This is a genomic window from Selenihalanaerobacter shriftii, from assembly GCF_900167185.1.
In the GTDB taxonomy this organism is placed as follows: Bacteria; Bacillota; Halanaerobiia; order Halobacteroidales; family Acetohalobiaceae; genus Selenihalanaerobacter; species Selenihalanaerobacter shriftii.
The window spans coordinates 1-57671 of sequence record NZ_FUWM01000018.1 but is presented as its reverse complement, the minus strand read 5'-3'; the positions used below and the strand labels follow the sequence as shown (position 1 = coordinate 57671).

Genomic DNA, 57671 nt, shown 5'->3' with positions numbered 1-57671 from the left:
CTTTATTGGTTTTGTTGAATCCGGGGTACCATTAGGAGTAACATTTTCATTTTTAATTACTTCTCCGATCGTTAATGAGATAGCATTAGTATTACTCTATTCAATTTTTGGTTTTAAGATAGCAGCGCTATATTTGATTAGTGGAGTAACTGTAGGAGTATTAGGTGGTGTCTTAATTGGCTATTTAGATTTAGAAGAGTACGTAGAAGAGTACGTTTATGAGATTGAGATGGAAGAAGAAGAGATTGCAGCAATGACTTGGAAAGATCGAATTGAGTATGCTAAATACCAGGTTCAAGACATAGTAGGTAGGATATGGAAGTTTGTCATGGTTGGAATAGCAATTGGTGGTTTGATTCACGGTTATGTACCAACAGGAGCTCTAGCTAACTATGCTGGGCCTGATAATCCATTTGCTGTTATTGTAGCAGTTGTTTTTGGGGTTCCACTTTATTCTAATGCAGTAGGAACAGTTCCAATTGTAGAAGCACTTATGGATAAAGGAGTAGCAATAGGAACAGCTTTAAGTTTTATGATGGCAACTGTAGCTTTATCTGTACCAGAAATGGTCATTTTAAGAAAAGTGCTTAAGCCAAAGTTAATAAAAATATTTGTATTTATTGTTGGAGTTGCCATCATTGGCGTAGGTTACTTATTTAATATAGTTATTTAATTATAATACAAAAGGAGGTGAGTTTAGAGATGGATATTAAGGTTTATGGACCTGGTTGTAAAAAGTGTGTAAAATTAAAGAAGAATGTAATGGATGCTTTAGCAGAATTGGATGTAGCAGCTAATGTAGAGAAAGTAGAAGACATGGCTGAAATAGCTAAAGCTGGAATATTAAGCACACCAGGATTAGAGATTAATGGAGATGTTAAAGTAAAAGGTAGATTAGTAAAAGTAGGTGAAATTAAAGATTTAATTGAAGCTGAGTTATAAAAAAATAGATTATAAAGATAATTTCCTGTCTGTGATTCTTTGGTTGCAGACAGGAAATTATTAAATATTATAAAATAAAAAAATTGAGGTGAAGTAAAGTGGAAGTTTATTTTGATAATGCAGCTACATCTTATCCTAAACCAGATGTTGTTTACGATAAAATGTCTGAATTTTTTAAAAATAATGGAGTTAGTGCTGGTAGAGGTGCCTATCAAAAAGCATTTCAGGCTGAACAAGCTATCTATAATACTCGCAAGAGTTTAGCTCAATTATTCAATATAGCAGATCCTACTCGCATAGTTTTTACTCATAATATAACTGAAGCAATTAATTTGGCTCTAAAAGGTTTACTAAAAAGAAATGATCATGTAATTACTACTAGTTTAGAGCATAATGCTATTTGGCGTCCATTAAAAGAGTTAGAAAGAGATCGAGGAATAGAGATTACTAAGATTGAATGTGATAGTAGTGGGCAAATTGGTATAGATAAAATTAAAAATGCAATTAAAGATAATACTAAGTTAATTGCATGTTTACATGCTTCTAATGTAGTTGGTACTATCTTGCCTATAGCACGAATGGGAGAGATTGCAAATGAAGCAGGGATTCATTTTTTATTAGACACAGCTCAGACAGCTGGAGTATATCCTATCGATGTCAAAAAGATGAATATTGATCTGTTAGCTTTTACTGGTCATAAAGGATTATTAGGACCTACAGGAACCGGAGGCTTATATATTAAAGAAGGAATAGATTTAAAACCACTAAAGGAAGGTGGTACTGGTAATAATTCTACTTCTGAATATGCACCTAAGGAGCTACCGAATCGTTATGAAGCAGGAACTATTAATACTGTAGGATTAATTGGATTAGGGGCAGGTGTAAATTATATTTTAGAGCAAGGAGTAGAAAAGATTAGAGAAAAAGAAGTAAGATTGATAGATTATGCTTTAACTAAGTTATCAAAAGTTAATGGTGTAATACTTTATGGTGATAAAAATGTTCAAAAACGAGTAGGAGTTATTTCTTTCAATTTAGAAGGATTAGATCATGCAGATGTAGCTTATAAATTAGATAGTGAATATAATATTATGGTCAGATCAGGATTACATTGTGCTCCTAATGCTCATAAAACGATTGGTAGTTTTGCTTTAGGTGGTACTGTTAGAATGGGAATCGGTTATTTTAATACTAAAGAAGAGATTAATTACTTAATTAAGGCTTTAAAGGAGATGGAGAGGATGGAGGAATAGATGTTTTTAAAAAAAATTGAAGTTGAGACTATTAGAAGATGTGGGGCAGATAAAACAAAGATAAGGTTTAGAACTCGTCCCTCGACAGATATTAGTGAATTATTACCGTATTTAAATGCTACTTATCCAGATAGCATTTATTATGCCAAAAAGCCTAGCTTAGAATTAAAGAAGGATGACGCTGTTATTTTATTAGAATCAGAAGCAATCGTTTTGAATGAATTAAGTAATACTACTCAGGGAATTAAGCTGATAGATTGGGTAAAAGAAGAGATTAATCGTGTTTATAAAAATAAAGATCAGATAGAACCTGATTATACTTCGAAAGAAAATCTAAGTGTTCCAGAACTATATAAAAACTTACCACAATTAAATTGTAGCGAATGTGGAGAAGTAACCTGTCTAGCCTTTGCTACTAAATTTGTTAAAGGAGAGTATGAATTAGAAGCTTGTAGTCCATTATTTACAGATGATTATCAGGGAATTAGAGAAAGATTAGAAGATTATATTTAAAGCTATTCTATATTATTTTTTTAAAAATAATAAAAAGTTATTATTACTTATCTTAGGCTTATTAGGCTTTTTAGTACAAGGAGATAATACGGTTGTTTCTCCAATTTTACCAGGATGTAACCACCGAGTAAATTTATATTTCTTCGGTGGTTTAATGATTTATTTAACTATTATATATAACTTATGTTATAATAAAAAAGAAAGGAGGAGTAATTTAAGATGAAACAAAATCAAACTTTAATTACACTATTTTTAATACTAATTTTAATAGTTGTAATATTTGTTTTTGGTTATAATACTTTATTTACTCAAAGCGATTATCCATTTATTTCGTTTAGTAAACAGGTTACAAGGTCTGATTTAAAAGTAACTCAAGTAAAGCACAATGATCCTCTTCGTATTTCACTTGCTGCTATTACGTCAACTAAGGAAAGCATAACTTATTATGAAAAATTATTAACTTTATTAGAAGAAAAATTGGATAGACCTATTGAAATAGTTCAGCGAAAAACGTATAGTGAAGTTAATGAACTATTACGTACTGAAGAGGTAGATATGGCTTTTATTTGTACTTATAGTTATGTTAGTGGTCATGATTCATTCGGTTTAGAGCTATTAGCTGCTCCGCAAAAAGATGGTAAAGCAAATTATTATTCTTATATAATTGTTCGAGAGGATAGTGGAATTAATAACTTTGATGACTTACAAGGAAAACGTTTTGCTTTTACTGATCCTATGTCTAATACAGGTTATAATTATCCAATGACACTTTTAAAATGGCGAGGAAAACGTTCTGAAAATTATTTTAAGTCTTATATATTTACTTATAGTCACGATAATTCAATTAAAGCAGTTATGGAAGGTATAGTAGATGGGGCTGCTGTAGATCATATGGTATATAAATATTTTCTAAAGATAAATTCACAAAATAAGGATAGCTTAAAAGTAATTAAAAAATCTCCAAAATTTACTACTCCTCCAGTTGTAGTTAGACCAGGTCTTAATTCAGAAACTAAACAAAAGTTACAAAATTTTTTCATGACTTTAGATGAATCTTCAAATGGGAAAGATATTTTGAAAAATATGGGTTTAGATGGTTATGAAATAGTTAGTGATAAAGATTATAATAGTGTAAGAAAATTAAGGAAAGAATTAGAAGAATGATAGATCAAATACATTCTAACTTATTTAAGCCGTTCTTTAATCTAGTAGGAGTTAAAGGTAAAATTATGGGGATTGCTATTATCTTAATTTTATTATTAGCATCATTATTAATTTTAGAATCAGAAGATATATTTACTCAAGTATTAAGGCATGAAGTAGAAAAACAAGGAATCTCTTTAGCTCAATACATAGCAGTTCGTAGTGAAGATTTCTTGTTGACTAATAATCTTTTTGGTTTGCACCAATTAATTAAGGATGTAATGAATAATAATCAGGAATTAGCTTATATTTTGATTTTTAATTCACAAGGAGAGTTAGTATCAGATACTTTTGGTAGAAAGATTCCTAAAGAATTAATTGATTTTAATCAGAATTTTAATCAGATAAGTTCAAATCAGGATTATAGTAGTAAGACTTTTAGAAATGAAGGTGGAATTATTCATGATATAGCAGTACCTATTTGGCAGGGGCGTTATGGGATAGTTAGGTTAGGGGTCACCGAAGTTTATATTGATCAAGCATTAACTAAATTAAAGTATTTACTTTGGTTTAGTACAGTATTAATTTCCTTTTTAGGAATCGCTATTGCTTATTTTTTAGCGAATCTAATTAATAAACCTTTAAGTGAACTGGTTACTGCTACTGGAAAAGTTGGTTCAGGGAAGCTAGATTATAGAGTTTCTTTGGATTGGGCTGAGGATGAATTAGGTAAATTAGGCCAAGCTTTTAATAATATGACCGCTAAATTACAAAGAACAGCTATTGAACGGCGAAAATTATGGAAAGAGTTACAGAAGAAAGAGGAACGAAGACAGTATTTATTAAATAAAGTAATTATGGCTCAGGAAGAAGAAAGAAAGAGAATCGCTAGGGAGTTACATGATGAGACTAGTCAAGCTTTAACCAGCTTAAATTTAGCCTTAGCTAATTTAGAAAATACTGACGAGCAAAAGAAATTTAATGAAAGAATAAAAATGATGAAGAAAACAATAGCTAAAGTCTTAGATGAAATTAATTTATTAGCTCGGCAGTTACGTCCTAGCATTTTAGATGATTTAGGTTTAGCAGCAGCTGTTGAAAATTATATAAAGGAATCCTCTAAATACTGGAATGAAGATGTAGGTTTGCATATTAATGGTCTAATCGATACTACCCTCGCTAAGGAAGTTGAGATTACAGTCTATCGGATTATACAAGAAGCATTAACTAATGCTCTTCGTTATGCGGAGGCCGATAATATTAGTGTTATAATTAATAATAGAGAAGGTAATCTATTAGTTATTATAGAAGATGATGGATGCGGCTTTGATTTAGATGAGGTTATGAATAGTGATCGAACTCAAGAGCATTTAGGTCTCCTTGGTATGCAAGAACGTGCTGATTTATTAGGTGGAGAGCTAACAATTGAAACAGGAGAAGGAAATGGAACTACGGTTTATGTTAATATACCAGTTAATGACACATCAATAATTGAGGAGGAGTTTGATGATTAAAGTGTTGGTAAGTGATGACCATTCATTGGTTCGGAAAGGTATCATGACTCTTCTTGATAACGAAGCAGATATTAAAGTTGTTGGTGAAGCTACTAATGGAGAAGAAGCTGTAAAGAAAGCTCGAAAACTCAAACCAGATGTGATTTTAATGGATTTATCTATGCCTAGGATTGACGGTATGGAAGCTACACGTAAGATTACTTCTAGTAATTTAAAAAGTAAGGTACTTATTTTAACTGTTCATGAAGAAAAAGGATACTTTAAAGAAGCCTTGGAAGCAGGTGGATCAGGATATATATTAAAGAAAGCAGCTGATGTTGAATTATTGTCTGCTATTCGAGCAGTTCATCGTGAGGAGGTCTTTATTTATCCCTCTATGACAAAAATTTTAATAAGTAATTATTTAGCAACAAATAACAATAGTAAAATGAAAAAAGAATTAACAGGTCAGGAGAAAAGATGTCAGTCTTGTCAGCAAGAGACAGAAAATGTGGAGAATATAGATGACAATCAAGGTCAAGATGATAATTATTCTTTATTAAGTAATAGAGAAAGGGAAGTATTTGAATTAGTAGCTATGGGCTATACTAATAAACAGATAGGGCAAGAATTAGTAATTAGTGTAAAGACAGTTGAAACTCATAAATTTAGAATGATGAAAAAATTAGAACTCAATAAACGTTCAGAAGTAGTTCGTTTAGCTATAAAAAAGGGGATATTATAATTATAAAATAGGATTTGTAGGGGAATTCCCCTACAAATCCTATTTATATATATTATATAAGTGATTTTACCTACAAAAATCAATAATTATCCCTATACAAATTATTTGTGATTTAATGTACAATATATTTAAAGGGTAAATAAAAATGATAAACATGAGGGGGCAATAAAACAAAGAAAAAGAATTAATATCTATTTTTAGAGGAATTTTTTTGGAATCCACACTAAGTTTATTGATGTTGACAAAAATAATTAAGGGGGGACAATTATGAAATTAACTAGACGAGACTTTCTAAAGGTTTCAGCAACAACTACTGGTGGACTTGTTGCTTTAGGAGCCACTGGATGTAAACGTAATCCAGCTTTAAGTTCTTTAGCTAAAGATGATTCAAATTCAATTGATGGAGGAGAATGGAAACCGACTACTTGTCAGGGATGTACTACCTGGTGTCCAGTTGAAGTAAAGGTTGTTGATGGTAGAGCAATCAAAGTTAAAGGAAATAGGTATTCTAAGGCTCATAATGGGAATATCTGTCCTCGGGGACATATGTCATTACAACAAGTTTATGATCCTGATAGAATTAAAGTTCCAATGAAACGAACTAATCCTAAAAAGGGTAGAAATGAAGATCCAAAATTTGTACCGATTACTTGGGATGAAGCAATTGAAGAGATAGCGGATAGGATGTTAGAGTTACGAGAAAATAATGAGACACATAAGTATGTTACTTTTCGAGGTAGATATACTTATATGAGAGATATTATATATGGAAAGTTCACTAAAATATTTGGTTCTCCAAATGGTATTTCTCATAGTGCTATTTGTGCTGAAGCAGAGAAGTTTGGGTCATATTATACTGAAGCATATTGGGGCTATAGAGATTATGATTTAGAGAATACGAAATATGTATTACTTTGGGGAGCAGACCCATTGGCCTCTAATCGTCAGGTACCTCATTCTATTAACGCTTGGGGAGATGTGCTTGATCAAGCAGGGGTAGCTGTTATGGATCCGAGACTTTCTGCAACTGCTGCTAAAGCTGACGAATGGTTGCCGGTTATTCCTGGTGAAGATGGTGCTTTGGCTATAGCAATGGCACATGTTATTTTAGCAAAAGGCCTTTGGAATAAAGAGTTTGTTGGTGATTTTGTTGATGGTAAGAATAGATTTAAGGTAGGAGAAGAAGTTGATGAATCTACCTTTAAAGAGAATTATACTAATGGGGTAGTTAAATGGTGGAATTTAGGACTAAAAGATAAAACCCCTCAGTGGGCAGCAAAACGTTCTGGAATTTCTGCTAAACAGATTGAAAGAGTTGCTACTGACTTTGCTAAGGCAGGACCAAATGTTATTTCCTGGTTAGCTACTGGAGCGTCAATGCATGTCCGTGGTGGCTATACTGCTATGGCAGCACATGCACTTAATGGATTAGTAGGTTCTGTTGATAATAAAGGTGGAAGTATTAGACATTCTGATATTCCAGTAGACGATTTTCCTGGTTATAAAAAGTATCTTGATAAAGTTGCTAAAAAAGGTTTAGAGCATCATAAGATGGATCAAAGAGGATATAAAGAGTTTCCTGCTCTAAAGAAAGGAAAATCTGGTAAAGGAGTTGTTACTAATAACGCTGCGGATGCTATATTAGATGAAGAACCTTATGAAATTAAGGTAGCTATCGGTTATTGGAATAACTTTGCTTTTTCTTGTTCTGGAACTGATAGATGGGAAGAAGCATTGACTAAACTTCCTTTCTTTGTGCATATAACGACTAATCCAGCAGAAATGACTCAATTTGCTGATATTGTACTACCTGCAGCTCAGCATAAATATGAAAAATTTGGTTATGTAAAGTCTAAAGCTAATACTCATGCTTATGTTACTATGAATCAGCCTGTTATTGAACCACTTTGGGATGTGAAGATGGATGAAACAGAAGTTCCTTGGTTAATAGCTGAGAAGATGGCTGAAAAAGGTTATGATAAACTTATTAAATATTTTAAAACAGAAATTAAAGATCCTGAAACAGGTAAATCTCCAGCTAATGAATATGAATTTAGTGAATATGCTCTTAAAATTCGTACTCAACCTCTTTGGGACCCTAAGATTAAGGTTAATGGTGATCAGATAAATGGTTGGAAGGAGTTTAGAAAGCTTGGAGTTTGGAATTCAGAGTCATATAAATTCAAACAAAACTGGGATGATTTTGGTACTAAAACAGGTAAATTTGAATTCTATAGTGAAACATTAAAGAAAGCTTTAGGTAAGCATGCTAAGAAGCATCATACTGATATTGATGATATTTTAGAGACATGTAAGTATGAAGCCAGAGGAGAACTTGCTTTTGTTCCTCATTATGAGGAAGCATATCGTTGGGGTGAAGAGAGAGAATATCCATTCGTTTTCTTTGAGCATCGGTCTCGACTTAACCGAGAAGCACGGTCAGCTAACTGTAATTGGTACCAAGAGTTAAAAGACGTCGACCCAGGTGATGAAGCCTGGAATGATGTAGCTAAGATAAATCCTAAGGATGCTAAAAAATTAGGAATTAAGACTGGAGATAAGATTAAACTTATTTCACCAACAGGTGAGATTGAATGTGAAGCTAAGCTATGGGAAGGTGTTCGCTCAGGAACAGTAGGTAAGTGTTATGGACAAGGTCATTGGGCTTATGGTAAGGTAGCTAGTGAAGATTATAAGAATAAATTACCACGTGGAGGAAATAATAACGAAATTCTTCCACCTGATTATGAACGACTAAGTGGAAGTACAGCCCGTCATGGTGGAGTTACTAGAATTAAAATCAAAAAAATATAACTATCTACGGAGGTGAATTAAATGGCAAAATATGTAATGGTGATTGATCTTCATAAATGCGCTGGATGTGGGGCTTGTGTAATAAGTTGTAAGAATGAGAATAATGTACAGGAAGGATTTTATTGGGGACACTATACTCATAAAACTGTTGGTAAATTCCCAAATGTAAACTATGAGTTTATACCAACTTTATGTAATCACTGTGATAATGCACCTTGTGTAGAAGTTTGTCCTGTAGGAGCTATGCACAAAGATGAGGACGGAACAGGGATGGTTCTTCATGACCCTGATAAATGTATCGGCTGTAAAAGATGTCAAAAAGCAGATCCGTATGGAGTAATTAACTTTAATAAAGAGAAAGCCCATCCATTCTGGAGAGATAACGAAAAGATTATACCAAAGGTAACGTCTTCTGGAAAAGAAGTTACAAAAGCAGTAGGTGAAATCCCTCCATATTATAATCCTGCTCGAGCAAATACTACAGACCGCGATAAGACTTATGATGGTGTTAGAAGAAAAGGTGTTGTAGAGAAGTGTTTGCTTTGTGATCATCGGGTTAAAGAAGGTTTAAAGCCTTATTGTGTAACTGCTTGTCCTGCTGATGCAAGAGTGATTGGCAATTTAGATGATAATAATAGTGAGGCAAATAAATTATTAAAGAAATATAAATCGTTCAGACTTAAAGAAAGTTTAGGAACTGAACCAAGAGTATATTATATTAGAGATTTTAATTCACAGAAATAAATAATTAGTCAGTTATAGTGAGGGGAGGAGACTCCCCCTACTATACTTTCTAAAGGAGGTAATTTAATTGAATTTAGAAGAAATTTTATCTTTACAAGAAGCTAGAGAAAATACTTATAAACTCCTATCTACTCTTTTTTATCTTCCAGAAAAAGATTTATTTGAAAGTCAAGTATTAGATAATTTAGTAGTTTCAACAGAAGTTATATCTGATGATCTAATGGAGTATGCAATTTCTTTGCAAAAAGAGGGAGAAAAGATTTCTAATATTGAAGATTTAAAGGTTGAATATTCAAGACTTTTTGTAGGTCCTTTTGACTTAATTGCACCCCCTTATGGATCAATTTATTTAGAAAAAGAAAGGAAGGTGATGGGAGACTCTACAGTAGATGTATTAAATAAATATAAGGAAGTAGGATTAAAAGTTGCAGATGACTTTAAAGATGCACCTGATCATATTATAATGGAGTTAGAATTCTTGTACTTTTTAACTTTCAATCAGATTGAAGCTATAAACTCTTCTGATTTTACATCTGCATTGCAATATTTAGAAATACAAAGAGAATTTTTAGATAATCATTTAGGAGTATGGATATCTGAGTTTACTAAGAGAGTATCAAATAATGCTAATACTGAATTTTATAAATCACTTGTTAATATAACTAAGAATTTTATAATTAAAGATTATGAACAGCTTATAGGTGAGATAATTAATGAAGTTGATTCATTAAGAAAAGAATAGTAATTTTGAACTAGGGGTGAAGAATTTGTTTTATTTAAATAAGTTATTTAATTTAATTAGTAACTTAGATATTGAATCAATAAAAGTTAAAAGTCATTTATGTACTAAAATTCGTTCCCCTCATAGTCAATGTCAGAGGTGTATTAAAAATTGCTCTCAGGATGCTATTACTATAAAACAAGAAGTAAATATTTCACAAGAAAAATGTAAAAAATGTGGTCAATGTTATAATGTCTGTCCTGTAGGAGTTTTTGTTATCCAGGAAAGTTCAGATTCTAAATTAATTAGTGATGCTGAAAACATTGCTAACTTTGATCAGGAACTTGTTTTTTCTTGTCAAAGAGTTAATTTGAAACGAAATATGAGAAAAAAAGAAATAAAAGTTAATTGTTTAGCTAGGTTATCAGAAGAAATTTTAATTAGCATGTTTAAATTCGATTTTAAATATTTATTATTAAAGAGCGGGAAATGTGCTGAATGTGAATTAAGTGGTCTGAATTTAATAAAGGAAAGTATAAAAAATAGCAATAATATTTTAAGTTTATTTAATAATAAAAAACGAATTTGGTTAAATGAGATAAAAGATAATCAAATTCCGAGTTATACATTAAAATCTTTAATTTTTAACGAAGAAGAGATTAAACGAGATGGAACTAAAGAATATCCTACAAAGGCTAATGATGAAGTTATTAATAGAAGGGAATTATTTACTTTTCTAAAGTCAGAAATTAAGGGAAGTTTTATCAAGGATAAGCAAAAATCTAACAGAGATAATGATGATACAGAACTTCCAATTAATAGAAGAATATTATTAAGTTTTATTCAGCAAATTTCTAAAAATAAACTTATAAAAAATACAGTAAAACAATCTGTATTCTGGGATGTGAAGTTATCAATAGAGTGTGATTTCTGTGGTATTTGTGCTAAATTATGCCCAAACTCTGCTTTAAAGATAATTAAAGAGGAAGAGAAAAAGGAAGTATTATTTAATCCTGCTTTATGTACAGGTTGTAAATTATGTCAAGATGTATGCACTTTAGATGCAATTCAATTTTCCAATCAAGAAAAGATGAGAATGGTCTTAAATAATGAACAGATTAGTATATTAAGAGGATTTAAAAAGAAATGCTTAAACTGTGGTGATGATTTTTTTGCTACTGAGGATGAAACAGTTAAATGTTTTGGTTGTTCTTATCAAACGAAGTTAATGAATTAAAAAATTAATAAATTAAGGAGGGGTTTATGTGTTTGGATTAGGAGCTCCAGAATTAATCTTGATTTTAGTAATAGCTTTAGTTATCTTTGGGCCTAGTAAATTACCTGAAATTGGTCAGTCATTAGGTAAAGGAATTAAAGAGTTTAAAAATGCAACTGAAGATGTAACAAAAGAGGTTAAAGAATTAGATAGTGAAGAATAAACGATAAATTGATATTATGTTATAGGAAAGATTAAATTTGTTTAAAAGTTAATTAATATTGATTAGTTATCTTCGAATTAAGATTGCCTAAAGGAGCAAGGTCTATGGTGTCTTAAATGCGATAGGGTATGATGCGAAAGGATTATGCCTCCTAAGTTGGAAAGGAGATAGTAATATTTAAATGCTCCTTTTTTATAAGGAGCATTTTTATTTTGAGAGGGAGTATTCTATGAAAAGATCATGGATTTGCATAGTAGTTTTAATTGGTTTAATATTTACTACTGCAATGACTAATGTTAATCTATTTACTACACAGCAAGATTTGAAAGAAATATATGCCGGTTCTCTATTAAATGTGATGGAGAATAGAGTTAATCCAGCATTAGAGAAACATTTGAATATAAAAATCATTGGTGAAGGTCATGGTTCGGTTAGTGGAGCAAGGATGATTAATGAGGGATTACGTTATCCAGATATTTATTTAAGTGCGGACCCTACTGTAAATGAACAACTTTTAATTGGTGATGAAAACGATAATTTAATCAATTGGTATTTATCTTTTTTAAGTAATGAATTAGTGATTACTTATAGTTCAGATAACAACTTTAAAGCAGATATAAAGAAAGTTAAATCAGGAAAGAAAGTATGGTATGAATTATTATTAAATAAGGGATTTCGCTTAGGTAGAACTGATCCAAACTTGGACCCAAAAGGGTATCGGACTTTATTTATGTTTGATTTAGCAGCAAAATATTATAATGAAAAAAATTTAAGAGAAAGAGTTTTGAATACTAATAAGCAGAAATTAATATTTCCAGAGACTGAATTGATGGCTATGTTAGAAACAGGACAACTTGATGCAGCTGTAACTTATAAGAATGAGGCGATTGAAAGAGACTTATCATATATTAGTTTACCAGACCAAGTTAACTTAAGCAATCCGGAATTTGCAGATTTATATAGTCAAGTCAGTTATAAAACTGATCAAGGAGAAGTATTTCAAGGAAGACCAATTTTATACACAATTACTATTTTGAATGAAGTAGAAAATAATTTTGAAGTTATTAAAGCAGTAGAATATGTTTTATCTCAAGAAGGACGTAAATTATTTAAGAAGAATGGATTTAATTTAGTACCTGTTCAATTTAGAGGAGAAAAAGAGAAGATTCCAGTGAAATTACAAAAATATATTGAAGGAGAAATAGATATTGAATAGGGAAAAAAGCTTATTTGAAATGGTCTTTTACTTTTTGGCTGTTATAGCTTTATCATTTATTAGTCTACCTTTATTAAATCTGATTTTAAGAGGGTTATCCTTAGATATATTAACTAATATTCTAACTTCTGATTTTTATAATGCTATTCGAGTTTCATTAATTGCTTCCTTGATAACTTTAGTGATTAATATCTTATGGGGAATTCCAGTAGCCTATTTATTGGCGAGAAGAGAATTTATAGGTAAAAAAATTGTACAGGCTTTAATCTTCTTTCCAATAGTTATTCCTCCAATTGTGAGTGGGATCTTATTATTAATGCTTTTTGGTCCACGAACTATAATCGGTGGAGTATTAGTTAGTTATGGCTTGCGTTTTACTGGTACAATCTGGGGGACAATCTTAGCACAAACTTTTATTACTGCCCCTTATTTAATTATTACTACCAAAGTGGCTTTTGAAAAAGTAGATAAGAAGTTAGAGGATATTTCTTTATTGTTAGGTAAGAGTCAAAGGCAGACTTTTTGGCAAATAACCTTGCCTTTAGCTAAAGATGGGATTATTGCTGGTATTCTATTGACTTGGATTAGAGCAATTGGTGAATTTGGAGCTACTATAATCTTAGCTTATCATCCGTATTCTTTACCAATTAGAATTTGGGTTCAATTTACTAGTGGAGGTTTAAAGACAGCTTTACCATTAGTAATTGGTTTGATTTTAATTGTAGTTTTAATCTTAATCATCTTAAGATTAATTATTGGGGAGCTAAAATTAAAGGTATTATAAAGAAAGATATTGTAAAGTAGGTGGTCATATGTTAAAGGTTGATGTATATAAGAGATTAGGTGATTTTGAACTAGATATAGAGTTTGAATTAGATAATGAAATTTTAGTTTTATTTGGACCTAGTGGTTGTGGAAAAAGTACTACTCTAGAGTTGATTGCTGGCTTAAAAGTGCCAGATCGTGGTGAGATATCCAATCAAAAAATTACCTTTTTTCATAAGATAAAAAAAGATGTTAAAGAAAATCTACCTATTAATAGAAGAAAAATTGGCTATGTTTTTCAAGATTATAGTCTTTTTCCGCACATGACAGCCTTTGAGAATATAGCTTATGGTATTCAAGAAAGTACTTATTCAAAAAGAGAGATTGTAGATAAGGTTAATAAATTATTAGTTGAATTAAGATTAAAAGGGCTGGCTGACCATTATCCTGGAGAGTTATCTGGAGGGCAAAAACAAAGAGTAGCAATTGCCAGGGCATTAGTTGTTGAACCGGATATATTATTATTAGATGAACCATTTTCAGCTTTAGATACTTTAGTGCGAGAAAAACTTAGACAAGACTTATTGAGAGTTCATGCTGAATTTAAAATTCCTATTATTTATGTTACTCATAATTTAACAGATGTTTTTGAGTTAGCTGATAAAGTTGCAGTTTATAATGAAGGAAAGATAGAACAGTTTGGTTCTAAAGAATTAGTTTTTTATCAACCGCAAACTAGAAATGTAGCTCGATTTGTTGAAAGTAAGAATATATTTGATATGTCAGTAGTAACAAAAAATGATTCAGAAATAGTTTTAAGTAATGAAGAATTTTCTATAGTAATTCATGATGATAATTCTTTAGAAGTCGAAGAAGAAGTGATAATTACTATTAGACCAGAGTTCATACAAATTATTTCTAATGACTTAGAGAGAAGAGATGAAAATTCATATTCAGGTGAAATAATTAGGATTTTAAATAAAGGGTCAGTAGTACGATTATTTATTAAAGTTTTTAGTAAAAAAGGCTTTGATTTTATAGTTGATCTTGCTTATGATAGTAATTTCAAGCTTGCAGTTGGAGATAATATTGATGTTTATCTTCCAGCAAATAAGATTCATATTATTTCTAAAAATTAATTCTAAATTAAGAGTAATTATAGAGAGTAGGTGTTGACTAATGCAAGACAATTATAGACGAGAAATCGATTATTTAAGAGTGTCAGTTACTGATCGTTGTAATTTAAGATGTTTTTATTGTATGCCAGAAGCTGGAGTTGAATTAAAAGGTTGTAACGATATCCTCCGTTATGAAGAATTATATAAGATAATAAAAGCTACTACTGAATTAGGAGTTAGTAAGGTACGATTAACTGGTGGAGAACCTTTAGTAAGGAAGGGTTTAATTGATTTTATTAGAGATATTAAAAAATTAGGCATAGAAGATTTGGCAATGACTACTAATGGAACATTATTAGCTAAATATGCTAATGACTTAGCAAAAGCAGGATTAGATAGAGTTAATATTAGTTTAGACACATTACAAGCAAAGAAGTTTGATGAAATAAGTCGTACTAATCATTCGTTATCACAGGTAATATTAGGGATCAAAGAGGCACAAAAAGCAAACTTGAATCCTGTTAAACTAAATGTGGTACTGATTAAAGGAGTTAACGATGACGAAATAGAAGATATTGCTAAATTGACTTTAGATAATCGAATCATAGTCAGATTTATTGAATTGATGCCTTTAGGTGAAAGTTATAACTGGGCAGAAAAGAAATATATTTCTATTGATGAGATTCAGGAAGAATTAAATCAGATTAATAATCTTATACCTGCTGAAATCGATCAAGGAAATGGGCCAGCTAAGTATTATCGTTTTTCAAAAGCTAAAGGCAAGATTGGTTTTATTAGCCCTATTTCTGATCATTATTGCAGTGAATGTAATAGAGTCCGCTTAACTGCTGATGGATTTTTAAAGCCTTGTTTGCATGCTAATAATGAATTCAATATTAAAGAAGTATTGCGAACAGGAGTGAATGATAAAGAATTAAAACGAATAATTACTGATGTTATCCTTAATAAACCAGAAAAAGGTTTGGGGATAGAAAGTGTTTCTGATTTTAATATTAATCAAAGAAAGATGTCACAGATAGGAGGTTAATTTATGACTGAAAATAGTCAAGAGTTTACTCATTTTAATGAAGCTGGTAGAGCTAAAATGGTTGACGTTAGTAAGAAGCCATTAACAGAGAGGAAAGCTATTGCTGAAGGTAAAGTTTATACTAGTTTTGAGACTATTAATCGGATTCAGGAAGCCAAGATTGAGAAAGGTGATGTATTAGGTGTGGCCCAGATTGCTGGTATTATGAATGCGAAAAAGACTAGTGATATTATCCCGATGTGTCATCCACTAAATTTGACTGGGGTTGATTTAGATTTTGAGATTAATGTTAAAGATAATTATATTAGAATTGTAGCTGAAGTGAAGATAAGTTCACAGACAGGAGTTGAGATAGAAGCTTTAACCGCAGTTTCAACGGCTGCTTTAACTATTTATGATATGTGTAAGGCGGTAGATAAAGGAATGGAGATTGATGAAATTAGGTTATTAAAGAAGACTGGTGGGCAGAGTGGTGAGTTTGTTAGAGAAACTGAATAAAATTAAGGAGTGATGTTGATGGCAGAAATTTTTGCAGTGTCAATTAGCGAGAACAAAGGAGAACAAAAGACTAATAAGGACTCTGTTACTTTAAAAGAGGATTATGGAATTATTGGTGATGCTCATGCTGGGGATTGGCATAGGCAGGTTAGTCTTTTAGCACAAGAAAGTATAGATAAGATGATAGAGAAAGGATTAGATGTAAGTGCAGGTGATTTTGCTGAAAATTTGACTACTAAAGGGATTGACTTACTTAGTTTAGAGATAGGTAGTCGAATTAGAATTAATAATGAAGTGGTACTTGAAATTACTCAACTGGGAAAAGAATGTCATGACCGTTGTGCTATCTATCACCAAGCAGGAGACTGTGTTATGCCTCGAGAAGGAATCTTTGCCAAAGTAATTCAAGGTGGTAAAGTACAGCCTAAGAATAAGATTGAAGTTATAAAAGAATAATTAAAAATAAAGTTAGAGATATAAAGAAAGGAGAAAAATAATGATTGATATTGATATAGCGTTAGAAAAGGTTTTGAATAGAGCTAAAATTAATGATAATGTTCGAGTACCTATTTTAGAATCTTTAGGCTTTGTAATTGCAGAAGAGATATATGCTAATGATACTATACCTCCATTTGATAAATCAGCAATGGATGGGTATGCAGTTAAATATATAGATACAATTGGGAGCACGAAAGTTGATCCAAACTTATTAAACTTAGTTGGTGAAGTTCCTGCTGGTCACCCTAGTGATTATCAGTTAAAGTCAGGGGAAGCATTAAAGATAATGACAGGGGCACCAATTCCTAAAGGGGCTGATGCTGTTTTAAGGAAGGAAAGGGCTCATCTAAAGGGGAATCAAATAGAGGTCTTAGTAGAGGTATCTAAAGGTAAAGATATTTGTCCTGCTGGTGAAGATGTAGAGAAAGGCGAGTTAATCTTTTCTCCTGGAACGAAGATAACACCAGCAGTAGTTGGCATGTTAGCAACATTAGGTTATGATGAAGTTACTGTCTATCGTCAGCCAGAAGTAGCAATCTTAGCAACTGGTGATGAACTGGTAGATATTAATGATGACTTAAAAGCAGGTAAGATTAGGAATAGTAACACCTATTCTATAGCAGCACAGGTTAAAACTTATGGTGGTAAGCCTAAAATTTTAGGTATCGGTAGAGATAAATTGACTAAACTGAAAGAAAAGATAAAATTAAGTTTAGAATCTGATATTTTAATTACTACTGGAGGAGTATCAGTTGGTGAATATGATCTTATACAGGATGTCTATAAAGAGTTAGGGATAGACATATTATTTAAAAAAGTAGCTATGAAGCCAGGAAAACCAGTAACATTTGGAGTTTATAACGATAAACCTGTTTTTGGGTTACCAGGCAATCCTGCGGCAGCAATGGTTGGATTTGAAATTTTTGTTAGACCGACATTACTAAAATTGATGGGGCAGCAAGATTTAAAATTTAAAAGGGTTACTGCAAAACTAAAAGAAAGTGTTGAGAAGAAAAAGGGAAGAAGACACTATCTTAGGACGATCCTTACTAGAAAGGATAATGAAAATTTTGTGAGTAAAGCAGGAACGCAAGGTTCTGGAGTGCTTCACACATTTGCTAATGCAAATAGTTTGGCAGTTGTTCCAAAGGATATAGAATATTTAGCAAAGGGAAGTGAAGTAGAAGTACTAACATTAGATAAGTGGTTTTAATTTTTAATTTAATCTAATATATTTTAAAGATGGAGGAATAATTATGTCAGATATACAGATGTCATTAGTTGAACACTTAACTGAATTAAGAAAAAAGTTGCTAATTTCTATTGGTGTTTTAGTTATCTTTTCAATAGGTAGCTATCTATTTGCAGAGCAGATAATAGATATATTAACTCATCCAGTTGGAAAAAAATTGGTCTATCTTACTCCTCCGGAAGCTTTTTTCACACAATTAAAAGTTTCTTTTTTCACAGGCTTTTTAGTAGCTCTACCAATTATTCTTTATCAATTTTGGAAGTTTATTTTACCGGGACTTAAAGGTAGCGAAAAGAAATCTTTATTGATATTAGTGCCTTTATCATATTTATTCTTTATAGGTGGAGCTGCTTTTGGATTTTTTGTAGTGATTCCTTTTGGTATTAAGTTCTTTTTAGGTTTCACATCTAATAATCTAGAAGCAATGTTTTCTTTAAGTAAGTATATTTCTTTTAGTTTTTGAGTTACCATTATTAATAACTCTATTAGTTAAATTAAATTTAATTACTTCTCAATTCTTAACTACTAATCGAAGATATGTAATAGTCAGTATTTTTGTTTTTGCTGCTATATTGACACCACCAGATATTATTTCACAAACTATGATGGCTTTACCATTAATTTTACTTTATGAGGGAAGTATTATTGTAGCTAAAATAATTGAATAAGATAAATAATAAATTTATTAAAGAATAAAGCCTGTGACTTTGATTAACATGAGGACACAGGCTGTTTTTTTATTATATTCTCTGGGATCCTTACTATTTAGAGTTCATTAGATTTGGCTGTTATTTAAATTTGATAATATAATGCTAGTGGATTACAAATACAATATTTTGTGATGATTGTCACAAAATATCCGGGACAAATATAACTTTATATTACAATTATTTTAAATTAAAAGGTATTACAGTAATAATAAGGAAATTATAATATAATAGATTAGAATCATAATTATGTACAATAAAATAGTATTTTAAATTTTAGAGGGCAAACCTGTTGAAAAGCAGGGACGCAAAGTTATGGGGCTAAATCCTTTAAAGGATTTAGCTTGCCAGACTGCATTTTAAGGCCCTTGAGGGGCCTTTTTTTATTTAAAAAGGAGGGGTAAGATGCGTTTAATTAATAAAGAAATGTTTGATATTGATGTCGAACGTACTTTGAAAAGCCGGCTATTATTGAAAACATTGATTTTTTCTGGAATATTGGGATTGATTGGTCTGTTATTACTAGGTGTCTTTACTTATAATACAGCGACAGATGGTCTTCAAAAATTATCTACTGAAAAATTAGAGACTATATCAAATGAGTTAAATTATTATTTTAATGAAGTTAATATGTCACAAGAAGAATTAATTAAGAATTTAGATGATCTTGATGCCAAGGAGAAGAAATACTTTCAAAATGGAACCGGACAGATTTATATAATAGATAAGCAAGGAAAAGTATTATATGGAAAATCCAGTGATAGCTTAAAACTTATTGATCATATTCAGGAAAATAAAACAAGCAGATTAGAATATGAGGTTAATAATAATAATATGATGGCCACTTATGAATATAATTCAGATTTAGGCTGGTATATAATAGTTGCAGATCAGATTAGTAATATGACACGGTTTAATAAAGATGTAGCTTGGACGATGATAATTACATGTCTTGTGGCTATGGCATTAATGGGGACAGGTGCTATTTTTGTAACTAATAATATTACAGGTCCTATTAATCAATTAGTAGATATTTTAAATAAGACAGAGCAGGGGGACTTGACTGCTCAAGTTAGCTTTGCTTATCGTGAAGATGAATTAGGAGTTTTAGGTACTACTTTTAATAATATGATTGATAAGCAGGGTGATATTATAAATCGAGTTAAGGTAGCAGCTCAAACAGTAAGTAGCTCTAGTGAGGATTTATCGACTACTATTGACGAATCAAATCAATATATTGGGACTACTACATCTAATATTACTGAGTTATCAGCTAGTATTGAAGAAATAGCATCAAACACTGAAATGGTTTCTTCATCAGCGGAAAGAATGAATACAACAGTTGATAATGGAAGCAAGTCTATTGAGCAAGCTGTTACTGAAATGGAGTCTATTCGCAATATGGTAGAGGAATCAGCAGGTATAATTGGGAATTTAGGTGAAAAGACAAAAGAGATTGAAAAAATTATAAATTTAATAAATAATATTGCAGAACAGACTAATTTATTAGCTTTAAATGCAACTATAGAAGCAGCTAGAGCAGGAGAACATGGTAGAGGATTTGCAGTGGTTGCAGAAGAGATTCAAAATTTGGCTGAAGAAACTTCTAATGCTACTAAAGATATAGCCCAATTAATTAGTGAAACACAAAAGGGTTCTGCGGAAGCAATAACAGCAATTGAAGAAGGAACGAAGGAAGTTGCAGTTGGAGAAGAAGTAATTACTAAAGCAGGTAATGCTTTTGAGGAGATAAATGAAGCCATAAGCGAAACAAGCTTTCAAATTAGAGATGCTAGTGCTGCGGCTCAACAAATGGCTGTTGGTGCTGATCAAGTAGTTGATTCTACTGAAAACATTGCTGATATGTCTGAAGAAATGAAAGAGACTTCTGAATCATTAGCTGAGGAAGCTACTGATTTAAAAGGGTTAGTTGATCAATTTAAAGTATAAGTTTTTTAGAAAATTCAAAACTTCTGTGATCAAAAAAAGTATATATTGTATTAATTTAGGATAAAAATGAGGAATTGTATTCTGGGTTAGAAGATTTGATTTTAGAAAGGAGATACTTGAAGATATGAAGTATAAAGAATATAAACGAAGTATAATTAGTGCAGTAATTACTTTCATTTTAATAATAGGCTTTAATGTTGTTCATTATTTTATTGCTGAAGAAGTTGAATTGATGGAAATATTACTTGAAATAGGTTTTGGTGTTGTATTAGGTGTAATAATTTGGTGGGGTAGTCTGCAATATGATAAGTTCAAATTATCTTCTCAACGATTAAAAGATTATCAAAAACAGTTAGAACATATTCTTAATAATGTAGAAGCAATTATTTGGTCTATTGATTTAAAAGAAGATAAAGTCTTTATTTCCGAAGATTGTAAGGATAAATGTGGTCTTACATATCGTGCTTTTATAGATGCATCAGATTTTTGGAAAAAAATTATTCATCCTGATGATTTAGAATTAATTAATAAACAAAGTGATGAATTATTGTCAGGAGAAACAATTAATGTTGAACATCGCATAAAGGATTCTAATAGAGAAGTTCATTGGGTTAAGACTAGCATAACACCTAGTTTAGATTCAAATAATGAAATGTATAAACTTGATGGTATTATGGTAGATATAACGAAACGAAAGCAAATGGAAGAAAAGATTACCCATATGGCTTATCATGATTCATTAACTAACTTACCTAACCGGAACTTGTTAAATGAAGAACTTAATAAATTATTAAAAGAAGCTAAAAATAATCAGGAAAAATTAGCCATTATATTTCTTGATTTAGATCGTTTTAAATTAGTTAATGATACGATTGGACATGATGCTGGAGATCTAGTATTAAAAAAAGCAGCAAAAAGATTAATTGAATGTACACGTGAAGATGATATAGTAAGTAGATTTGGTGGCGATGAATTTGTTATTATAATGAAAGAAATTGAGAGAAAACAAGTTAAAAAGGTAGTTAATAGAATTATTCGTGAATTTTCTAAGCCACTTAATATAAATGAGTATGAAATAATTATAACTCCTAGTATTGGGATTAGTGTTTATCCAGAGGATGGCAATAATGTAGATGAACTAATTAGATACGCTGATATAGCAATGTATTCAAATAAGAATGAGAAAAAAGTTGACTATAAGTTTTATGACTCTAATTTAAATGTAATACTTTTACAAAAGGCTAAAATAGAAAATAGATTAAGAAATGCAATAGAGAATAATGAACTTAGACTTCATTATCAGCCACAAGTAAATTTAAATACAGGTGAAGTTATAGGAGTAGAAGCATTAATTCGTTGGCAGAATTCTGAATTAGGACATGTTTCTCCTGGAGAATTCATTCCAATAGCAGAAGAGTCGGGTCTTATTAAACCTATTGGCAAGTGGGTTCTACAGACTGCCTGTAAACAGAATAAAGCTTGGCAAGATGCTGGTCTACCTCCGATGAATATGTCAGTAAATGTTTCTAGGAGTCAACTTTTTAATAAAGGATTTCTAAATACTGTAAATCAAGTAATAGAAAGAACTCAGCTTGATCCTAAATATTTAGAATTAGAAATTACTGAAAGTAGTAGAAATGATATAGAAGAATTAATTTCTATGTTAAAGCAGTTAAAAGAGATAGGATTTAAGATAGCTTTAGATGATTTTGGAACTGGTTATTCATCATTAAGTATTTTGGATGATATTCCTCTAGATAATTTAAAGATTGATCGGAGTTTCATTCAAGATATTTCAAAAGATAAAAACAAAACAGCACTTGTAAAGAATATAATTAACATAGGTAATGATTTAAATCTTAATATAATTGCGGAAGGTATAGAAACTACAGAACAACATAACTTTTTAAAACAAAATAATTGTAATATTGGACAAGGGTATTTATTTGAACGGCCAGTGTCAGGTGAAAAGATAGAACAATTATTAAATGTTAATAAGGTAAGTTGATAATTACAATTATTAATAATCTTTCATTATAGCTGCTTCTTCACAAGGCATTCCATCTGCTTCATAAGAGATTCTTAAAATGTACAAAGAAATTGATCATTAGATCAATTTCTTTGTATTTTGACTTTAAACAGTATATAATAGTAATAGAATAACAGTCCATTCATGGCATTTGCAAATTTTGCAAAGTCTTATAATTATTATAGGATTTCATGAAGTTAATGGATAATGTTTAAATAATCTTTAATTTATTAAATGAAAGAAGGTGATTTATATGAATGGAAAGAAACGCAAAAATATAAAGTCTGGACTTAATGTTTCAGTTGTGCAAAAACAAGACCAACGTTCAGGGAAATTAACTGATGGTGTAGTTAAGGATATTTTGACTAACTCTGCTACTCATCCACATGGAATTAAGGTGCGTCTTGAGAGTGGAGTAGTTGGTAGAGTAAAATCTATTAATTCTTAAAAGTTAAGATTTTTAAAGAAGCCTTTGGATAAATTCAAAGGCTTTTTTTAATTGGATAATATTAGAGGAGTATGTTTGTTGAAATAGAATGTTAATTTTACACTTATAAATTAGGAGGTTACTAGTGAAGAAAAAAGTGGTTTTAGTACATGGCTATAATAAAAATCAAAAAGATATGTTAGTCTTAAAAGAAAATTTGGAAGAGCTAGGTTATGACGGAATTTTAGTTGACTTACCATTAACATTTAAAAGAATTAAATATTGTACTTCTATTTTTGAAAAGAAAGTGGACCAAATTATATATAATTTATGTGAAAATGAAAAAATTAGTCTTGTAGGCCATAGTACAGGTGGATTAGTAATAAGAAATTTTTTATCAAATATAAAATATAGAGATAAAATAGATAGATGCGTTTTAATAGCTACTCCAAATCAAGGAAGTCAATTGGCTAATATAGCTTCAAAATTATCTAATACATTTACTAATGTTTTTAAAACCTTAGATTCATTACATCCTGATAATGTTAAAGATTTAGGATTAAGAAGCTTAGATCCTATTGAAATAGGAGCAATTGCTGGCGACAAGAGTAATCTGATACTAGGAAAGCTATTACCAGAGGGAAATGATGGTAGAGTTCAAGTTAGTTCAGTTAAGTATGAAGGATTAAAAGATTTTATTGTTGTTTCGCATGGTCATAAAGATATTCATTATAATTTTAAAACAGCAGAATTAGTTGATTCATTTTTGAAAAAGGGAAAATTTGAAATTACTCTTTGAGTTAAATTACCTCTTTAAAAGTGTAGTTTGTTTCTATATTTTAACAGGTGATTAATATCTTCATGTAGTAATAATATAAATAAGAAGGGATCTTTAACTAAATTAGTAAAAGAAATTATTATTAAATTTCAACTATTAATTGTAGAAGTACACAAGGATTTTGTGTACTTTTTTATTTTAAAAGAATAATATTAAATAAAGTATTAGACTATATTAATAAAGAGAAAATTGTTAATATTATTTTATATTAGATTTAAAAGAAAGGAGGTTTAAAGTAAATGTCTGAAATTATTCCAATTAAAATGTTATATAAGTATCTTCATTTTTCTAAAGAACCTATTCAAGAATGGGATAATAGTACTGATTTATTAAAATTTCTTTATGAATTACATGATAAAGATGGTACAGTATTAATTGATAAAAGCACAAAAGTTAACACGAATTATAGAGATTATGGTAAGAAAGTTTATAACCGGGGAAAGAAGAGGCTTTTAGAGAGAATTGAGAAGTTAAAAGAGGTAGCAGAGAAGAATAATATTATGGTTACAGGAGGAAAAGAGAATCAAACTGGAATTATTAATTTTTTAGAAGATCCTATCTTTGGATGGGCAGGAAAATATATTGTAGCCTGGGATGGAATAACCGGAGAAGTATTAGCAGAAGATGCATTCTTTTCAATGACACATGTGCTTGAAGCAGAATCTGATCTTAAGTGTTCTATAGAATTAACAACTAATTTATATTATAAACAAGCCTGTCAGGTTTTAATAAATTTTTTAAAAGATCTTATTTTACCACTTTATTTTTGTGATAATATAGATGATTTTAAAGATTGGAAAGCAGGTGATTATAAAGTACCTCCAATGAAAGGGGAAGAAGGGATTTTGTCTAAATTAGTTAATGGAGGTGTTCTACCTAAGAAAACATCTGAGTATATTGAAGAACTTTATGATGCTTTATATGCTTATGTTGATGGAAGTGAACATTTTTTAATTAATAAAGGGTTACACTCAGATGATTGGCTAGGACATTCTTTTAAACAGGAAGTTTTCTATAAATGGTGTGGATTTATTGCTGAAACTATTTCCATAGGAATGCATTTAATGAGGTTAAATATTAATCAGTATAAAAATAGTGAAAGTATATAAAATTAATATAAAATAAAGTTTTGCAAATTCTGTATCTTTACAATATAATATAAGGAAAATACATATATCTAAGTTTAATTTAAATTTACTTAGAATTAGTCGAAAAGGAGTGGTATTATTAATAAATCAGAATTTATTACTGCAATTAATTGCATGGACGGGCGTGTGCAAGTCCCAGTAATTGAGTGGTTAAAGCAAGAATTTAATAGTAAGTATGTAGACATGATTACTGAACCAGGACCTAATTTAATCTTAGCAGAAAGTAGTCCTGAAACAAAAGTTAATTCTATTAAAGAACGAGTTGAGATTTCTGTTGAACAACATGGTTCTAACTTAATAGCAGTAGTTGGTCATTATGATTGTGCAGGAAATCTTGCTGAAAAAGAAGAACAGATTAAACATATAAAGAGTTCTATAGAGTTAGTTAAATCTTGGGGGTTTGAGGTTGATATTATAGGTTTGTGGGTTAATAAAGAGTGGCAAGTTCAGAAAGTAGCATAGAGTAAAATAATAAATTTTAATAAAAAAAGCAGACCAATTGGTCTGCTTTTAATCTTTAATCTTATATCCGATTTTGAATAGGTAAGTAGTAATTAATAAAAGAATTACAAATAAAGTACTTATAATTAATAATGAGAAAGATGGAGCAATATCTGATTGGTCGATAAATGAATATCTTACTACATCAACCATATAAAAGACCGGGTTAAATAATGAAACTTTACTCCAAATACCTGGTAATGATTTAACAGAATAAAAAACTCCACTTAAAAAAGTTAAAGGGGTAATAAAGAAGTTAGAAAAAATTGAAACATGGTCAAACTTTTCTGCCCACAGCCCGGCAATTAAGCCTAAAAGCGAGAAAGTTCCTGCAACTATTGTAGCAGTAAGCAATAAAAGCAGAGGATGAATAATTGTACCACCATAAAACAAGATAGAAACTAAATATATTGAAGTTCCTACTGCCAATCCTCTAGCGATTCCCCCAATCATCATTCCTAAACTTAGTTCAATATGAGAAAAAGGTGCTAATAATAACTCAACAATAGTTCCTTGATATTTAGAAACTATCAAAGAAGAAGAGGTATTAGCAAAAGAGTTTTGAATTATTCCCATAATCATTAAGCCTGGAACAATAAATTGAATATAAGGTACTGAATAACCTAAGACTTCTTTACTTCTAAATGAATATGAAAATATAATTAAGTAAAGTGAAGTAGAGATTAATGGTGCAAAGATAGTCTGAATTGACACTTTAATAAAACGCAATATTTCTTTTTTAACTAAAGTATAGAATGCAGTATAATTAATCTTTTTCCCCTCCTAAATTGGTTAATTTTAAGAAAACATCCTCTAGTCTAGCACTGGAGATATCCATATCTTTAATTTTTAAATCTGATTTATAGACTTGATTCATAAAATTAATTAAATTTTCTTTTGTTAATTCTATATTGATCTGCGGTGGTTCTTCGTTAATTTCATATTGATAATTATTTAAAAAGTTAGGTGCATTCGATATCTTGTTATCTAACTTCAGTTGTATAATCTTTTTATCAATAGAATTAATTAAATTTTCTTTGGTATCTACAGTTATCACATGACCTTTATCCATAATAGCTATTCTATCACAAAGTGCTTCGGCTTCCTCTAAATAATGAGTAGTTAAAATAATAGTCTTTCCTTCATTATTTAGCTTTTTAACATATTCCCACATACTATTTCTTAACTCTACATCAACTCCAGCAGTAGGCTCGTCCAAAACTATTATTTCCGGATCATGAACTAATGCTTTAGCAATCAGTAATCGTCTTTTCATTCCTCCAGATAAACTTCTAGCATAAGCGTTAGCCTTATCCTGAAGGCCTAATGCTGTTAATATTTCATCGATTCTTTCTTCATTATTTTTAATATTAAAGTATCCAGATTGTAACCTTAAAGATTCACGAGGATTAAAGTAAGGATCAATTACTACTTCTTGAGGTACTATTCCCAGTTTTTGTTTAGTAAATCTATAATTCTTAACCACATCTTTACCTAAGACCGTAATTGAGCCGGAATCTTTATGGGCTAAGCCAGCCATAATCTTAATTAAGGTACTTTTGCCAGCACCATTTGGTCCTAATAATCCGAAAAATTCTCCTTTCTTTATTTCTAAACTAACATTAGTCAGTGCTTGTACATCACCATAACTTTTACTAAGATTTTCTATTTTAATAGCTGTTGTCATTGAAGACTCCTTTCTAGTGGTTACTTATATTTTGCTAGAATCATTATAATACTTTTGGTATTAATAATCAAATCTAATTAATTTAAGATAATTTCACAATATTTAAATTAATTCTTTTTTAGAAAGAATATAAAGTATTACAAATCCAATTATTACAAATAGTATAGTTAATATACTTTGTAACGTTAAGCTCATAATTCATACCTCCCTTTAGTAATTTAGCTTTTTAATAATAGTGTTATCATTATTTGTGGACAATAATAGCATAATCAGGAAAGGGGAATTATGACTCTAATGAAAATTATTATTGAAATAATAATTCAAACAATATTAGCTTTCTTTTCTATTCTATTCTTTACTAGAATTTTAGGGAAACAACAAATTGCCCAATTAAGCTTTCATGATTATGTTAATGGTATCACCTTTGGTTCTATTGCTGCAACTATGACTACAGATTTTAATCAACGTACTTGGCATTACTTATTAGGACTGACCTTATTTGCTATTTTAACTTTTTTAATGGAATGGATTACACTTAAAAGTCGTAAAGCACGAAAAGTAATAGAAGGGGAACCGCTAATATTAGTTCATAATGGTAAAATATTAGAAGATAATATGAAAAAAGCCCGTTTTAATTTAAAAGAATTGAATTCTCAATTAAGAAGTAAAGATATATTCAATGTAGATCAGGTTCAATATGCCATCTTAGAAACAGATGGGAGTGTAAGTGTCATGCCTAAGCCAGAGTATAAATCGGTCACTGTTCAGGATATGGGTATAAGCTTTTCTCCAGAAGCTATACCTACTTCGGTTATTATTGAAGGTAAGTTAATTTTACCTAATCTTAAACAACATGGCCTAAGTCGAGCCTGGTTAAAAGAGCAGATTCAAACCCATGGAGTTAATGATCTTCAAGAGGTATTTACGGCAGCTTATGATCCTATTAAACAAAAACTATATATTGATCTTTATGAAGATGATTTAGGCAAAGATAAAGTTGATATTAGTGAAACATATAATACTAAGGATCAATCTTGATCCTTAGTATTAATTCATTCTTATTCTTTAGTTTTTTTAGCAGGAGTTAATTCTTTACTTATTTCTGTTAACTCTTTAGCCATTTCTCGTTGATAATCAATAGTCATCCATCCAAATAAAGCCGGCATACTTTGAGGTGGCGGTGCCCCCATTTCACGTTCTGGGTCATGATTAACATCTTTTTTAACCATAGGTTTATTCCTCCTTATAGTTTTTCATAGTATAACCCTTTAACTACTTTGTAATTCTACTATTCTGTGATATAATTATTTTTAAATGTTAAGAAAGGAGGATAGATATGGCACAGAAAAAAGTACTACTTTTAGTCAGTTTAATGGGAGAGACATTACTTAAGAATGGAGCAGAAACTTATCGAGTTGAAGAAACTGTAAGAAGGATAGGGAATGCCTATGATTTTGTTAAGACTGAAGTTTTTGCTCTACCAACAGGAATATTCATTTCATTAGAAGACCAAGCAGGAGATAGTTGGACTAGAATTAAAAGGATTAAATATCAGACTACTAACCTACAAAAGGTAGCATTAGTGAATAATCTTTCTCGGCAAATTACTGCTAAAAACCTTAATTTAGATCAAGCTTGGTTGAAGTTAGAAGAGATAAATCAATTTAAAACCAGTTATTCAGAAGTTACTTTTTATTTAGCTGCAGGAATAGGTAGTTTAACTTTTTCTTATCTAGTATATGGCTTGGGTTATGAATTAATCCCTACATTTTTAGGTGCGCTATTACTTGAGTTTTGGCTTAGAAGCAGTAATATTAATAAATTTATGTCTGAAGTAGTTGGAGGAGTAATAGCAGCAACAGTAGGTGTTAGTACTAGTTATTTTCTTCCTGCTTTAGATCCTAATGCAATCATTTTAGGAATCGTAATTTTATTAGTACCAGGAGTAGCAGTTACTAATGCTGCTAGAGATATTATTAATGGAGATGCTTTGTCTGGAATTGTAAGAGGTATGAATGCTTTGTTGACAGCATTAGCAATAGCATTAGGAGTAAGTTCAATTTTAGGAATTAATATTTTATTTTAAGAGGTGTAGAAAATGGTCATAAAGATTTTAAATGTATTTTTAGCTACAATTGCTTTTGGAATTATTTTTAAATTACCTAAAAAAGCATTATTTAATGCTGGATTGGCGGGTGTTTTAGGTTGGGCAGCATATAATTTTGCATTAGGTTATGCTGATAATCAAATATTTGCTAGCTTTATAGGAGTAGTAGTAATTACAATTATAGCTGAGGTTAGTGCTAGATTATTAAAAGAACCAGCCACTTTATTTATAGTAGCAGGGATTATTCCTTTAGTTCCTGGAAGTCAAGCATATTTTACGATGTTAAATTTAATTGAAAAAGATTATCAAGCTGCAATTGAGACAGGTATTGAGACTCTTTTAATTGCTGGAGCTATGTCTGCAGGTATAATCTTTGTAGGGATCTTGGTTACACTAAAAAATAAAGAGCTAGATTGACATTTCCCACCATTTTTTATTATTCCTTTCAAATTAGAAATCTAAAATTCAATACTTATTAAGAATCCCCCTAATTCTATAAATGATTTATTTCCTTTATTAAATTTGGTTATAATAACTTTAATTTAGGATTTATTATTAAGTCTGTATTAGCTAATATTATATCATATAGATAATTAGGGGGATTTTATGAATTTAAATAAAGAAGCTTTAGCTCCAGGACTCACTTATGAGCAAGAATTAGAGTATATGAAACTAAGTCCTTTTGAAGTGACGGGCATATTAAAAGATAAGGCTGAAAATGCATGTCAGCGACTTATATCTCAAGGAAAAGAATGTGAAGTTTTGAATGCAGGCAGAGGAAACCCCAACTTTTTGAATACAATAGGCAGAAAGGCTTTTGCTAAGTTAGTCTTATTTGCTACAGAAATGGCAGGTAAAGATACTAAAAAAAATTCTTTAGGATGGAGACCAAATAAGAGAAGAATAGCTGAAGAGTTAGATATTTATTTAAAAGAGGATGGGAGTGAAGAGGCACTTTTTTTAAAAGATGCAATTAATTATGCAGAATCTATCCTTGAGTTAAATCCTAATGATTTTGTATTTGAATTAACTGATGCTGCTTTAGGTGATTTCTATCCCGATCCTCCAATAATCTATCCTAATATTGGGAAGATAGTTGATAATTATCTTACAGATGTTATTATGCCTAATAATAGACCAGCTGGTGAATTTAGTCTATTTGCCACAGAAGGTGCTACGGAGGCTATGGTCTATTCGTTTAAATCATTAAAAGAAAATCATATTATTCATCCTGGAGACTGGATTGCTACGATTACACCTATCTTTGCTCCATATTTAGAAATTCCAGTTTTAGAGAGTTATAAATTAATTAATGTAAAGATTAAAGAAAGTGAAGATATGGAATGGCAGATTCCAAATAAAGAGCTTAAGAAGTTAGAAGATGAACGAATAAAGATCCTCTTTTTAGTTAATCCAACTAACCCAACATCAGTAGGAATTAGCCGTCAAACTATTAATAAGATAGCTGACTTAGTAAATACTAAACGGCAAGACTTAATTATTATTACAGATACAGTTTATGCTAATTTTGTAGATGATTTTTATTCTTTAGTTAGTGTAATACCCAAAAATACTTTATGTATTTATTCATATTCTAAATACTTTGGAGTGACCGGATGGCGATTAGGGGTTATTATGCTTTATGAGGGTAATGTAATTGACCGACTTATTGCTAACCACCCCGATGATATAAAACACAAGTTAAATGAACGATATGGTATAATCTCTACTGAACCAGAGAAGATTAAATTTATAGATCGTTTAGAAATGGATAGTCGAGATGTTGCTTTAGCACATACTGGTGGCTTGTCTGGACCTCAACAGGCTATTATGTGTATATTTTCATTATTTAATCTGATGGACTATGGTAGAGCATATGAGAATTCTATAAAAAAAATATTAGATGATCGTATTCAGACCTTATATACTTATTTTCCGGGAGGATATCAATATTTAAAAGGAAGTAATAAAACTCATTATTATTCATTGATTAATATCGTTACTTTGGCTAAAGAAAAGTATGGGAAAGACTTTTCTAAATATTTAACCGAAAAATTTGTAGCTCTCGATTTTATTACTAAATTAGCTTCCGAGAGGGCCATAATCTGTTTACCAGGAGCAGGATTTGCTGGACCTGAGTGGACATTACGTGTATCACTAGCTAATTTATGTAATCAAGATTATTTAAAAATTGGTAAAGCTATTATTGAAACTTTAGAAGATTATTATAAATATTATCAGAAGAATTAAATTTAAGATAATTTTTGCTATTGAAATTATTCTATTTAATCATTGAAAGTTGCACTCTTAAGTAAGTTATATAATTAACTTCAATTAATTATCATCTAAAAATAAAAATACTTTTTATGAGTTCAGCATAGTATATTATTAGCATATATTTTAAATAATAGTAATAATATGGTCTGTATATAATAAATTCAATAAAAGAAGGGGAGGTGCCTCATGGATTTAGCAACGCGTACTATTAATAATTATGAAGAATATTTAAATCCTGCTTTAGCTAGATTATTTAGGTTTATGGGTTTAGATGACATTGAAGTTGAAGCAGAAGGGATTAGAATTAAGGATTCCAATGGGAATGAGTATATTGATTGTTTAAGTGGATATGGCAGTCTTAACTTTGGACACAGTCCTCAGGAAATAGTAACTGCTGTAAAAGAACAACTAGACAAGATGTCTTTATCTAGTAAAGTACTTTTTAATCATCATTTAGCAGACTTTTCTGCTAAATTAGCAGAAATTACTCCAGGTGATTTACAATACTCTTTTGTCTGTAATAGTGGAACTGAAGCTGTCGAAGGAGCTTTAAAGTTAGCAAAATTATATACCAATAAAGCAGAGATTATTTCTACAGTTAACTCCTTTCATGGTAAGAGTATGGGTTCATTAAGTGCAACTGGTCGAAAACAATATAAAGAACCATTTAAGCCTTTAGTACCTAATTTTAAACATGTACCTTTTGGAGATTTAAAAGCATTAATTAAAGCAATTACCTCAGAAACAGCAGCAGTTATCATAGAACCGATTCAAGGAGAAGGTGGAATTGTACTACCACCTGCCGGATATTTACAAGGGGTTAGATCTCTTTGTGATCAAAAAAATATTTTAATGATTGTGGATGAAGTACAGACAGGATTAGGTAGAACCGGAACTAATTTTGCTGTAGAAGCTGAAGGTGTAGTTCCAGATATAATGGCTTTAGCCAAATCTCTAGGAGGAGGGGTAATGCCTGTAGGAGCTTTTATTGCTCGAACTAAGGTCTGGGAACCATTTTTAGAAGCACCTTTAATTCATACTTCAACTTTTGGTGGTAATCCGCTAGCAGCTGTAGCTGGTAAGAAAGCTTTAGAAATTTTGGAAAGAGATAATTTAGCTTTAAAAGCCAAAGAGATGGGAGAATTATTTTTAAATAAATTAAAAAGTTTACAAGTTCAGTACCCAGAATTAATCAAAGACGTTAGAGGTAGAGGGTTAATGATTGGAATTGAATTAATGAATGAAGGTATTGGTGGGATGTTAATTTCTGAATTGACTAATCGTCATTTGCTAGCAGCCTATACTCTTAATCAACCACGAGTAATTAGAATTGAACCACCACTGATTATTACTTCAGAAGATATAGAAGAAATAATGGATATCTTTAATGATGCCTTTGCAGCAGTTGCTGCTTTAAATTCTGTTGGTGAAAGTATAAGTTAGGAGGAAGATAAAATGCCTTATGTAGAAAGTTCAATCTTAATTAATGGATCAGTTGAAGAGGTTTATGAAATAGCTAAAGAGATGGAAAGATACCCGCAATTTATGGAAGATGTAATTAGTGTAGATGTAATTAATAGAGAGGAGAATACCACGATTACAGCTTGGGTAACCGATATTGATGGGAAAAAGATAGTTTGGAAAGAAAGAGATATATTTGATTTTGATAATAAGGTTATTCATTATGAGCAGATTGAAGGTGATCTTAAGGAATTTACCGGTGAATGGAGATTTACACCAATAAATGATGCTACAAAAGTGGTATTGACTGTTGATTTTGAATTTGGAATTCCTATGATAGCACCACTTTTGAACCCTGTATTAAAGAAAAAAGTTATCTCTAATTCTGAAGCTATGTTATCTGCAATTAAAAGTGAAATAGAAAGAGAAGATCCTACTACTAAATGTTCCTAATTATATTTAAATAATTATCTATGTTATTATTTACACATCTAAAACATAGGTTGTTAGTAGGATAGATTTAAAGGAGCAGATGTGATGAAATCTATGGTGTCAAAATTAAAGAGAGTTAAGAAAAATCTAACTTCGTCACCTAATCATCAGGCTATTATCTATGGAGCTAATGAAATAGGCTTCCAATTAGCTGAACAGTTAACTAAGTTAGATAGAGATGTAGTAATTATTGATGAAGATAATCAAATGTTAAAACGAATTCAAGAAAAGATAGATGTAATGACTTTAGTAGGTAGTGGGGTAAATATAGAGACATTAAATCAGGCCGGTATTAATAAGACAGAATTAATATTAGCAGTTTCTAATAATGATGACAAGAATATATTAACATCAATTTATGCTAAACGATTAGGAGTAGATAGAATCATTACTAAAGTTAATAATTATGATTATTTAACCGATAACAAAGCTTTAACTATAGATGATCTAGGGATAGATTTAATAGTAAACCCTTGTCAAATAGTAGTAGAGCAGATTATGGATTTAATTAAGCCTACAATGAAGACAGGAATAGAGAGCTTTGTCGGTGGGAAGGTTCAACTTTCTGAGGTTACAGTTTCTCACCGCAGTCCTCTGGCTTTTAATCTTATTTCTCAAGTAGAATTACCCACTAATGCCTTAATTATCTGTATTTTGCGGAGGAATAGATTATTTATTCCTCATGGTGAACATAAGATTTATCCTGGTGACACTGTTTATATTCTAGGTAAAAAAGGATTTAGAACTAAGTTAGGTCAACTATTAAGCAAGCCTCAGAATGAAAAAGAAAAGATAGTATTAACTGGAGGAAGTGATGTGAATTATCATTTGGCAACTTCTTTTAAGCCCAAACATGCTATTTTGACTTTAATAGAAGAGGATGAAACTAGGTGTGAAGAATTAGCAGAAGAATTATCAGATGTTTTAATCTTAAATGGGAAGCCTATAAATCTAGACTTGCTTAAAGAAGAAGGTATAGATCAAGCTGACTTTTTTGTGGCAGCTGGTAATAAAGATGAAGAGAATTTATTGACAGGTTTAGTAGCTAAGGAATTAGGAAGCAAGAATGTAATTACTATTGTCAATAGTTTGGAGTATAGTTATTTTAGTGAAATTGTTAATGTTGATACGATTCTTAGTCCGCAAATTTTAGTTTTAGAACGAATTTTGGATTTTTTGCATCAAGGACAAGTCAGTACTGATAATATTTTAAATGGACAGATGCGTTTATTAAAGATTGAAGTTCCTAATAAAATTGCTAAAAAGGGTGTTAAAGTGAAAAAATTGCATAAATCATCGGATTTAATAATTGGAGTAATCAAGAGAGGTAAAGAATTAATCATTCCTGATGGTCAAACAGAATTAAAAGTTAAAGACAAATTATTGATTTTTACTTTAGCAGCGAAGAGCAATATCAAACGTGAGTTATTTGGTGATTATTAAGGAGCGAATAATATGAGGCTTAAGATTGTCTTTAATATATTAGGTAAATTACTTATATTCGTTGGTTTAGCTATGGTGCTACCGTTATTGGTAGCATTATTTTATAGGGAAATTGATGTTTTATCTTTTGTGGTTTCTATGGGGTTAACCATAAGTATAGGTAAGATTATGCAGAAGTTCTCTTTTTCTCAGCAAGAGATTAGACATAGAGAAGGGTTTGCTATAGTTACCTTAGGCTGGATTTTAATTTCGATTTTTGGTGCTATTCCTTTTATGCTATCAGGAATCTTCGATAATTTTGTTGATGCTTTCTTTGAAAGTGTTAGTGGCTTTACTACTACAGGTGCAACAGTTATTATGTCATTAGAAAGCTTATCTCATAGTATTCTTTTTTGGCGGAGTTTAAGTCATTGGTTAGGTGGAATGGGGATTATCGTGATGTCCATTGCCATCTTACCTGAATTAGCAGGTTCGATGCAATTATTTAAAGCTGAAGTTCCAGGGCCTGTTCATGATAGATTAAGACCGAGGATTAAAGAGACGGCAAAGACTCTATGGGTGATCTATTTATTATTAACAGTTATTCAAATTTTACTCTTATGGCTAAATGAAATGCCAATCTTTGATGCTGTAATTCATGCTTTTGGTACAGTCTCTACTGGTGGTTTTTCCTCTCGTACTTTAAGCGTTAGGGCATATGATAGTTTGATTATTGAAGGGATTATGGTTGCCTTTATGTTTTTAGCTGGGACTAATTTCACTTTACATTATCAAGTTTTACGAGGAAATATTAAAGCTTTGTTTAATAATAAAGAATTTAGATTTTATCTCTTTTTAGTCAGTACAGCAATTATTCTAATTACTATTAATCTACGATTACAAGTCTATAAGAGTTTAATTGAATCTATTAGATATGCTGCATTTCAAACATTGTCTATCATTAGCACGGCTGGATTTGCTACAGTCGACTATGACATCTGGCCGCCATTTTCTCGGGGGATATTATTAGTATTAATGTTTATCGGTGGTTCAGCCGGTTCAACAGCAGGTGGAATTAAGGTAATAAGAATCTATGCATTAATGAAGAAAGGATTTCAAGAATTATATAAATTAATACACCCTCGGGCAGTGACTTCATTAAAAATAGGTAATAGGGCGGTTTCTGAAGAGGTTTCTACTAGCATTTTAGGATTCTTCTTTTTATATATTATAGTTTTTGTAGTAGCAGCTATCACTTTAACTTCATTTGGAATAGATATAGTAAGTTCAGTTTCAGCAGTAGCAGCTACATTAGGCAATATTGGACCAGGATTAGGCTTAATTGGTCCCTTGAAAACTTATATTTCTCTTCCTGTAACTGGTAAGTTACTTTTATCTTTTTGTATGTTATTAGGGAGATTAGAGATTTATACTGTTTTGGTATTTATGTTATCAGGATTTTGGAGGAAGTAGTTAAGGATATCTGTCCATAATTCATTGATATATTTAATTTTTTCTAAATTAAGAAGGAAAATAATTATTTTAGATGAAATATATTATAAAGAAAGTATGATATATCTATTTACATTTAATGTAATTTATTGTATAATATGTATTAAGGATACATAGAGGGGTTAATAAAAGGATGAAAGGTGATTTGTAGATGGAAGATAAAAAGACATTTGTAGAGATAGTTTCTGTTTTAGAAGAATTAAAGATTTTACATGACCAATCTAGTAATGATAAATGTAAGCATTTTATTAAATTAAAGTTACAAGAAGTTTATTATAAAGCATCAAGGAATAATATGAATAAATTAGCAGAAGCTAGTAATGAAATCTATCAAATAATTAATTAAAGTTTAATAAGTATAGATTGGATTAAACAGAAATAAAATATAAAGACCTACCGGTTTAAACTGGTAGGTCTTTATATTTTTGGATCTATTATATTTTTTGTAAAATAAGCAGGAAAAAAGGTTAATTTTATAGAAGTTCATTTAAAGGATGCTAATTTTAGGTGTTAGCTTTTAATTATTAAAAGTGCACTTTATGGGAATAATAAACTTAGGCACCTTAATATTGAAAAGTGTTGAATATTATTTTGAAAGGTGGTAATTAAATATGTCGGATAAAAGCGCAGTTAGAGTTACAATACAAGGAAGAGTACAAGGGGTAGGATATAGAACCTTTGCTCATCAAAAATCAACTCAATTAGGTCTTACAGGTTACATAAGAAATTTAGGAGGTAATGAAGTTGAAGTAGTTGCAGAAGGTGAAGAAGGTTCATTAGAACAATTAATTGATTTTTTAGAAGTAGGACCTACTAGAGCTGAAATTGAAGAAGTAGATACAGAATGGATTGATTATACTGGTGACCATATAAGATTTGCTATTAAATATTAGTTATTAATTTAAAGAAGGATTCTAATCTTTCATCTAGAATTAATATAAAGGTTAATTGATAATAAGTTTATAAGTATATATTTTTAATATATAAATATATATATTAATGAATGAAGGTAAAATTAGTGAAGGTGAAAGAGGCAGGAGGAATTACAAATGAATATAGCTAATAGGTTGACTTTTAGCAGAATTTTAATAATTCCCATATTCCTATTTGCTTTTTTTGTGCAATTTAAATATCATTTATTGGTAGCTGCAATCATATTTTTTTTATCAGGGCTAACAGACCTTTTTGATGGATATATAGCTAGGACTTATAATCAGGTTTCAGAATTAGGAAAATTGTTAGACCCTTTAGCTGATAAATTAACGATGATTACAGTATTTGTTGCATTAGCTATAAATAATTTGATTCCAACGTGGGTTTTAGTTATAGTTCTTGCTAGAGAAGGGATTATTCTACTTGGGGCTATGTTAGTTTATTCCAATAAAGCTGATATAATCAATCCAAGTAAGTTTGGTAAATATGCTACATTTTCTCTTTATGTAACAGCTTTTGCTTATATAATTAAATGGAAAATGTTTCAGTATTTTTCTTTTTTGGCTATACCATTAACTTTAATTTCAGGGATAGATTACTGTATTAAAGCATATAATAACTTGTTGAATGGATAGATTTAAAAATCTATCCATTTTTTTATGTTTTCTCCTCCAATAAATGTAATTATTTCAAAAAAATGAAGGTAAAATATAATGATGACCAGAAATAAGTAATATAAAATAATTTAAAATTTATTTGGAGGTGTAATTATGTCTGAAGCTTATGATTTAACAAAAGTGATGACAATTTCTGATATGGCTTATGCTATTTTATCTCAAAATGCGGCCCCATTACATTATAAAGAAATATATGAGGAAATAAGTAAGGTAAAGAAAGTTAAGAATCCGGGGTCTGTTCAATCTTGTATTTATGCTCACAATCTATTTATTCGAATGGGAGATGGTTATTGGGGCTTAATGGAATGGTTATTAAATGGATTAACATTTATTTATTCTCTAAGTCCTTTAGAATATGAGAGAAGAGTATTAAATGTTAATTACGATCATGAATTATATTTTCCAGGATATATCCAAGAAAAAAGATTAATCTTTAATATTAAAGGTAGGGAGTATGAGTGTTCACGAAAAGATAAAAGAACTTTTATTATGAAAAAACTTTATAATAATGAAATGATTAGGCCTCGTGATAGAATGATAATTAAAATTTTAGATGTTAATAATTTCAAATATGAAATAGTTGATGTTAAAAAACAAGGATTTGAGTTAAATTTAGTAGATCATAATAAAAAGATTAGAGACTTAGCATTTAAGGTTTTAAAAGAAGAAAGAAGAATTATGAGTAGCACAAGAATATTAGAAAACATATTAACTAAAGATTTAAAAGTAAAAGATTTAAAGAATAAGTCTAATTTAGGGCCGATTTTACCTCTATCAGAAGGTTTAAGTGATGATAATAGATTCAAGGAGAAATTACCTGGAATGTTTACATTGAATTTATAATCTTTTATTAGTGAATTGAAGGACTTCTATTACTAGTAGAGAATAACACTAAATAGTGAATAGTTTAGTAAAATTATTAGATTTTAAGGAGGAAAAAGCTTGAATTGCAAATGTAGAGTAGATTTAAGCGAATTGAATTTGCGATTTGCTTATCTAGATAAGCTTAATTTTACTAAAGACTTAATAATTGATTTATTACCACAGGATGAAGAAGTTAATTCAAGAATGAAGTCCTTAAATTCAACATTAGAAGAATTAATTCAATTATTAACAAAGTTACAGGATAATTCTCAAAAACTTTCAGAAGTATATCGATTTATTGAAAATGGAGATGATATCTTAGAATTCATATATTCCGTAGAAGAGGATGAAATTTATTTAAAGATTAAAGAGAGATTTGATTTAAATCCTGATTATTCTTGGCATTTATTTAATAGAATTTATGATAAGTTAAATAAGGTTTCTCAAAAGATAGATTATCTATCTGAAGTTACTAGTAGTGATGTTTCTGATATTCAAAAGTTATTAATGCAGATTGCAATTATATTTAATAATAATAATTTAAATGAAGACCAGCAAAGAGATAGGTATTTAATCAGACATTTGAATGCGGTTTATCACTGTTTAAGAGGGGATTTTAATGAATCTCTATATGTAAAAGGATATGTTGAAGCGGAGTGGAATATATTAAAAAAAGCTAAGAATGAGTATCAAAAGGCTTTAGAACTTGATGATAATTTAGTTAAGGCTAAGGAAAAATTATCAGAGATTGAGAAAAATATTGTTTAGATTTATAATATATAATTAAATTGTTATTCCATCTCTTCCAATTAATTAATAAAATTGGAAGGGATTTTTTATTTTTTGTAGAAATAATGTTATGTCATGGTAGACATAACGATTCCTTTATAGGAGGTGGTAAATAAATTTGGAACCTAAAATAAAGTTATGGTTAGAAGTAGATGATGAAATAGTCTTTGGAATTGGCAGATTAATTTTATTAGAAAAGATTGATAGATTAGGTTCAATTAATAAAGCAGCCAACGAGTTAAATATGTCTTATCGTGCTGCCTGGGGTAAGATTAAAGCTAGTGAAGAAAGATTAGGCTTTAAGTTAGTGGAGACTAAAGTAGGAGGAAGTAAAGGTGGAGGCACTGAATTAACTTCAAAGGCTAAAAAGGTTATGAAAAAGTATCAGGAGTACGAAGAATTAATTAATCAGAAGGTTCAGAAAATATTTAAAAATAAGTTTACTGATCTATTTTAAGGTTAAGTTTTGTAGTCATTATGTCTAAAAAAACATAACGAAATTTAGGAGGAGATTAATAGTGAATAGATTATTTAGTAATTATAAAAAATGGTCATTTGTCTTAATGTTGTTGGTATTATTTAGTAGCGTTGCAGTTGGAAATGTACAAGCTAAAGAGGACAGTAGACTCATCTTAGCAACAACTACTAGTACAGAAAATTCTGGGTTATTAAATGAGTTGTTACCGCCATTTGAAAAGCAGTTTGATGTTAGAGTAGATGTAGTCTCTGTGGGAACTGGAAAGGCTATTAGATTAGCTGAAAATGGAGATGCTGATATTATTTTAGTCCATGCCAAAAAAGCAGAGAATAAGTTTGTTAATGAAGGTTATGGGGTGAATCGTCGTGATGTAATGTATAATGACTTTGTTATTCTTGGACCTAAAGATGATCCAGCTGGAGTTAAAGGTATGAAAGATGTTACTAAGGCATTCCAAAAGATATCTAATAGTAATTCCCGCTTTGTATCTAGAGGAGATGACTCAGGTACTAATAAAAAAGAGTTATCAATATGGAAGAAAGCAGGAATTCAGTCAAGAGGAAGATGGTATTTTGAAACAGGACAGGGAATGGGTGCAAGTTTAAATATAGCAAACGAAAAGAGGGCATATGTTTTAACAGACCGTGGAACGTACTTAGCTTATAAAGGGAAGTTAGATTTGAAGATTATGGTAGAAGGAGATTCGTTATTATATAACCCTTATGGAATCATTCCAGTTAATCCAGGGAAATATCCACATGTTAATTATCAAGATGCCATGGCTTTAGTTGGTTACATAACTTCACAACAAGGTCAACGTATTATCAAAAATTATATTAAGTTTGGTAAACGTTTATTTAATCCATCAGCTATAAAACCAGTTAATATTAAATAATCTAGGAGGAAAAGCAATATGGGATATTTATTAGGAGGGGTTAAAGAAGCGATAAACTTAATAATTAGTTTAGATCTAGAAGTATTACGGATAGTGTGGACTTCAGTTAAATTATCGACTATCTCTACTATAATTGCTTCATTTCTAGGAATTCCAGTAGGAATATTAATTAGCAAGATAGATTTTAAAGGGAAGTATTTATTTAATAGTATCCTAAATACATTATTAAGTTTACCAACGGTAGTAGTTGGTTTGATTGTTTATTCATTAATATCCCATCAAGGAGTATTGGGTGAATTTAACCTCTTATTTACTTCCCAAGGAATTATTATAGGACAAGTTATTTTAATCTTACCTATTGTAGTAGCATTAGTTAGAAATGCTATTCACGATATAGATGATAGAATGTATGAAACAGCCATTGCTTTAGGAGCAACCGGAACTCAAAGGTTTTGGTTGCTTATTTCTGAAGCGAAGTATGGAATTATTGGGGCTACGATTGCTGCTTATGGGAGAGTAATCGGTGAAGTCGGAGTTTCTATGATGCTAGGAGGAAATATTCGAAGATTGACTAGAACGATTACTACTGCCATAGCTTTAGAAACTAATAAAGGTCGCTTTAGTTTTGCTTTAGCTTTAGGAATGATTCTATTATCTATCTCATTTTTAGTTAATTTCTTAATTTATTATTTTCAGACAGGTGATAAGAGATGAAGAATATTACAGAAACAGTTTTGGAAGCGGAAAGGATTACTAAACATTATGGTGACGAACAGGTGTTAGATCTTGATCATTTTAAACTTTATGAAAATGCTTTTAATCTATTACTAGGATCTAATGGAAGTGGAAAAACAACATTATTAAGAATATTAAGCTTAATAGATAAGGAATATGAAGGTCAACTTCGTTATCGAGGTGAGGTAATAAATAAACAAGAGTCTGAGTTATTGAAATTAAGAAGGAGATTTTCAGTTATTTGGCAAGAGCCTTATCTTTATAATGGAACAATAGCAGAGAATATTGGTTTACCTTTAAAATTACGTAAAGTAGCTCAGAATGAAATTAATAATCGAGTTAATAAGCTAGCTTCTAACTTAAAAATTTCTCATTTGTTAAAAAAAGATAGTAAAGAAATATCTGGGGGAGAAAAACAAAAAGTTTCTATTGCTAGGGCTTTGATTGTTGAACCTGAAATTTTGTTTATAGATGAACCTACTACTCATTTGGATTATAAGAGTAATCAGTTTTTTAATGAATTATTTACTGAATTAGTAGCAGAGGGAATGACTATTTTATTAATCACACATGATTTATATCAAATAAAGTACTTAGCTGATTACATAACCCTTATGGAAAGTGGAGAAGTAGTTATTAGTGATATTAGAAAGAAAGTATTAGATAAAGATATTTTAGGTAATAATAATATTATAAGTTAAAAGGTACTACTAATACATATGAAAAAGCTATGATAAAGAAGGAGTTCTAGTATTTTTAAAGAAACTGTTGTTGAAGAGTATATAAATTAAATATTAGGGGAATGTGAATTATGGAATTAATAAGTTATGAAAAAGCATTGCAGAAAGAATCTACAATATATATTGATGTGAGGTCACCAGGAGAATTTGCTGAGTCTACTATTCCAAATGCTATTAATATTCCAGTCTTTAATAATAAGGAAAGAGAAAAGATTGGGAAGGTATATACTAATGAAAGTCCAGAAAAAGCTAGAATGTTAGGAGTAGATTTATTAGCTCCTAAATTACCTGAATTAGTACGAAAGATCAAAAAGATAGCTAAGAAATATAATTATGTAATTCTCTTTTGTGCTCGAGGTGGACTGCGAAGTGAGAGTATAGGGGTGATTAGTGAGATAGTTGGTATGAAACTCTATAAACTTGATGGAGGTTATAAATCATATCGACATTTTATTTTAGATAGGTTAGAAGAGTATGATTTACAGAGTAGATTACTAGTTATTCATGGTTATACTGGAGTAGGAAAGACAGATTTGCTTTATGAGTTGGATGAAGTTAGGATGCCAATTATTGATTTAGAAGGTTTAGCTAATCATAGAGGTTCTGCCTTTGGCAGTATAGGTTTAGATGAACCGACTAATCAAAAAATGTTTGATTCTGTACTTTGGGAAAGATTAGAAGAATTAAATGGTGAAAAAATAATTGCCGTGGAAGCTGAAAGTAAGCGGATAGGAATTTCAGTTTTACCTGATTTCTTTTTAGATGCTATGGATGATGGAGTACATATTTTAATAGAAAGTTCTCTAAAGGCAAGGGTTAATAGGATCTTTGATGAATATGTAAATAGTTATAATCAGGAACCAGAATTATTTATTGACCGATTGTTGGAGTCATTATCTGCAATACAAAAATATATAGTCAAGCGAGTAGGTAAGCAAGGTTATAGAGAATTAGTGAAAATTGCTAAGGAGGGAAAGTTAAAAGAGGTAGTCAAAATTCTTTTAACAGAGTATTATGATCCAATGTATAAGTATTCACAGGATAAATGGGGAAGTTTTGCATTAGAAATTGAATCAGATAATTTACAAAAGATTGCAAAAGATATCATTAAATTTATGAAAAACTACTGATCATATGCTCTTAACTCTTAATATATGAGGGAAGGAGCGATGAATATTGGAGCGACAAAGGTTAAAAGATAAGTTTATTGGCGCTTTAGTAGGAACGTTTGTTGGTGACACTTTAGGTATGGCAGTGGAAGGGTATTCTTTAAATCAGATTGAAGCAGAGTATGGTCATATTGAACATATGTTAGAGGCTAGGTTAGGTTCAGGTACTTATACTGATGATACTGAAATGATGATTGGTGTAGCTGAATCATTAATAGCAGTTAACGGGTTTGATGGAAAAGATATGGCTAATAAGTTTATAACTAATCTTAATTTAGATCGAGGTTACGGCTCGGGAACTATCCAGGCTTTAAATAATATTAAAGCAGGTACTTCTTGGCAGGAAGCTGGTAAGTATGTATTTGGCAATGGTTCTTTTGGGAATGGATCTGCCATGCGAGTAGCACCTATAGGTGTTTTTTACCATGATAATTATGAGAAATTAAAAGAAAAGGCTAAAAAGTCTAGTTTAATTACTCATGCCCATCCTTTAGGTAAAACTGGAGCTACCTTACAAGCTTTAACTGTCGGATATGCAATTAACCAAGCTTCTGATAGTGATTTCTCAGTAGAAAATTACTTAAATTTCTTATCGAAACTTTTAGATTTAGATTCAAAAGAGTTTTCACATAAGTTTAGATTAATAAATGAATATTTAGATGACCAACCTAATAAAGAGCAAGTAGCCAAGGAATTAGGTAGTGATACAAGAGTCTTTAATTCAGTTCCAACTTCTATTTATTCTTTCTTAGCTAATTTAAATGAATTTAGAGATGCTGTTCTTTATGCCATAAATTTAGGTGGAGACACAGACACTGTTGGTGCTATGACTGGAGCTATAGCGGGAGCGTATCATGGATTTGATAAGATTCCTAAAGATTGGTTAAATAATCTTGAAAATAATAAAAAGGGCTTAGATTATATAATAAACTTAGGTGAAAGGTTATTTGAATTAAGATATAATTGTTAAAAGTTAAAGAATAGAATAGGGATTTAGGCAAAAGAACTCTTTAATGGGTTCTTTTTTTATTTTGTTTGCGTATAAATATACTAGGGTTAAATAGTCATAAAAGATGGAGGATTAAACTAAATGATCTTCATTAAAAATAAGATAGTAGCTAGTATGTCTTTATTAAGGATACTTTCGGGGATTATTGAATTTACAGCGGCATTATTAATGTTAAAGTTTAATACAGTAGAAAGGGCTTTACAAATAAATTCTGTTTTAGCTATGGTAGGGCCTGTAGTCTTAGTATTAGTAACAACTTTAGGTTTAATAGGAATTGCAGATAAGATATCAGCTTTAAATTTTATAATTATTGGGGCGGGTGTAGCTTTAATTCTTTTGGGTACTAAACTTTAAATGGTTGAATTTTATTATTATTTTTGATAATAATATGAGGAGTGATTAGTTATGAAGAGCGAAAAGTTTAATAATGGATGGGGAGTAGATATTGATTTTCCTTTACAAGGGAGAGAAGCTAAGCCAAGAGATATTGGTTTAACTATGATTTTAGATAAAGGTTTAGGATTAAACCAGACTAAGGATTTATTAGAGATAGCAGCTAACTATATAGATTTTCACAAGTTAAGTTTTGGTACTTCAGCTTTATATCGACCTAAAGTATTAGAAGAAAAGATAGAATTAATCAAGTCTTATGGGATAGATATTTATCCTGGAGGTACTTACTTAGAAGTGGCTGTTACTCAAGGGAAATTAGATGAGTACCTAAATAGAGCTAAAGAATTAGGTTTTACTGCTATAGAAGTTTCTGATGGAACTATTGAATTAACTAGTAGTTTACGATCAGCAATTATTAAAAAAGCAGTTGATTTAGAGTTTAAAGTTTTAAGTGAGATAGGTAAAAAGGATAAGAAAAAGCAGTTTAAAATGTCTAAAATGATCAAACAATTAAAGCAAGATATAGATGATGGTGCTTATAAAGTAATAGTGGAGGCTAGAGAATCTGGAAAAGGGATTTCAATTTATAATTCTGAAGGAGAACTTGATGAATTTAAGATGGAACAGCTATTATTAGGAGCTTATGACGGAAATGATATTATGTGGGAGACACCACTTAAGAAACAACAGGTTAAATTTATTAATGCTTTAGGTTCTAATGTTAATCTAGGTAATATAGCACCTAGTGATATTTTAGCTTTAGAATCATTACGTGTAGGAGTGAGAGGTGACACTTTTAAAACATCTCTTTCAGAAGAGGACTCAATATTTAAGACTGCTTTTTTACAGAAAGATAATGATATAGATGAATTTTAAACTAAGCTTTAGTGGTATAAAGCTAAAATAAACTGGGTAGGAGTGAGATTGATTTAAATGAAAATAGATATAGTATTAAATGTGGAGCAAATCAATAAAGAAAGGATAACAGATAAAGTAACGGTAGCAATTGATACTTTTCGGGCTACTACCACCATCGTAACAGCTTTATCAAATGGAGCTAAAGAAGTGATTCCGGTTAAAAGTGTTGAGGAAGCATTAAATTATAATACTCAGGATGAGGACATAGTTGTAGCTGGAGAAAGGTCAGGGGAGAAGATGCCTGAATTAGATTTAGGAAATTCTCCTTTAAGTTATACTGAAAAGATAATTAAAGGTAAAAAATTAGTATTGACTACTACGAATGGTACTAAAATGTTATTAAATTTAAAGGATTCCAAGCAGATAATTATTGCTTCCATAATTAATTTAAAAGCTGTCGCCCAAGAGATTAATGAGATTAAAGAAGTTATTATTTGTTGTGCAGGAACTCAAGGGGAATTTTCATTAGAAGATTTTATTACTGCTGGAGCTTTAATTTATAAGTTAAGAGATTTAAGTGTTGATTTAGAGTTAACTGATTTAAGTTTAGTTGCTTATCAGACTTATTTTATCAATAAGGATAATCTATTCAGAGTTTTAAGTAATAGTAAAAATGGATCTAGGTTAATTTCTTTAGGTAAAAAAGCTGATGTAGACTATTCTATAAAGGAGGATATTCTTTCAAAAGTTCCAATTTGTGTTAATGATAAAATAATTAGCCAAGATTAGATGATTAAAGAGGTGGGAGGCTTGGGAAAAGAATACATTTTAATCTTTATTATTTTTGCTTTAGGTGTTTTAGCTAAATCTGATTTGCTTTCTTTAGCAGCGGTAATTTTATTTTTATTAAAGTTTTTGCAACTTCATTCTATATTTCCGATTTTGGAAGATAAGGGTTTAGATATTGGACTATTATTCTTGATTTTAGCAGTTTTAGCTCCTTTGATAACTAATTCTAAAGCTTTATCAGAACTAATGAATGTATTTAAATCCCCTTTAGGGATTTTAGCATTAATTGGTGGGCTATTAGCAACTCAATTAAATGGAATGGGATTAAATTTATTAGAAGATAAGCCACAATTAATTATTGGTATGGTATTGGGATCCTTAATCGGCATCATATTTTTAGATGGTATTCCTGTTGGTCCACTGATGGCTGGTGGAGTGACAGCCTTCTTTTTAAAGTTATTTAAAATTTTAATTAATTAAGATAAGGAGGCAAGAAGGAAATCAATGGTTATAGTATGGTTCTTATTATTTTCAGGATTACTTTGGTTAATCATTAATCATCCAATTAAGAAGAAGGAAAAGAGAAAAGATAATTATGGATACTTTTTTGATTATAAAAATAATAGTAAAGATGATTAGTTAATTCTTACTACTGCTATTATCACTATCACTATCACTATTATCATCTGTAATTATTTTACTTTCATCTAGGAACATAAAGATTAAAATAGAACCTAATACTCCGATGCTAGCTCCTCCAAAAAACATAGCTTTTTCACTAATTCTATTTAACAAACTAAAGGTAGGTGGTCCAAAAGCGACTCCTATGAATCTAACACTACCATAAAGTGAAGTGATACCACCTCGTTGTTCACTAGGGGCAGAACTAGTAACTAAAGTATTAACCGTTGGTAAGATTAACCCACTACCAATTCCTAGAATTGAGATGGTTCCCATATATAAATATATATTTCGAATAAAAGGTAACAAAGATAAGATAATAGCATTAATTATTAATCCTAAAGCTAAAGCATGCTTAAAGTATCTTCCTTTCTTTTTAAGATAAAGACCGGTTAAATAGGAGGTAGTAGACATAAAGGTGATAGGAATAGCGATAACTAACCCTTTAGTTAATCCTTTAATATCATATCGTGTTTCTAAAATATCTGATAAATAAGAAAGAACTCCAAATAAAAGAAAGAGAACTATCATACCACCTAATAAACTTAGTGAAAGAGAAACACCTCGTTTTTTAAATATCTGCTTAATATTATTAAGATATTCTCCTATTGACTGTTTTTGAATATTATCGGAAGGTTCTTCAACTAAAAACCAAATAGAAGCAGCAATAGGAATGGATAAGAAAGCATAAGAGAAAAAGAGAGCAGACCAAGAAACTAGAGCAATAGTTGCTCCTAAAATAGGACTTAATATTTTTCCTAATCCATTGGCTGATTCAATAATTCCTAATGCTTCGCTTCGTTGGTTTGAAGTAAAAATATCTCCAACTAAAGCCATTACAATAGGAGCTGTACCAGCTCCACCAATACCTTGAATGACTCGACTAACTAAAATCACCTTGTAAGCATTCTCATCTAAAAAAGCAGCAGCTAATCCAGCTATTAATCCTCCTAAACCATATAATAATAAAGAAGGGATAATTATTTTCTTACGACCTATTCTATCTGATAAATACCCTAAGAATGGGATTGCGACTCCCGCTGAAGCAGAGAATAGAGTAATTAGTAAGCCTACTTGGAATTGATTTATATCTAATGCAGATTTGATTTTAGGAAATTCAGGGATCAGCATTGAATTTCCTAATACCATTAAAAATGGTACAGCAGCGAAAGCAGTTAACATTTTTTTATATTTTTTGTCCATTAATTCAATCCTCCTACATTATCTTTGATAGTTCACACCATAACCGCCTTTAGGCAATTGCCAGGCAATATTATTATAAGGGCATCCTTGGGGACAGGCTAAACATTCAACACATCTAGTATAATCGACTTTTATTTCAGTATCTTCCCCGCTCCAAGAGTAAACTCTAGTAGGGCAGTAATACGTGCAAGGTTTATTCTCACATTTTTTTAAACATACCTTTTTATTTTTAATATCAATATGAGATATGTCATCTGCTATAATTTCTACACTATCTAGTGGTGATTTTTGATCTTTTAAAAAATTAGACATCAGAATATCCCCCAGTCTTTAAAACCATAGTATAAGTCAGTAATGAGCTTTTTAGTAGGTTCCATATTAAGAATTTCCTTCTTTATTTTTTTTATTTTTTGTTCTGATGGTTCAACACCCACTTCAAAGAAACGATAAGCGGCATCATTAGCAGCTTTGGTTAATAGATAATCGGCATCTGGGTGATCTTTATAGTATTTTTTAGCGGATTTACTCTTTTTAATACTTTTCATAAAGAAACTATCCATAACTCTTTTTTCATAACCCTTAAGTACTTTAGCACTATAATCTTCAGCTGCTCTAGCTTGGGCTATTGTTTCTGCAGCATACAGACCAGTTAACATGGCTATATCAGATCCTCTACGGCCACTAATCATCATGGCAGCATCGCCTGCAATTAGTAAACCATCATCATAAAGCTGTGGTACATTTTCATAACCACCTTTAGGGATTACATGAGCCTTATAAGCTATAGATTCAGCACCTGCAATTAGTCTTTTAATTAAAGGATGCTTCTTAAAGCGACTAAGTAACTGATAAGGACTAATTCCTTTAGCATTAATTTGATTTAGATAGCCACCTGTAATTAGAGATATAGATTTTTTGTTAGTCCATAGTCCACCTTTCCCAATAACTCCAGAAGTAGGGTAACCAATCATTCCTAGATTAGCTCCTTCTCCTGGTTCTAAATTAAAGCGAGCTTCTATAATTTCAGGTGGTAATGCTAGTTCTTCTTTAACATATAAGGTTAAACTTGAAGCTTCTATTCTACCTCGCATACCTGCCTTTTGAGTTAAGTTTGCACTGGCTCCTTCAGCAATTAAAACTACATCAGCATAGATAATTTCTCCATTATCTAATTTTACCCCATTTACTTTCTTTTTAAGTAAGCCAATTTTTTCATATACTAAATCATCTACTAAAGTTTCAGTCATTAAATTAGCTCCGGCTTCAACTGCTTTATTAGCAAACCAAGCATCAAACTTAGACCTAATGGCTGAAAACTTATTATATGGAGGTTCATTAAATTTTAAGCCTGTAAATCCAACTTTAACTGCTGAATTTTTATCCATTAACCATAATTCATCGGTAACTATACTTCTTTCTAGAGGAGCTTTTTCCCAAAATCCAGGAATGATTTTAGCAGTAGGTTTACGATAAATGCTACCACCAAACATATTTTTGCTTCCAGGTTTTTTTCCTCGTTCTATTAATGCAACTGATGAGTTATTTTGGGCTAATAAAAGAGCTGCTGATGCACCAGCTGGACCCGCGCCTACAATTACAGCATCGTAACGATCATTACCCATATTTTTCTCTCCTTCAATTAAATTATCAAAATTAGTACAACTTTAGTTTTAACGATTACTCCTATTTTATTCTTAATTTTAATTTTCAAAAATGTATTATATTTGCAGAAACGGTTTAAAATAAGATTGATAAGCTTAACATTGGAGTGATTATATGAATAAAAAGTTATTGCTTGCTTCTTTAAATTGGTTTTATACTTTAGAATTAGAACAGGTGACATTATATGAAGAACAGCATAGAGCCAGTAATGATGATTATATTAAAGAAGTTTTAAAGCATTTAGCTGATGTAGAAAAAGGTCATGTGGAAAATATAAAAAAAAGCATTAGGGAATTAGGATCTGAGCCTAGTAGAGTAGGAGAAATCATAGGCCCAATTTTTGGTAAACCATTTAGTGAATTAACTACAATGTTTGGAACAGTTAATCTATTTAATATTAATATTTTGTTAGAATCTAGAGCAGCGCATGATTATTATAAATTAATCAATGAAGTAAAAGATCAAGGATTATTAGATGTTTTAATAAGGAATTCTATTGAAGAAGATATGCATAGAAGTTGGTTTGTGGAACAAAAACGTCAGCTAAACAAAAAGAAGTTTAAAGGACAGATTTAAAGACAAGAAAAGTGATTAGGTAGGTGAAGGCTATGATAGATCCAGATGATAAGATTTCTTCGCGGCAGTTATATATTATGATAATTAGTATTCTAATAGGAGTTAATACTTTAATTATGCCCAGATTTATGACAGAAGTTGCTGGGGTAGATGGCTGGATTTTACCGATTACTAGTGGATTAATTGTTATCTTTAATATGTATCTTTTAGTTAGAATTAATTCGGCATTTCCTAATCTTACTTTTATTGAGTATAGTGAGATTATTTTTGGTAAAGTTTTAAGTAAGTTATTAAGTAGTGGTTTATTATTATATTTTTTATTAATAACTTCAATTAATATTAGACTCTTTAGTTCTGCTATTAAGCCATTTTTAATTCCAAGAACTCCTATAGAAATTTTGTTACTTTCAACTTTAATAATACCAGCATATCTAATTAGACATGGAATAGAACCGATAGCTAGATTTAATGAATATATTACTATGCCAGCTTTGATTTTTCTGGCCATACCTTTATTATTAACCGTTTCATTACCTCATTTTGATTTAGGTAATATATTGCCAGTCTTTAATTCTGGCTTATATAAGATAACTCAAGGTTCGTTAATCGGTTATGGAGCATCTTCATTTTTAGGTTTAGAGATGATGTATCTATTATATCCATATATAAAGAGTTCTGATAGAGATAAAGTTCTTTCAGCAACAATAAGTGGGATTACAACGGTTGTAGTTATCTTTGTTAGTTTTGTAGCCTTCACTATAGCAGCAGTTGGATATGTGGAGTTAGGATATATGACCTGGCCAATCATTAGTATTCTAAGTTCAATAGAAGTTCCAGTTCTTGAAAGGATAGGTAGTCTATTTATAGCTATTTGGGCTACAATTTCTTTTACAACTACTTTAGTTCTAACATTTGTAGGAAATGGGCTAGGATTAGCACATTTTTTTAATTATAAGGAGTTTAAACAATTAATTTTACCCGGTATGGTTCCGCCTTACTTTTTGGCATTATTACCTGGAACAATAGATAAGGCTTTTAGATTAATGAGGTATATTAACTATATAGGTAAGTTTTATTTAATTATTTTACCAATTATTCTATTTATAACTTTTAAGTTAAAGGGGTTAGATAAAAAAGTAGAATGATTTAAAGTATCTCTTTAAAAAGTAAGCAAGTTAGTATATAATTAAAAACGATAAAATATAAAAGATAACTTACATATGTTACTATAGGGAGCTGGTTTTAATGCACGGATATTATGGTTCAGTAAATTCAGGTTGGTTAGAAGTAATAACAGGAGTTATGTATGCAGGAAAGAGCAATGAATTACTTAGAAGAGTAGAAAGGGCAGTAATTGCTAAACAAGAGGTGGTAATCTTTAAGCCAAAAGTTGACGATAGATATAGTGATAATGAAGTTGTAACCCATAATGGCAATAAGATCAAGGCTGAGATAGTCGATGATTCTTCAGATATTGAGAAACGTTTTAAAAAAATAAATAATAAGATTGATGTAATAGCTATAGATGAAGGACAATTCTTTGATAATGGCTTAATTGAGTTAGTTGTAGATTTAGCTGATCAAGGCTATAGAGTAATTATTGCTGGTTTAGATATGGATTTTGCTGGGCGTGGCTTTGAGCCTATGCCGGAATTGATGGCTCGCGCGGAATATGTTACTAAGTTACATGCTGTATGTGTAAAGTGTTCTAATCCTGCTACCCGTAATCAAAGGTTAATTAATGGAGAACCAGCTAGTGTCGATGATCCGATTATAGTAGTTGGTGCTGATGAAAAATATGAAGCTAGATGTAGGAACTGTCATCAAGTCAAGTAATATCCAATTTTTTCTTTGAATTAAAAGTCTGAAAATGATATAATTTATTTCACAAGGGAGTGATAGACTTTGGAAAAGCCCGTTCTTTTTGGTAAGGGTGCAAAAAAAATGTTAGGAATTTTGCATATTCCAGACTGCAAGACTGATTATCCTAAACCAGCAGTTATTCTTTGTCATGGGTTTAAGGGTAATAAAATAGGGCCTCATCGAATATTTGTTAAGATGGCTAGAAATTTAGCTGAAAACGGTATCGTAGCTTTTAGGTTTGATTATCGTGGTTCTGGAGATAGTTTTGGTGATTTTAAAGAGACTACCATTTCGGGACAGGTAGAAGATGCTTTAGAAGCAGTAGAGTTAATTAGTCAATTAGACGAAGTTAATTCATCTCAGTTAGGACTATTAGGATTAAGTTTAGGTGGAGCAGTTGCAGCTTGTACAGCAGCTAAGTCGCAAAATATTAAAGCTTTAGTTTTATGGTCAGCAGTGGCTGAGATTCAAAAAGTATTCTTAGCACAAAAACCGAAAGACAATGCCTTACAGACTTTAGATGAGCAAGGGTATATAGATTTAGATGGCTCAAAATTAGGTAAAGATTTTGTAAATGAAATTAATGAAATCAATCCTTTATCAAGAATTAAAAAGTATAAAAACCTACTTTTTTTAGTTCATGGTAGTGAAGATGAAGTAGTTCCAGTAGAGAATACAGAAGCATATTATGATAATTCTATTGCTGAAGAATGTCAGAAACATATAGTTGCTGGGGCAGATCATACTTATAATAATTCTGATTGGGAAGAGGAAGTATTAAATAAAACTTTGCAATGGTTAATTGAAAACTTATAATTAAGAGTAATGAGGTGGAAGTAGTGAAGACTGCAGAAGAGGTTGAAAAAATTTTAAAGATATTAGATAATAAATATCCTGCTCCAGAAACTGAATTGGATTATGAAACACCTTTTGAATTATTGATTGCTACTATTCTTTCTGCTCAATCAACAGATAAACAAGTAAATAAAGTGACAAAGGAATTATTTGAGGATTATAAAGAACCTGAAGATTTTATAGGGGTGACTCCTGATGAGTTATCTAATAAAATTCAAGGAGTAGGTCTATATCGAAACAAAGCAAAGTATATTATTAAAACCTGTCATAAATTAGTTGAAGATTATAATTCTAGAGTACCACAAGGTAGAAAAGAATTAATGAAATTATCAGGAGTTGGACGTAAAACAGCCAATGTGGTTTTAAGTTGTGCATTTGATTTTGATGCTATTGCTGTGGATACCCATGTTTTTCGAGTAACTAATCGTTTAGGAATAGCTAATAGTGATACAGTATTGGCAACTGAAAAGGAATTAATGGATAATATTCCTAAACAATTATGGTCTGTTGCTCACCATTGGTTTATTTTTCATGGACGAGAAATCTGTAAAGCACGTAAGCCAAGGTGTCAAGAATGTCCAGTAAGTCATTTATGTGATTATTTTCTTAAAGAAGAATAGCTTAAGTAGGGGTTGAGTATGTATGGGGAATTTTGATTTAGAGGTTGATATTACTGAAGATGAGATATTGAAGTTATATGGTTATGAATCAGCAAATGAGGCAAAACCACAGATTAGGGAAGTAGTAAATAAGATGATTACTAAAGGTGAAGAGCTAGTGGATTTTGAAGCTACGAGTCATCAAATTGAAGAGATACTGGTTAAGCCAGATGAAAATATAATTATTTTAAATGATTCTTACCAAATAGAGTCGGCTTATTTAACTGATAAATTAGATGGTGCCACTAAAGCGATGGTAAGTTTAGTAACTATTGGTTCTAAAATAGATGAAGAGATTAATCAGTCTTTTAAAAAAAATGAATATTTAGAAGCAACTATCTTAGATTTAGTAGGTAATAGATTATTAGATAGAATAACAAAAGAAGTTTGGCATATAGTACGAAATAGTAGTATAGCAATGGGATTAGGAGTTAGTGGTTATTATAGTCCAGGAGAAGGAGATTGGGATATAAATGACCAAGAATATTTTTTTGAATTAGGGTCTGGAAAAGATATTGGAGTTAATATAACTTCTTCTCAAGCTTTAGTTCCTCAAAAATCTTTATTATTCATTATTGGTCAAGGTGAAGATTTAGATGTTGATGATTATGAACCATGCTTAGACTGTACTAATGAAAGTTGTCAATTTAAGAATAAAGGATAATATTTATATTTCACTATTTAGGTCATAAATGAAGCTCAAAATTTCAGCTACTACTTGATAAAGTTCTTCAGGTATTTCTTCATTCAATTTCAATTGAAGTAAATTATCTATTAAAGCAGGATCTTCATAAATAGGGATATCATTTACTTAATTCATCATTATCCATTTTTAGAGGTAATTGCAAATAGAGAAAAGTAGTATCTTGATTATCATTTTGATGCATAATTAATTTTTGACTGGTTAAATTATATATGGCTTTATTTAAGGGTTGATTTGAGTTGTTCGAATTATTATCTTTAAGTTGATACAAAAAAGCTTTCAAACTAATATCAGGCTTTAAATTCTTTAGTACTTCTACTGTATTAATATTTTGTTTAAATACTTTTTGTAAGTCAGAGGTGATATCAGGTTGTGTACTTAAAAAATCTACTAATAGTTTAATACTTGAATTATTTATATTTAAATTATTCTCTTTTAAAAAGGATATTGTTTGAATAATTTTAGTGATATCTTCATATTATATTTACCTCCATGGATTGATGCTTTATTATGAAGTTCTTTGTTAGTTAGTAGTGTCCTTTAATAAAGTGTAGATTATTTTATTGTTTCTTGAAGGAATATCTCAATATTTTGTCGAAGTATTAAATTACTGTTAAATCATGCCAAAAAAAGGATTGAGTAGGAGTTGGTAGATTGATGCTTGTATTGAAAGATTATAATATTAGCGATTGCGAAATAAAGAACATGCTGATTTTATTAGGGAAATTATCTATTAATAGTTATCCATTAATAATTTTAGAACATAATCATCAATTATCTTCTGAGTTGAAAGAGTTAATGACTACAGTAATCAATAACTTACAAATTCGTAGTCAACTTAAAAATAGAATATCTGAACTTCAAATGAAAATAGATTCTGTTTTAAAATATAATGAAAATGAAAAACAGATCAAACTTTATAAAAACTCATTTAATCTAAAGAATCGTAGGCTAAAAGAATTGAAAGATGATAACTATCAACTCTTAGCTATTATTGGAGATCATTTTTTTAAACAAAGATTATTGAGCAATCATGAAGAGTTTGAGAAAGTTTATTCAGAATTAGAGAAGTTTTTAAAAGAAGGGGGATGTATTAAAGATAGCAAGTTTAATTATGTGAATAGAAAATTTAGTAATCCTCTAAGTAAGAGTGTAAACTTCATAAAAATATAGATAAGCATATATTATAAGAGGTTAGTAGAAATACTGACCTTTTTTAATTGGAGGAAAATGGTGTTGATTATAGAATAGTAGTTATAGTAAATAATTAATTGTAGCTATTAGCAATTAGATAAATAGAGGTGACTGGTAGTGTTATTTTATAATGAAGGTCAGCAGTTAGGTTTATTCGATAAGAATAATAATATTGAAAGAAGGTTTAATAGTTTAGAGGAAATTAAAAAGATTGCAGTACAATGTAAAAGATGTATTCTACATAAAAATTGTAATCAATTGGTGTTCGGAACTGGTAATCCAAAAGCAGGTTTAATGTTTGTAGGAGAAGGTCCGGGTAAGGTTGAAGATGAAAAAGGGACACCATTTGTGGGTAAAGCGGGACAACTCTTTAATAGAATATTAGAAGCGGCTGAAATTAATAGAGAAGATGTTTATATCAGTAATATAGTAAAATGTAGACCATCAGGGAATCGCAATCCTGAAATAGAGGAGATGAAAAGCTGTCTTTGGTTTTTAGCACAAGAGATTAGAATGGTAGAACCTACTATTATTGTTCCGCTAGGTTCCATAGCGGTTAAAGGATTATTAAACCCTAATGGAAAGATAACTAGATTAAGAGGGAAATGGGTAGAGAGAAATGGGTATTATTTTTTACCTACTTTCCATCCAGCAGCACTTTTGCGTAATGAAAGCTGGAAGAAACCAACTTGGCATGATTTTTTAAAGATTAAAAAAGCGTATAAGCGTTACTTAAAGTTAAAAAAGCAAGGAGAAATGTAGATTTATTAATAAATTAGGAATATATATTATTAAACTGTAATATTATATTAATGAAAATAATAAGATTTTAACTAGTATATTGGATTAGTACTTAAAAAAAGATTGGTGCATTGTATAATTAAATGCACGGGCTAATAAAAAAATGACACATACTTGTTCCTCTGATAAAATGTTAAGTAACCACACTTAAACATTAAGGAGGCACAAATATGCGTCAAAGTAATTATATCATAGAAAGAGAAAAAGGGAAACATTTAAAACTAGGAGCTCGTAAGATTATTGCTCATTTATATAATAAGCAAAATAAAAATTATAGTGAAATAGCCCGAGAAATGAACTGTCATAGGACAACAATAAGCCGAGAAATAAAAAAGGGTTTAACTACTTTTAAAAACGCAGATTGGTCTGATAGAGAAGTTTATGT

Annotated in this window: 65 protein-coding genes, 1 pseudogene and 2 riboswitches (1 of these 68 running past the window's edge); of the genes and pseudogenes, 59 read left to right on the top strand and 7 right to left on the bottom strand. The window is 30.4% G+C overall.

Annotation, left to right across the window (positions count from 1 at the left end; all coding sequences use genetic code 11):
* The 26 genes and pseudogenes from B5D41_RS10395 to B5D41_RS10270 all read left to right on the top strand — a co-directional run.
* Window positions 1-673 carry the 3' portion of a permease gene (locus B5D41_RS10395; RefSeq protein ID WP_078810589.1) on the top strand. It extends 275 nt beyond the left edge of the window, so the window shows 673 of its 948 coding nt (coding positions 276-948); the start codon falls outside the window, past its left edge; the stop codon is at window positions 671-673.
* A 29-nt stretch (window positions 674-702) separates the two neighbouring features.
* Window positions 703-942 (top strand): thioredoxin family protein, encoded by a 240-nt coding sequence (locus B5D41_RS10390; RefSeq protein WP_078810588.1) that lies wholly within the window; start codon window positions 703-705, stop codon window positions 940-942.
* A gap of 98 nt (window positions 943-1040) precedes the next feature.
* Window positions 1041-2195 carry an aminotransferase class V-fold PLP-dependent enzyme gene (locus tag B5D41_RS10385; RefSeq protein ID WP_078810587.1) on the top strand — a complete coding sequence of 385 codons (1155 nt, stop codon included), beginning with the start codon at window positions 1041-1043 and terminating at the stop codon, window positions 2193-2195.
* A complete protein-coding gene (locus B5D41_RS10380) occupies window positions 2196-2708 on the top strand; it encodes a (Fe-S)-binding protein (RefSeq protein WP_078810585.1) in 513 nt (170 codons plus the stop codon). It begins immediately after the preceding gene.
* A gap of 219 nt (window positions 2709-2927) precedes the next feature.
* Window positions 2928-3872, top strand: coding sequence for a substrate-binding domain-containing protein (locus B5D41_RS10375; protein WP_078810583.1), 945 nt, complete (start codon window positions 2928-2930; stop codon window positions 3870-3872).
* Window positions 3869-5365, top strand: a complete 1497-nt coding sequence (locus B5D41_RS10370; RefSeq protein WP_078810582.1) for a sensor histidine kinase — start codon at window positions 3869-3871, stop codon at window positions 5363-5365. Before B5D41_RS10375 ends, B5D41_RS10370 begins: the two co-directional genes overlap by 4 nt.
* Window positions 5358-6089, top strand: a complete 732-nt coding sequence (locus B5D41_RS10365; RefSeq protein ID WP_078810581.1) for a response regulator transcription factor — start codon at window positions 5358-5360, stop codon at window positions 6087-6089. Before B5D41_RS10370 ends, B5D41_RS10365 begins: the two co-directional genes overlap by 8 nt.
* A gap of 267 nt (window positions 6090-6356) precedes the next feature.
* Window positions 6357-8903, top strand: a complete 2547-nt coding sequence (locus B5D41_RS10360; RefSeq protein WP_078810580.1) for a molybdopterin-dependent oxidoreductase — start codon at window positions 6357-6359, stop codon at window positions 8901-8903.
* Between the two features lie 21 nt (window positions 8904-8924).
* Window positions 8925-9647, top strand: coding sequence for a 4Fe-4S dicluster domain-containing protein (locus B5D41_RS10355; protein WP_078810579.1), 723 nt, complete (start codon window positions 8925-8927; stop codon window positions 9645-9647).
* Between the two features lie 67 nt (window positions 9648-9714).
* Complete coding sequence (locus B5D41_RS10350) at window positions 9715-10389, top strand: TorD/DmsD family molecular chaperone (protein WP_078810578.1); 675 nt, start codon at window positions 9715-9717, stop codon at window positions 10387-10389.
* Between the two features lie 25 nt (window positions 10390-10414).
* Window positions 10415-11605: a 4Fe-4S dicluster domain-containing protein gene (locus tag B5D41_RS10345; RefSeq protein WP_159442940.1), complete on the top strand. Its 1191-nt coding sequence runs from the start codon at window positions 10415-10417 to the stop codon at window positions 11603-11605.
* A gap of 28 nt (window positions 11606-11633) precedes the next feature.
* On the top strand, window positions 11634-11807 hold the full coding sequence (gene tatA / locus B5D41_RS10340) for a twin-arginine translocase TatA/TatE family subunit (RefSeq protein ID WP_078810575.1): 174 nt from the start codon (window positions 11634-11636) through the stop codon (window positions 11805-11807).
* 58 nt (window positions 11808-11865) lie between these two features.
* Window positions 11866-11990, top strand: a riboswitch (molybdenum cofactor riboswitch).
* A 46-nt stretch (window positions 11991-12036) separates the two neighbouring features.
* On the top strand, window positions 12037-13023 hold the full coding sequence (locus B5D41_RS10335) for an extracellular solute-binding protein (RefSeq protein ID WP_159442939.1): 987 nt from the start codon (window positions 12037-12039) through the stop codon (window positions 13021-13023).
* Window positions 13016-13807 carry an ABC transporter permease gene (locus B5D41_RS10330; RefSeq protein ID WP_078810572.1) on the top strand — a complete coding sequence of 264 codons (792 nt, stop codon included), beginning with the start codon at window positions 13016-13018 and terminating at the stop codon, window positions 13805-13807. The genes B5D41_RS10335 and B5D41_RS10330 overlap by 8 nt, the downstream gene beginning before the upstream one ends.
* Before the next feature lie 28 nt (window positions 13808-13835).
* Window positions 13836-14927 (top strand): ABC transporter ATP-binding protein, encoded by a 1092-nt coding sequence (locus tag B5D41_RS10325; RefSeq protein WP_078810569.1) that lies wholly within the window; start codon window positions 13836-13838, stop codon window positions 14925-14927.
* Window positions 14928-14967: 40 nt separating this feature from the next.
* Complete coding sequence (moaA, locus tag B5D41_RS10320) at window positions 14968-15954, top strand: GTP 3',8-cyclase MoaA (protein WP_078810568.1); 987 nt, start codon at window positions 14968-14970, stop codon at window positions 15952-15954.
* A gap of 3 nt (window positions 15955-15957) precedes the next feature.
* A complete protein-coding gene (gene moaC / locus B5D41_RS10315; RefSeq protein ID WP_078810566.1) occupies window positions 15958-16452 on the top strand; it encodes a cyclic pyranopterin monophosphate synthase MoaC in 495 nt (164 codons plus the stop codon).
* 15 nt (window positions 16453-16467) lie between these two features.
* A complete protein-coding gene (locus B5D41_RS10310) occupies window positions 16468-16908 on the top strand; it encodes an MOSC domain-containing protein (RefSeq protein WP_200806467.1) in 441 nt (146 codons plus the stop codon).
* A 40-nt stretch (window positions 16909-16948) separates the two neighbouring features.
* Window positions 16949-18163, top strand: a complete 1215-nt coding sequence (locus tag B5D41_RS10305) for a molybdopterin molybdotransferase MoeA (protein ID WP_078810562.1) — start codon at window positions 16949-16951, stop codon at window positions 18161-18163.
* Between the two features lie 43 nt (window positions 18164-18206).
* Window positions 18207-18870 (top strand): annotated as a pseudogene (gene tatC / locus B5D41_RS10300) (twin-arginine translocase subunit TatC).
* 311 nt (window positions 18871-19181) lie between these two features.
* Window positions 19182-19269, top strand: a riboswitch (cyclic di-GMP riboswitch).
* Between the two features lie 45 nt (window positions 19270-19314).
* The gene (locus B5D41_RS10295; protein WP_078810561.1) at window positions 19315-20859 is read left to right on the top strand and encodes a methyl-accepting chemotaxis protein; all 1545 of its coding nucleotides are present in this window, start codon (window positions 19315-19317) and stop codon (window positions 20857-20859) included.
* A gap of 124 nt (window positions 20860-20983) precedes the next feature.
* Complete coding sequence (locus B5D41_RS10290) at window positions 20984-22867, top strand: sensor domain-containing protein (RefSeq protein ID WP_078810560.1); 1884 nt, start codon at window positions 20984-20986, stop codon at window positions 22865-22867.
* A 274-nt stretch (window positions 22868-23141) separates the two neighbouring features.
* Entirely contained in the window at window positions 23142-23336 is a 195-nt protein-coding gene (locus B5D41_RS10285) for a YwbE family protein (RefSeq protein WP_078810558.1), read from the top strand.
* A gap of 124 nt (window positions 23337-23460) precedes the next feature.
* Window positions 23461-24114 carry an alpha/beta fold hydrolase gene (locus B5D41_RS10280; protein WP_078810556.1) on the top strand — a complete coding sequence of 218 codons (654 nt, stop codon included), beginning with the start codon at window positions 23461-23463 and terminating at the stop codon, window positions 24112-24114.
* Window positions 24115-24392: 278 nt separating this feature from the next.
* On the top strand, window positions 24393-25262 hold the full coding sequence (locus B5D41_RS10275) for a hypothetical protein (RefSeq protein ID WP_078810555.1): 870 nt from the start codon (window positions 24393-24395) through the stop codon (window positions 25260-25262).
* A 114-nt stretch (window positions 25263-25376) separates the two neighbouring features.
* The gene (locus tag B5D41_RS10270; protein ID WP_327293084.1) at window positions 25377-25763 is read left to right on the top strand and encodes a carbonic anhydrase; all 387 of its coding nucleotides are present in this window, start codon (window positions 25377-25379) and stop codon (window positions 25761-25763) included.
* Window positions 25764-25811: 48 nt separating this feature from the next.
* On the opposite strand, the gene B5D41_RS10265 is transcribed toward B5D41_RS10270, so the two are convergent.
* Window positions 25812-26573 (bottom strand): ABC transporter permease, encoded by a 762-nt coding sequence (locus B5D41_RS10265; protein WP_078810553.1) that lies wholly within the window; start codon window positions 26571-26573, stop codon window positions 25812-25814.
* Window positions 26569-27489 carry an ABC transporter ATP-binding protein gene (locus B5D41_RS10260; protein WP_078810551.1) on the bottom strand — a complete coding sequence of 307 codons (921 nt, stop codon included), beginning with the start codon at window positions 27487-27489 and terminating at the stop codon, window positions 26569-26571. The genes B5D41_RS10265 and B5D41_RS10260 overlap by 5 nt, the downstream gene beginning before the upstream one ends.
* Before the next feature lie 294 nt (window positions 27490-27783).
* Between B5D41_RS10260 and B5D41_RS10255 the strand changes: the two genes are divergently transcribed.
* Window positions 27784-28527 (top strand): DUF421 domain-containing protein, encoded by a 744-nt coding sequence (locus B5D41_RS10255; RefSeq protein WP_078810550.1) that lies wholly within the window; start codon window positions 27784-27786, stop codon window positions 28525-28527.
* A gap of 20 nt (window positions 28528-28547) precedes the next feature.
* On the opposite strand, the gene B5D41_RS14300 is transcribed toward B5D41_RS10255, so the two are convergent.
* Complete coding sequence (locus B5D41_RS14300) at window positions 28548-28718, bottom strand: hypothetical protein (RefSeq protein ID WP_200806465.1); 171 nt, start codon at window positions 28716-28718, stop codon at window positions 28548-28550.
* 107 nt (window positions 28719-28825) lie between these two features.
* Between B5D41_RS14300 and B5D41_RS10250 the strand changes: the two genes are divergently transcribed.
* From B5D41_RS10250 to B5D41_RS14490, 23 genes are all read left to right on the top strand, one after another.
* Window positions 28826-29575 carry a threonine/serine exporter family protein gene (locus B5D41_RS10250; RefSeq protein ID WP_078810548.1) on the top strand — a complete coding sequence of 250 codons (750 nt, stop codon included), beginning with the start codon at window positions 28826-28828 and terminating at the stop codon, window positions 29573-29575.
* A 12-nt stretch (window positions 29576-29587) separates the two neighbouring features.
* The gene (locus tag B5D41_RS10245) at window positions 29588-30013 is read left to right on the top strand and encodes a threonine/serine exporter family protein (protein WP_078810547.1); all 426 of its coding nucleotides are present in this window, start codon (window positions 29588-29590) and stop codon (window positions 30011-30013) included.
* Window positions 30014-30202: 189 nt separating this feature from the next.
* Window positions 30203-31846 (top strand): bifunctional aspartate transaminase/aspartate 4-decarboxylase, encoded by a 1644-nt coding sequence (locus B5D41_RS10240; RefSeq protein WP_078810545.1) that lies wholly within the window; start codon window positions 30203-30205, stop codon window positions 31844-31846.
* Between the two features lie 213 nt (window positions 31847-32059).
* Window positions 32060-33316 (top strand): aspartate aminotransferase family protein, encoded by a 1257-nt coding sequence (locus tag B5D41_RS10235; RefSeq protein WP_078810544.1) that lies wholly within the window; start codon window positions 32060-32062, stop codon window positions 33314-33316.
* A gap of 12 nt (window positions 33317-33328) precedes the next feature.
* Window positions 33329-33787 carry a type II toxin-antitoxin system RatA family toxin gene (locus tag B5D41_RS10230; RefSeq protein ID WP_078810542.1) on the top strand — a complete coding sequence of 153 codons (459 nt, stop codon included), beginning with the start codon at window positions 33329-33331 and terminating at the stop codon, window positions 33785-33787.
* An 84-nt stretch (window positions 33788-33871) separates the two neighbouring features.
* Window positions 33872-35269, top strand: coding sequence for a Trk system potassium transporter TrkA (gene trkA, locus B5D41_RS10225; protein WP_078810541.1), 1398 nt, complete (start codon window positions 33872-33874; stop codon window positions 35267-35269).
* 12 nt (window positions 35270-35281) lie between these two features.
* Window positions 35282-36721 (top strand): TrkH family potassium uptake protein, encoded by a 1440-nt coding sequence (locus B5D41_RS10220; RefSeq protein ID WP_078810540.1) that lies wholly within the window; start codon window positions 35282-35284, stop codon window positions 36719-36721.
* 190 nt (window positions 36722-36911) lie between these two features.
* Window positions 36912-37106 carry a hypothetical protein gene (locus tag B5D41_RS10215; protein ID WP_078810539.1) on the top strand — a complete coding sequence of 65 codons (195 nt, stop codon included), beginning with the start codon at window positions 36912-36914 and terminating at the stop codon, window positions 37104-37106.
* A 265-nt stretch (window positions 37107-37371) separates the two neighbouring features.
* Window positions 37372-37653 carry an acylphosphatase gene (locus B5D41_RS10210; protein ID WP_078810538.1) on the top strand — a complete coding sequence of 94 codons (282 nt, stop codon included), beginning with the start codon at window positions 37372-37374 and terminating at the stop codon, window positions 37651-37653.
* Between the two features lie 156 nt (window positions 37654-37809).
* Window positions 37810-38328, top strand: a complete 519-nt coding sequence (pgsA, locus tag B5D41_RS10205) for a CDP-diacylglycerol--glycerol-3-phosphate 3-phosphatidyltransferase (protein ID WP_078810537.1) — start codon at window positions 37810-37812, stop codon at window positions 38326-38328.
* A 135-nt stretch (window positions 38329-38463) separates the two neighbouring features.
* Window positions 38464-39213: a winged helix-turn-helix domain-containing protein gene (locus B5D41_RS10200; protein WP_078810536.1), complete on the top strand. Its 750-nt coding sequence runs from the start codon at window positions 38464-38466 to the stop codon at window positions 39211-39213.
* A 99-nt stretch (window positions 39214-39312) separates the two neighbouring features.
* Window positions 39313-40002 carry a hypothetical protein gene (locus B5D41_RS10195; protein ID WP_078810534.1) on the top strand — a complete coding sequence of 230 codons (690 nt, stop codon included), beginning with the start codon at window positions 39313-39315 and terminating at the stop codon, window positions 40000-40002.
* A 139-nt stretch (window positions 40003-40141) separates the two neighbouring features.
* Window positions 40142-40480 carry a winged helix-turn-helix domain-containing protein gene (locus tag B5D41_RS10190; protein WP_078810532.1) on the top strand — a complete coding sequence of 113 codons (339 nt, stop codon included), beginning with the start codon at window positions 40142-40144 and terminating at the stop codon, window positions 40478-40480.
* Between the two features lie 61 nt (window positions 40481-40541).
* The gene (locus B5D41_RS10185) at window positions 40542-41396 is read left to right on the top strand and encodes an ABC transporter substrate-binding protein (protein ID WP_234983934.1); all 855 of its coding nucleotides are present in this window, start codon (window positions 40542-40544) and stop codon (window positions 41394-41396) included.
* Window positions 41397-41414: 18 nt separating this feature from the next.
* A complete protein-coding gene (locus B5D41_RS10180; protein WP_078810531.1) occupies window positions 41415-42110 on the top strand; it encodes an ABC transporter permease in 696 nt (231 codons plus the stop codon).
* Window positions 42107-42832 (top strand): ABC transporter ATP-binding protein, encoded by a 726-nt coding sequence (locus B5D41_RS10175; RefSeq protein ID WP_078810529.1) that lies wholly within the window; start codon window positions 42107-42109, stop codon window positions 42830-42832. The genes B5D41_RS10180 and B5D41_RS10175 overlap by 4 nt, the downstream gene beginning before the upstream one ends.
* Before the next feature lie 110 nt (window positions 42833-42942).
* Window positions 42943-44001 carry a tRNA 2-selenouridine(34) synthase MnmH gene (gene mnmH / locus B5D41_RS10170; protein ID WP_078810527.1) on the top strand — a complete coding sequence of 353 codons (1059 nt, stop codon included), beginning with the start codon at window positions 42943-42945 and terminating at the stop codon, window positions 43999-44001.
* Window positions 44002-44047: 46 nt separating this feature from the next.
* Window positions 44048-45010 (top strand): ADP-ribosylglycohydrolase family protein, encoded by a 963-nt coding sequence (locus tag B5D41_RS10165; RefSeq protein WP_078810526.1) that lies wholly within the window; start codon window positions 44048-44050, stop codon window positions 45008-45010.
* A gap of 120 nt (window positions 45011-45130) precedes the next feature.
* Complete coding sequence (locus B5D41_RS10160) at window positions 45131-45403, top strand: YqhV family protein (RefSeq protein ID WP_078810523.1); 273 nt, start codon at window positions 45131-45133, stop codon at window positions 45401-45403.
* A gap of 51 nt (window positions 45404-45454) precedes the next feature.
* A complete protein-coding gene (gene comA / locus B5D41_RS10155; RefSeq protein ID WP_078810521.1) occupies window positions 45455-46318 on the top strand; it encodes a phosphosulfolactate synthase in 864 nt (287 codons plus the stop codon).
* Window positions 46319-46375: 57 nt separating this feature from the next.
* Window positions 46376-47089, top strand: a complete 714-nt coding sequence (locus tag B5D41_RS10150; protein WP_078810520.1) for a 2-phosphosulfolactate phosphatase — start codon at window positions 46376-46378, stop codon at window positions 47087-47089.
* A 21-nt stretch (window positions 47090-47110) separates the two neighbouring features.
* Entirely contained in the window at window positions 47111-47569 is a 459-nt protein-coding gene (locus B5D41_RS10145) for a DUF441 domain-containing protein (RefSeq protein ID WP_143555699.1), read from the top strand.
* 24 nt (window positions 47570-47593) lie between these two features.
* Window positions 47594-47728 (top strand): hypothetical protein, encoded by a 135-nt coding sequence (locus tag B5D41_RS14490; protein WP_268794143.1) that lies wholly within the window; start codon window positions 47594-47596, stop codon window positions 47726-47728.
* Here B5D41_RS14490 and B5D41_RS10140 read toward each other — a convergent pair whose 3' ends face one another.
* Genes B5D41_RS10140 through B5D41_RS10130 form a run of 3 tightly spaced genes read right to left on the bottom strand, consistent with a single transcriptional unit; the run spans window position 47729 to window position 50595 of the window.
* The gene (locus B5D41_RS10140; RefSeq protein WP_078810518.1) at window positions 47729-48973 is read right to left on the bottom strand and encodes an MFS transporter; all 1245 of its coding nucleotides are present in this window, start codon (window positions 48971-48973) and stop codon (window positions 47729-47731) included.
* 18 nt (window positions 48974-48991) lie between these two features.
* Complete coding sequence (locus tag B5D41_RS10135; protein ID WP_078810517.1) at window positions 48992-49285, bottom strand: ferredoxin family protein; 294 nt, start codon at window positions 49283-49285, stop codon at window positions 48992-48994.
* A complete protein-coding gene (locus tag B5D41_RS10130; RefSeq protein WP_078810516.1) occupies window positions 49285-50595 on the bottom strand; it encodes an FAD-dependent oxidoreductase in 1311 nt (436 codons plus the stop codon). The genes B5D41_RS10135 and B5D41_RS10130 overlap by 1 nt, the downstream gene beginning before the upstream one ends.
* Window positions 50596-50749: 154 nt before the next feature.
* Between B5D41_RS10130 and B5D41_RS10125 the strand changes: the two genes are divergently transcribed.
* The 6 genes from B5D41_RS10125 (at window position 50750) to B5D41_RS10100 (ending at window position 55252) form a co-directional block, all read left to right on the top strand.
* On the top strand, window positions 50750-51211 hold the full coding sequence (locus B5D41_RS10125; RefSeq protein ID WP_078810515.1) for a ferritin family protein: 462 nt from the start codon (window positions 50750-50752) through the stop codon (window positions 51209-51211).
* A gap of 32 nt (window positions 51212-51243) precedes the next feature.
* A complete protein-coding gene (locus B5D41_RS10120; protein WP_078810514.1) occupies window positions 51244-52356 on the top strand; it encodes a GerAB/ArcD/ProY family transporter in 1113 nt (370 codons plus the stop codon).
* A 100-nt stretch (window positions 52357-52456) separates the two neighbouring features.
* Window positions 52457-53047 carry a thymidine kinase gene (locus tag B5D41_RS10115; protein WP_078810513.1) on the top strand — a complete coding sequence of 197 codons (591 nt, stop codon included), beginning with the start codon at window positions 52457-52459 and terminating at the stop codon, window positions 53045-53047.
* A gap of 69 nt (window positions 53048-53116) precedes the next feature.
* Complete coding sequence (locus B5D41_RS10110; RefSeq protein WP_078810512.1) at window positions 53117-53890, top strand: alpha/beta hydrolase; 774 nt, start codon at window positions 53117-53119, stop codon at window positions 53888-53890.
* Between the two features lie 14 nt (window positions 53891-53904).
* Window positions 53905-54549: an endonuclease III gene (gene nth, locus B5D41_RS10105; RefSeq protein WP_234983933.1), complete on the top strand. Its 645-nt coding sequence runs from the start codon at window positions 53905-53907 to the stop codon at window positions 54547-54549.
* Between the two features lie 22 nt (window positions 54550-54571).
* On the top strand, window positions 54572-55252 hold the full coding sequence (locus B5D41_RS10100; protein WP_078810510.1) for a hypothetical protein: 681 nt from the start codon (window positions 54572-54574) through the stop codon (window positions 55250-55252).
* A gap of 3 nt (window positions 55253-55255) precedes the next feature.
* Here the strand turns inward: B5D41_RS10100 and B5D41_RS13985 are convergent, their stop codons facing one another.
* A complete protein-coding gene (locus B5D41_RS13985) occupies window positions 55256-55384 on the bottom strand; it encodes an EscU/YscU/HrcU family type III secretion system export apparatus switch protein (protein ID WP_268794144.1) in 129 nt (42 codons plus the stop codon).
* 561 nt (window positions 55385-55945) lie between these two features.
* Between B5D41_RS13985 and B5D41_RS10095 the strand changes: the two genes are divergently transcribed.
* The 3 genes from B5D41_RS10095 to B5D41_RS10085 form a co-directional block, all read left to right on the top strand.
* Window positions 55946-56464, top strand: coding sequence for a hypothetical protein (locus B5D41_RS10095; protein WP_143555698.1), 519 nt, complete (start codon window positions 55946-55948; stop codon window positions 56462-56464).
* A gap of 138 nt (window positions 56465-56602) precedes the next feature.
* Window positions 56603-57247, top strand: a complete 645-nt coding sequence (locus B5D41_RS10090; RefSeq protein ID WP_078810508.1) for a uracil-DNA glycosylase — start codon at window positions 56603-56605, stop codon at window positions 57245-57247.
* Between the two features lie 209 nt (window positions 57248-57456).
* A partial coding sequence (locus tag B5D41_RS10085) for a helix-turn-helix domain-containing protein (protein WP_143555697.1) occupies window positions 57457-57671 on the top strand: 215 nt, incomplete at its 3' end.

Excerpts from the sequence above, each read along its gene's own strand:
- B5D41_RS10120 (WP_078810514.1), top strand. The coding sequence starts at position 51,244 with ATGATAGATCCAGATGATAAGATTTCTTCGCGGCAGTTATATATTATG.
- B5D41_RS10130 (WP_078810516.1), bottom strand. The coding sequence starts at position 50,595 with ATGGGTAATGATCGTTACGATGCTGTAATTGTAGGCGCGGGTCCAGCT.
- B5D41_RS10220 (WP_078810540.1), top strand. The coding sequence starts at position 35,282 with ATGAGGCTTAAGATTGTCTTTAATATATTAGGTAAATTACTTATATTC.
- B5D41_RS10175 (WP_078810529.1), top strand. The coding sequence starts at position 42,107 with ATGAAGAATATTACAGAAACAGTTTTGGAAGCGGAAAGGATTACTAAA.
- B5D41_RS10200 (WP_078810536.1), top strand. The coding sequence starts at position 38,464 with ATGTCTGAAGCTTATGATTTAACAAAAGTGATGACAATTTCTGATATG.
- B5D41_RS10160 (WP_078810523.1), top strand. The coding sequence starts at position 45,131 with ATGATCTTCATTAAAAATAAGATAGTAGCTAGTATGTCTTTATTAAGG.
- B5D41_RS14490 (WP_268794143.1), top strand. The coding sequence starts at position 47,594 with ATGGTTATAGTATGGTTCTTATTATTTTCAGGATTACTTTGGTTAATC.
- B5D41_RS10275 (WP_078810555.1), top strand. The coding sequence starts at position 24,393 with ATGTCTGAAATTATTCCAATTAAAATGTTATATAAGTATCTTCATTTT.
- B5D41_RS10180 (WP_078810531.1), top strand. The coding sequence starts at position 41,415 with ATGGGATATTTATTAGGAGGGGTTAAAGAAGCGATAAACTTAATAATT.
- B5D41_RS10235 (WP_078810544.1), top strand. The coding sequence starts at position 32,060 with ATGGATTTAGCAACGCGTACTATTAATAATTATGAAGAATATTTAAAT.
- B5D41_RS10360 (WP_078810580.1), top strand. The coding sequence starts at position 6,357 with ATGAAATTAACTAGACGAGACTTTCTAAAGGTTTCAGCAACAACTACT.
- B5D41_RS10100 (WP_078810510.1), top strand. The coding sequence starts at position 54,572 with ATGGGGAATTTTGATTTAGAGGTTGATATTACTGAAGATGAGATATTG.
- B5D41_RS10325 (WP_078810569.1), top strand. The coding sequence starts at position 13,836 with ATGTTAAAGGTTGATGTATATAAGAGATTAGGTGATTTTGAACTAGAT.
- B5D41_RS14300 (WP_200806465.1), bottom strand. The coding sequence starts at position 28,718 with ATGGTTAAAAAAGATGTTAATCATGACCCAGAACGTGAAATGGGGGCA.
- B5D41_RS10210 (WP_078810538.1), top strand. The coding sequence starts at position 37,372 with ATGTCGGATAAAAGCGCAGTTAGAGTTACAATACAAGGAAGAGTACAA.
- B5D41_RS10125 (WP_078810515.1), top strand. The coding sequence starts at position 50,750 with ATGAATAAAAAGTTATTGCTTGCTTCTTTAAATTGGTTTTATACTTTA.
- B5D41_RS10215 (WP_078810539.1), top strand. The coding sequence starts at position 36,912 with ATGGAAGATAAAAAGACATTTGTAGAGATAGTTTCTGTTTTAGAAGAA.
- B5D41_RS10370 (WP_078810582.1), top strand. The coding sequence starts at position 3,869 with ATGATAGATCAAATACATTCTAACTTATTTAAGCCGTTCTTTAATCTA.
- B5D41_RS10305 (WP_078810562.1), top strand. The coding sequence starts at position 16,949 with ATGATTGATATTGATATAGCGTTAGAAAAGGTTTTGAATAGAGCTAAA.
- B5D41_RS10285 (WP_078810558.1), top strand. The coding sequence starts at position 23,142 with ATGAATGGAAAGAAACGCAAAAATATAAAGTCTGGACTTAATGTTTCA.
- B5D41_RS10115 (WP_078810513.1), top strand. The coding sequence starts at position 52,457 with ATGCACGGATATTATGGTTCAGTAAATTCAGGTTGGTTAGAAGTAATA.
- B5D41_RS10255 (WP_078810550.1), top strand. The coding sequence starts at position 27,784 with ATGAAAATTATTATTGAAATAATAATTCAAACAATATTAGCTTTCTTT.
- B5D41_RS10150 (WP_078810520.1), top strand. The coding sequence starts at position 46,376 with ATGAAAATAGATATAGTATTAAATGTGGAGCAAATCAATAAAGAAAGG.
- B5D41_RS10380 (WP_078810585.1), top strand. The coding sequence starts at position 2,196 with ATGTTTTTAAAAAAAATTGAAGTTGAGACTATTAGAAGATGTGGGGCA.
- B5D41_RS10355 (WP_078810579.1), top strand. The coding sequence starts at position 8,925 with ATGGCAAAATATGTAATGGTGATTGATCTTCATAAATGCGCTGGATGT.
- comA (WP_078810521.1), top strand. The coding sequence starts at position 45,455 with ATGAAGAGCGAAAAGTTTAATAATGGATGGGGAGTAGATATTGATTTT.
- B5D41_RS10390 (WP_078810588.1), top strand. The coding sequence starts at position 703 with ATGGATATTAAGGTTTATGGACCTGGTTGTAAAAAGTGTGTAAAATTA.
- B5D41_RS10245 (WP_078810547.1), top strand. The coding sequence starts at position 29,588 with ATGGTCATAAAGATTTTAAATGTATTTTTAGCTACAATTGCTTTTGGA.
- B5D41_RS10290 (WP_078810560.1), top strand. The coding sequence starts at position 20,984 with ATGAAGTATAAAGAATATAAACGAAGTATAATTAGTGCAGTAATTACT.
- trkA (WP_078810541.1), top strand. The coding sequence starts at position 33,872 with ATGAAATCTATGGTGTCAAAATTAAAGAGAGTTAAGAAAAATCTAACT.
- B5D41_RS10375 (WP_078810583.1), top strand. The coding sequence starts at position 2,928 with ATGAAACAAAATCAAACTTTAATTACACTATTTTTAATACTAATTTTA.
- B5D41_RS10335 (WP_159442939.1), top strand. The coding sequence starts at position 12,037 with ATGAAAAGATCATGGATTTGCATAGTAGTTTTAATTGGTTTAATATTT.
- B5D41_RS10135 (WP_078810517.1), bottom strand. The coding sequence starts at position 49,285 with ATGTCTAATTTTTTAAAAGATCAAAAATCACCACTAGATAGTGTAGAA.
- B5D41_RS10140 (WP_078810518.1), bottom strand. The coding sequence starts at position 48,973 with ATGGACAAAAAATATAAAAAAATGTTAACTGCTTTCGCTGCTGTACCA.
- pgsA (WP_078810537.1), top strand. The coding sequence starts at position 37,810 with ATGAATATAGCTAATAGGTTGACTTTTAGCAGAATTTTAATAATTCCC.
- B5D41_RS10295 (WP_078810561.1), top strand. The coding sequence starts at position 19,315 with ATGCGTTTAATTAATAAAGAAATGTTTGATATTGATGTCGAACGTACT.
- B5D41_RS10240 (WP_078810545.1), top strand. The coding sequence starts at position 30,203 with ATGAATTTAAATAAAGAAGCTTTAGCTCCAGGACTCACTTATGAGCAA.
- mnmH (WP_078810527.1), top strand. The coding sequence starts at position 42,943 with ATGGAATTAATAAGTTATGAAAAAGCATTGCAGAAAGAATCTACAATA.
- moaA (WP_078810568.1), top strand. The coding sequence starts at position 14,968 with ATGCAAGACAATTATAGACGAGAAATCGATTATTTAAGAGTGTCAGTT.
- B5D41_RS10250 (WP_078810548.1), top strand. The coding sequence starts at position 28,826 with ATGGCACAGAAAAAAGTACTACTTTTAGTCAGTTTAATGGGAGAGACA.
- B5D41_RS10365 (WP_078810581.1), top strand. The coding sequence starts at position 5,358 with ATGATTAAAGTGTTGGTAAGTGATGACCATTCATTGGTTCGGAAAGGT.
- B5D41_RS10230 (WP_078810542.1), top strand. The coding sequence starts at position 33,329 with ATGCCTTATGTAGAAAGTTCAATCTTAATTAATGGATCAGTTGAAGAG.
- moaC (WP_078810566.1), top strand. The coding sequence starts at position 15,958 with ATGACTGAAAATAGTCAAGAGTTTACTCATTTTAATGAAGCTGGTAGA.
- B5D41_RS10260 (WP_078810551.1), bottom strand. The coding sequence starts at position 27,489 with ATGACAACAGCTATTAAAATAGAAAATCTTAGTAAAAGTTATGGTGAT.